This is a genomic window from Undibacterium sp. SXout20W, from assembly GCF_049340285.1.
GTDB lineage: Bacteria > Pseudomonadota > Gammaproteobacteria > Burkholderiales > Burkholderiaceae_D > Undibacterium.
Window position 1 is genome coordinate 1 of sequence record NZ_JBMPPH010000020.1, and the last position, 57671, is coordinate 57671.

At 45.4% G+C, this 57671-nt stretch carries 52 protein-coding genes, 3 tRNA genes and 1 pseudogene (1 of these 56 running past the window's edge); 25 read left to right on the top strand and 31 right to left on the bottom strand.

Annotated elements, in window-relative coordinates; all coding sequences use genetic code 11:
- A pseudogene (locus ACO0K1_RS11645) lies at window positions 1-120 on the top strand (IS30 family transposase); the annotation flags it as partial.
- Between the two features lie 147 nt (window positions 121-267).
- On the opposite strand, the gene ACO0K1_RS11650 reads toward ACO0K1_RS11645, so the two are convergent.
- Together ACO0K1_RS11650 and ACO0K1_RS11655 are read right to left on the bottom strand one after the other, a co-directional pair.
- Window positions 268-352: transfer RNA gene (locus tag ACO0K1_RS11650), tRNA-Leu, on the bottom strand.
- A 150-nt stretch (window positions 353-502) separates the two neighbouring features.
- Window positions 503-587 (bottom strand) — tRNA-Leu (locus tag ACO0K1_RS11655).
- A 157-nt stretch (window positions 588-744) separates the two neighbouring features.
- Between ACO0K1_RS11655 and rnr the strand changes: the two genes are divergently transcribed.
- The 3 genes from rnr (at window position 745) to cysE (ending at window position 4908) form a co-directional block, all read left to right on the top strand.
- On the top strand, window positions 745-3243 hold the full coding sequence (gene rnr / locus ACO0K1_RS11660; protein WP_423025848.1) for a ribonuclease R: 2499 nt from the start codon (window positions 745-747) through the stop codon (window positions 3241-3243).
- A gap of 69 nt (window positions 3244-3312) precedes the next feature.
- Window positions 3313-4059, top strand: coding sequence for a 23S rRNA (guanosine(2251)-2'-O)-methyltransferase RlmB (rlmB, locus tag ACO0K1_RS11665; protein WP_423025850.1), 747 nt, complete (start codon window positions 3313-3315; stop codon window positions 4057-4059).
- Between the two features lie 102 nt (window positions 4060-4161).
- Window positions 4162-4908, top strand: coding sequence for a serine O-acetyltransferase (gene cysE, locus ACO0K1_RS11670; protein WP_423025852.1), 747 nt, complete (start codon window positions 4162-4164; stop codon window positions 4906-4908).
- On the opposite strand, the gene ACO0K1_RS11675 is transcribed toward cysE, so the two are convergent.
- The 14 genes from ACO0K1_RS11675 to fliF all read right to left on the bottom strand — a co-directional run bounded on the left by ACO0K1_RS11675 (window position 4905) and on the right by fliF (window position 17509).
- The gene (locus tag ACO0K1_RS11675) at window positions 4905-6458 is read right to left on the bottom strand and encodes an NAD(P)H-hydrate dehydratase (protein WP_423025854.1); all 1554 of its coding nucleotides are present in this window, start codon (window positions 6456-6458) and stop codon (window positions 4905-4907) included. The genes cysE and ACO0K1_RS11675 overlap by 4 nt on opposite strands.
- Window positions 6458-7234: a flagellar biosynthetic protein FliR gene (gene fliR / locus ACO0K1_RS11680; protein WP_423025856.1), complete on the bottom strand. Its 777-nt coding sequence runs from the start codon at window positions 7232-7234 to the stop codon at window positions 6458-6460. Before fliR ends, ACO0K1_RS11675 begins: the two co-directional genes overlap by 1 nt.
- A gap of 56 nt (window positions 7235-7290) precedes the next feature.
- The gene (fliQ, locus tag ACO0K1_RS11685) at window positions 7291-7560 is read right to left on the bottom strand and encodes a flagellar biosynthesis protein FliQ (protein ID WP_423025858.1); all 270 of its coding nucleotides are present in this window, start codon (window positions 7558-7560) and stop codon (window positions 7291-7293) included.
- A gap of 7 nt (window positions 7561-7567) precedes the next feature.
- Window positions 7568-8335: a flagellar type III secretion system pore protein FliP gene (fliP, locus tag ACO0K1_RS11690; protein WP_423025860.1), complete on the bottom strand. Its 768-nt coding sequence runs from the start codon at window positions 8333-8335 to the stop codon at window positions 7568-7570.
- 13 nt (window positions 8336-8348) lie between these two features.
- Window positions 8349-8780, bottom strand: coding sequence for a flagellar biosynthetic protein FliO (gene fliO, locus ACO0K1_RS11695; protein ID WP_423025862.1), 432 nt, complete (start codon window positions 8778-8780; stop codon window positions 8349-8351).
- On the bottom strand, window positions 8777-9199 hold the full coding sequence (fliN, locus tag ACO0K1_RS11700) for a flagellar motor switch protein FliN (RefSeq protein ID WP_423025864.1): 423 nt from the start codon (window positions 9197-9199) through the stop codon (window positions 8777-8779). Before fliN ends, fliO begins: the two co-directional genes overlap by 4 nt.
- Window positions 9192-10193 (bottom strand): flagellar motor switch protein FliM, encoded by a 1002-nt coding sequence (gene fliM / locus ACO0K1_RS11705; protein ID WP_423025866.1) that lies wholly within the window; start codon window positions 10191-10193, stop codon window positions 9192-9194. The genes fliN and fliM overlap by 8 nt, the downstream gene beginning before the upstream one ends.
- A gap of 4 nt (window positions 10194-10197) precedes the next feature.
- Window positions 10198-10707 carry a flagellar basal body-associated protein FliL gene (gene fliL / locus ACO0K1_RS11710; RefSeq protein WP_423025868.1) on the bottom strand — a complete coding sequence of 170 codons (510 nt, stop codon included), beginning with the start codon at window positions 10705-10707 and terminating at the stop codon, window positions 10198-10200.
- A gap of 220 nt (window positions 10708-10927) precedes the next feature.
- A complete protein-coding gene (locus tag ACO0K1_RS11715) occupies window positions 10928-12232 on the bottom strand; it encodes a flagellar hook-length control protein FliK (protein WP_423025870.1) in 1305 nt (434 codons plus the stop codon).
- 28 nt (window positions 12233-12260) lie between these two features.
- Window positions 12261-12701, bottom strand: a complete 441-nt coding sequence (fliJ, locus tag ACO0K1_RS11720; RefSeq protein WP_423025872.1) for a flagellar export protein FliJ — start codon at window positions 12699-12701, stop codon at window positions 12261-12263.
- A 37-nt stretch (window positions 12702-12738) separates the two neighbouring features.
- A complete protein-coding gene (fliI, locus tag ACO0K1_RS11725; RefSeq protein ID WP_423025874.1) occupies window positions 12739-14121 on the bottom strand; it encodes a flagellar protein export ATPase FliI in 1383 nt (460 codons plus the stop codon).
- Between the two features lie 5 nt (window positions 14122-14126).
- Entirely contained in the window at window positions 14127-14813 is a 687-nt protein-coding gene (locus ACO0K1_RS11730) for a flagellar assembly protein FliH (RefSeq protein ID WP_423025876.1), read from the bottom strand.
- Complete coding sequence (fliG, locus tag ACO0K1_RS11735) at window positions 14806-15801, bottom strand: flagellar motor switch protein FliG (RefSeq protein ID WP_423025878.1); 996 nt, start codon at window positions 15799-15801, stop codon at window positions 14806-14808. Before fliG ends, ACO0K1_RS11730 begins: the two co-directional genes overlap by 8 nt.
- Window positions 15794-17509, bottom strand: coding sequence for a flagellar basal-body MS-ring/collar protein FliF (gene fliF, locus ACO0K1_RS11740; protein WP_423025880.1), 1716 nt, complete (start codon window positions 17507-17509; stop codon window positions 15794-15796). Before fliF ends, fliG begins: the two co-directional genes overlap by 8 nt.
- 204 nt (window positions 17510-17713) lie before the next feature.
- Here fliF and fliE point away from each other — a divergent pair, with 204 nt between their 5' ends.
- Window positions 17714-18070: a flagellar hook-basal body complex protein FliE gene (gene fliE, locus ACO0K1_RS11745; protein WP_423025882.1), complete on the top strand. Its 357-nt coding sequence runs from the start codon at window positions 17714-17716 to the stop codon at window positions 18068-18070.
- Window positions 18071-18304: 234 nt separating this feature from the next.
- Here fliE and ACO0K1_RS11750 read toward each other — a convergent pair whose 3' ends face one another.
- From ACO0K1_RS11750 to ACO0K1_RS11785, 8 genes are all read right to left on the bottom strand, one after another.
- A complete protein-coding gene (locus ACO0K1_RS11750) occupies window positions 18305-19063 on the bottom strand; it encodes a flagellar brake protein (protein WP_423025884.1) in 759 nt (252 codons plus the stop codon).
- Between the two features lie 8 nt (window positions 19064-19071).
- On the bottom strand, window positions 19072-19407 hold the full coding sequence (locus tag ACO0K1_RS11755) for an EscU/YscU/HrcU family type III secretion system export apparatus switch protein (protein ID WP_423025886.1): 336 nt from the start codon (window positions 19405-19407) through the stop codon (window positions 19072-19074).
- A complete protein-coding gene (locus tag ACO0K1_RS11760; protein WP_423025888.1) occupies window positions 19391-20455 on the bottom strand; it encodes a flagellar hook-length control protein FliK in 1065 nt (354 codons plus the stop codon). Before ACO0K1_RS11760 ends, ACO0K1_RS11755 begins: the two co-directional genes overlap by 17 nt.
- Window positions 20456-20461: 6 nt before the next feature.
- The gene (locus tag ACO0K1_RS11765) at window positions 20462-20794 is read right to left on the bottom strand and encodes a flagellar protein FliT (RefSeq protein WP_423025890.1); all 333 of its coding nucleotides are present in this window, start codon (window positions 20792-20794) and stop codon (window positions 20462-20464) included.
- 6 nt (window positions 20795-20800) lie between these two features.
- On the bottom strand, window positions 20801-21286 hold the full coding sequence (gene fliS / locus ACO0K1_RS11770; protein WP_423025892.1) for a flagellar export chaperone FliS: 486 nt from the start codon (window positions 21284-21286) through the stop codon (window positions 20801-20803).
- A 32-nt stretch (window positions 21287-21318) separates the two neighbouring features.
- Window positions 21319-23334 carry a flagellar filament capping protein FliD gene (fliD, locus tag ACO0K1_RS11775; RefSeq protein WP_423025894.1) on the bottom strand — a complete coding sequence of 672 codons (2016 nt, stop codon included), beginning with the start codon at window positions 23332-23334 and terminating at the stop codon, window positions 21319-21321.
- A gap of 150 nt (window positions 23335-23484) precedes the next feature.
- Window positions 23485-23868 (bottom strand): flagellar protein FlaG, encoded by a 384-nt coding sequence (locus ACO0K1_RS11780; RefSeq protein ID WP_423025896.1) that lies wholly within the window; start codon window positions 23866-23868, stop codon window positions 23485-23487.
- An 82-nt stretch (window positions 23869-23950) separates the two neighbouring features.
- Complete coding sequence (locus ACO0K1_RS11785) at window positions 23951-25747, bottom strand: flagellin (protein ID WP_423025898.1); 1797 nt, start codon at window positions 25745-25747, stop codon at window positions 23951-23953.
- Window positions 25748-26123: 376 nt separating this feature from the next.
- On the opposite strand from ACO0K1_RS11785, the gene ACO0K1_RS11790 reads away from it, so the two are divergent.
- From ACO0K1_RS11790 to ACO0K1_RS11825, 8 genes are all read left to right on the top strand, one after another.
- Window positions 26124-28325: a tetratricopeptide repeat protein gene (locus tag ACO0K1_RS11790; protein ID WP_423025900.1), complete on the top strand. Its 2202-nt coding sequence runs from the start codon at window positions 26124-26126 to the stop codon at window positions 28323-28325.
- On the top strand, window positions 28322-29095 hold the full coding sequence (gene rfbF / locus ACO0K1_RS11795) for a glucose-1-phosphate cytidylyltransferase (RefSeq protein WP_423025902.1): 774 nt from the start codon (window positions 28322-28324) through the stop codon (window positions 29093-29095). The genes ACO0K1_RS11790 and rfbF overlap by 4 nt, the downstream gene beginning before the upstream one ends.
- Window positions 29077-30153 carry a CDP-glucose 4,6-dehydratase gene (gene rfbG / locus ACO0K1_RS11800; RefSeq protein WP_423025904.1) on the top strand — a complete coding sequence of 359 codons (1077 nt, stop codon included), beginning with the start codon at window positions 29077-29079 and terminating at the stop codon, window positions 30151-30153. The genes rfbF and rfbG overlap by 19 nt, the downstream gene beginning before the upstream one ends.
- Window positions 30146-30709 (top strand): dTDP-4-dehydrorhamnose 3,5-epimerase family protein, encoded by a 564-nt coding sequence (locus tag ACO0K1_RS11805; protein ID WP_423025906.1) that lies wholly within the window; start codon window positions 30146-30148, stop codon window positions 30707-30709. Before rfbG ends, ACO0K1_RS11805 begins: the two co-directional genes overlap by 8 nt.
- The gene (locus tag ACO0K1_RS11810) at window positions 30706-31941 is read left to right on the top strand and encodes a methyltransferase domain-containing protein (RefSeq protein WP_423025908.1); all 1236 of its coding nucleotides are present in this window, start codon (window positions 30706-30708) and stop codon (window positions 31939-31941) included. Before ACO0K1_RS11805 ends, ACO0K1_RS11810 begins: the two co-directional genes overlap by 4 nt.
- A 65-nt stretch (window positions 31942-32006) precedes the next feature.
- Window positions 32007-33137 carry a DegT/DnrJ/EryC1/StrS family aminotransferase gene (locus ACO0K1_RS11815; RefSeq protein WP_423025910.1) on the top strand — a complete coding sequence of 377 codons (1131 nt, stop codon included), beginning with the start codon at window positions 32007-32009 and terminating at the stop codon, window positions 33135-33137.
- Complete coding sequence (locus ACO0K1_RS11820) at window positions 33134-33781, top strand: GNAT family N-acetyltransferase (RefSeq protein WP_423025912.1); 648 nt, start codon at window positions 33134-33136, stop codon at window positions 33779-33781. The genes ACO0K1_RS11815 and ACO0K1_RS11820 overlap by 4 nt, the downstream gene beginning before the upstream one ends.
- Before the next feature lie 323 nt (window positions 33782-34104).
- Complete coding sequence (locus tag ACO0K1_RS11825) at window positions 34105-34428, top strand: hypothetical protein (RefSeq protein ID WP_423025914.1); 324 nt, start codon at window positions 34105-34107, stop codon at window positions 34426-34428.
- 34 nt (window positions 34429-34462) lie between these two features.
- Here ACO0K1_RS11825 and ACO0K1_RS11830 read toward each other — a convergent pair whose 3' ends face one another.
- Together ACO0K1_RS11830 and ACO0K1_RS11835 are read right to left on the bottom strand one after the other, a co-directional pair.
- Window positions 34463-36148: a GGDEF domain-containing protein gene (locus ACO0K1_RS11830; protein WP_423025916.1), complete on the bottom strand. Its 1686-nt coding sequence runs from the start codon at window positions 36146-36148 to the stop codon at window positions 34463-34465.
- A 28-nt stretch (window positions 36149-36176) separates the two neighbouring features.
- Window positions 36177-36824: a response regulator gene (locus ACO0K1_RS11835; RefSeq protein ID WP_423025918.1), complete on the bottom strand. Its 648-nt coding sequence runs from the start codon at window positions 36822-36824 to the stop codon at window positions 36177-36179.
- 288 nt (window positions 36825-37112) lie between these two features.
- Between ACO0K1_RS11835 and greB the strand changes: the two genes are divergently transcribed.
- Complete coding sequence (greB, locus tag ACO0K1_RS11840; protein WP_423025920.1) at window positions 37113-37661, top strand: transcription elongation factor GreB; 549 nt, start codon at window positions 37113-37115, stop codon at window positions 37659-37661.
- A 174-nt stretch (window positions 37662-37835) separates the two neighbouring features.
- Here the strand turns inward: greB and ACO0K1_RS11845 are convergent, their stop codons facing one another.
- Both ACO0K1_RS11845 and ACO0K1_RS11850 read right to left on the bottom strand, forming a co-directional pair.
- Window positions 37836-38579, bottom strand: a complete 744-nt coding sequence (locus ACO0K1_RS11845) for a tetratricopeptide repeat protein (RefSeq protein WP_423025922.1) — start codon at window positions 38577-38579, stop codon at window positions 37836-37838.
- Between the two features lie 94 nt (window positions 38580-38673).
- Complete coding sequence (locus ACO0K1_RS11850) at window positions 38674-40755, bottom strand: bifunctional 2',3'-cyclic-nucleotide 2'-phosphodiesterase/3'-nucleotidase (RefSeq protein WP_423025924.1); 2082 nt, start codon at window positions 40753-40755, stop codon at window positions 38674-38676.
- Between the two features lie 355 nt (window positions 40756-41110).
- On the opposite strand from ACO0K1_RS11850, the gene ACO0K1_RS11855 reads away from it, so the two are divergent.
- Entirely contained in the window at window positions 41111-42133 is a 1023-nt protein-coding gene (locus tag ACO0K1_RS11855; protein ID WP_423025926.1) for a patatin-like phospholipase family protein, read from the top strand.
- Between the two features lie 141 nt (window positions 42134-42274).
- On the opposite strand, the gene ACO0K1_RS11860 is transcribed toward ACO0K1_RS11855, so the two are convergent.
- A complete protein-coding gene (locus ACO0K1_RS11860; RefSeq protein ID WP_423025928.1) occupies window positions 42275-42829 on the bottom strand; it encodes a C40 family peptidase in 555 nt (184 codons plus the stop codon).
- Between the two features lie 191 nt (window positions 42830-43020).
- Here ACO0K1_RS11860 and ACO0K1_RS11865 point away from each other — a divergent pair, with 191 nt between their 5' ends.
- From ACO0K1_RS11865 to greA, 4 genes are all read left to right on the top strand, one after another.
- Window positions 43021-43428: a GlcG/HbpS family heme-binding protein gene (locus tag ACO0K1_RS11865; RefSeq protein ID WP_423025930.1), complete on the top strand. Its 408-nt coding sequence runs from the start codon at window positions 43021-43023 to the stop codon at window positions 43426-43428.
- Window positions 43429-43721: 293 nt separating this feature from the next.
- A complete protein-coding gene (gene carA, locus ACO0K1_RS11870) occupies window positions 43722-44888 on the top strand; it encodes a glutamine-hydrolyzing carbamoyl-phosphate synthase small subunit (RefSeq protein ID WP_423025973.1) in 1167 nt (388 codons plus the stop codon).
- A 5-nt stretch (window positions 44889-44893) separates the two neighbouring features.
- Window positions 44894-48112, top strand: coding sequence for a carbamoyl-phosphate synthase large subunit (gene carB / locus ACO0K1_RS11875; protein WP_423025932.1), 3219 nt, complete (start codon window positions 44894-44896; stop codon window positions 48110-48112).
- A gap of 129 nt (window positions 48113-48241) precedes the next feature.
- Window positions 48242-48718, top strand: a complete 477-nt coding sequence (gene greA / locus ACO0K1_RS11880; protein WP_423025934.1) for a transcription elongation factor GreA — start codon at window positions 48242-48244, stop codon at window positions 48716-48718.
- A gap of 141 nt (window positions 48719-48859) precedes the next feature.
- Here the strand turns inward: greA and ACO0K1_RS11885 are convergent, their stop codons facing one another.
- Window positions 48860-49333, bottom strand: coding sequence for a YhbY family RNA-binding protein (locus tag ACO0K1_RS11885; RefSeq protein ID WP_423025936.1), 474 nt, complete (start codon window positions 49331-49333; stop codon window positions 48860-48862).
- Window positions 49334-49435: 102 nt separating this feature from the next.
- Between ACO0K1_RS11885 and ACO0K1_RS11890 the strand changes: the two genes are divergently transcribed.
- The 5 genes from ACO0K1_RS11890 to ACO0K1_RS11910 all read left to right on the top strand — a co-directional run bounded on the left by ACO0K1_RS11890 (window position 49436) and on the right by ACO0K1_RS11910 (window position 54650).
- Window positions 49436-50080: an RlmE family RNA methyltransferase gene (locus ACO0K1_RS11890; RefSeq protein ID WP_423025938.1), complete on the top strand. Its 645-nt coding sequence runs from the start codon at window positions 49436-49438 to the stop codon at window positions 50078-50080.
- Between the two features lie 218 nt (window positions 50081-50298).
- Complete coding sequence (ftsH, locus tag ACO0K1_RS11895; RefSeq protein ID WP_423025940.1) at window positions 50299-52188, top strand: ATP-dependent zinc metalloprotease FtsH; 1890 nt, start codon at window positions 50299-50301, stop codon at window positions 52186-52188.
- Between the two features lie 67 nt (window positions 52189-52255).
- Entirely contained in the window at window positions 52256-53098 is an 843-nt protein-coding gene (folP, locus tag ACO0K1_RS11900; protein WP_423025942.1) for a dihydropteroate synthase, read from the top strand.
- Window positions 53099-53128: 30 nt separating this feature from the next.
- Complete coding sequence (gene glmM, locus ACO0K1_RS11905; RefSeq protein WP_423025944.1) at window positions 53129-54472, top strand: phosphoglucosamine mutase; 1344 nt, start codon at window positions 53129-53131, stop codon at window positions 54470-54472.
- 101 nt (window positions 54473-54573) lie between these two features.
- A tRNA-Arg gene (locus ACO0K1_RS11910) sits at window positions 54574-54650 on the top strand.
- A 113-nt stretch (window positions 54651-54763) separates the two neighbouring features.
- On the opposite strand, the gene ACO0K1_RS11915 is transcribed toward ACO0K1_RS11910, so the two are convergent.
- Window positions 54764-56998: a penicillin acylase family protein gene (locus ACO0K1_RS11915; RefSeq protein ID WP_423025946.1), complete on the bottom strand. Its 2235-nt coding sequence runs from the start codon at window positions 56996-56998 to the stop codon at window positions 54764-54766.
- 336 nt (window positions 56999-57334) lie between these two features.
- On the opposite strand from ACO0K1_RS11915, the gene ACO0K1_RS11920 reads away from it, so the two are divergent.
- Window positions 57335-57671 carry the 5' end (the start) of an ADP-polyphosphate phosphotransferase gene (locus tag ACO0K1_RS11920; RefSeq protein ID WP_423025948.1) on the top strand. Its footprint extends 536 nt past the window's final position, so only the first 337 of its 873 coding nucleotides appear in the window; the start codon lies at window positions 57335-57337; its stop codon lies beyond the right edge, outside the window.

The window sequence follows — 57671 nt, forward strand, 5'->3', positions numbered from 1 at the left end:
TTATGGGCGATGAACAGCTTAAATCATCGTCCCAGAAAATGTCTCGGCTTCAAAACGCCGCACCAAGTATTTATGAAGCAGTTACAATCGCATCAACATGTGGTTGCACTTCGAAATTGAATCCGCCTAAGGTATTAAGCTTACGTATTAAGCTTAGTTGTTAAGCTAAGTTATAAAATTGATTATTAATCTAAATTGAATACCATAGTTCGGCGGGATCTGGATGTAAAAAAGCCCGTTGACGAATCAACGGGCTTTTGAATGCTCTGGTGCCCACGGAGGGACTCGAACCCCCACACCTTGCGGCACATGGACCTGAACCATGCGCGTCTACCAATTCCGCCACGTGGGCAACGGGAAGGCATGATTATAGAGGAATTAGACTTGCTTTGGTGGATTTTTTTGAACTTTTCGGGATTTAATTTTTGAGGGCGTTCAGTGGGGCTTGTGGTATCTATATGTAAAAAAGCCCGTTGACGAATCAACGGGCTTTTGAATGCTTTGGTGCCCACGGAGGGACTCGAACCCCCACACCTTGCGGCACATGGACCTGAACCATGCGCGTCTACCAATTCCGCCACGTGGGCAACGGAAGCCAGCATTATAGAGTGTTTGCTTGTCATGTCAAGACTAAGCGAGTCGGATGTTGAAGAATTGTTAGGCATTTGACGTTTGCTCCGGTAAACTAGGAAGATGTCTTGTATAGTCAGAACGTGAAATAACTTTTAAAGAAATTAACATCATTTGAATAAGCATTTATACCCAATTCCCAGCCGTGAAGAAATTCTGGGCGTCCTTCGTACGAATAAGGTCAAACTGACCGCAACTGATATTGCGGAAAAGTTAGACGTGAAACCCGAGGAGTTTGATGGCATGACGCGAAGATTGAACGCAATGGAACGAGACGGTCAGATTAAGCCAGATCGCACAGGTAACTATAGTCTTGCAAATCAAGAAAATTTTATCTCAGGGAAAATCAATAGCCATCGTGATGGCTATGGTTTTTTAATCCCGGATGATGGTAGTAATGATTTATATCTGCCTGAACGAGAAATGCAAAAAGTATTGCATGGTGATCGGGTAACAGCGCGAGTTGTGGGGACGGATCGCAGAGGTCGCCTCGAGGGTAGCATTATAGAGATCCTTGAACGTGCCAATACGCATGTAATCGGTCGTCTATTGAATGAAAATGGTGTTTGGGTTATCGCCCCTGAAGATAATCGCTTTAGTCAGGATATATTGTTGGCAGGTTCGCCCGGCAAGGCTAAAGCAGGTCAGGTAGTGAGTGTGGAGTTAACTGAACAACCGACTCGCTACGCGCAAGCCGTTGGTAAGATCGTTGAAATTTTGGGTGACATTGATGATCCCGGAATGGAAATTGAAATCGCTGTCCGTAAATTTGGCGTGCCACACGAATTTTCTGAGGCGGCCAAGAAAGCAGCGGCAAAGCTGCCGTCAGAGATCAGGCCTAAAGACCTCGAGGACAGAGTTGATTTGCGTGACATTCCTTTGGTGACGATTGATGGCGAAGACGCCAGGGATTTTGATGATGCCGTTTATTGCGAGCCTGTAAAAATCGGACGCTCTAAAGGGTACCGCTTGTTAGTCGCAATTGCCGATGTTAGTCACTACGTGATGCCAAATGATGCGCTGGATGAAGACGCATTATTACGAAGTACATCAGTGTATTTTCCGCGTAGAGTTATTCCGATGTTGCCGGAAAAGCTCTCGAATGGGCTTTGTTCCTTAAATCCGGACGTTGATCGCTTAACGCTGGTGTGCGATATGGTGATCACTCAAGAAGGTGAGATCAACGCATATCAGTTTTATCCAGCAGTCATTCATTCGGCCGCGCGTTTTACTTACACTGAAGTAGCCGCAATTCTGGGTAATACAAAAGGACCTGAGGCAGCTAAGCGTATTACGTTGGTGCACCATTTAGGTCACTTATATGAAGTGTTTCAGGCATTGTTAAAAGCCCGCCATGTGCGCGGGGCAATCGACTTTGAAACGACCGAGACCTATATTGTTTGTAACGCTGCAGGAAAAATTGAAAAGATTATTCCTCGCACTCGGAACGATGCGCATAAGCTGATTGAAGAATGTATGCTTGCTGCCAATGTATGTGCCGCGAATTTATTGGAAACGTATAAGCATCCTGGCACTTATCGTATTCATGCGGGACCGACAAAAGAAAAACTAACGCAAGTTCGAAATTTTTTAAAGCAAGTCGGTTTATTTTTAGGTGGCGGCGATAAACCATCGGCCTCAGATTATGCTGCTTTGATGGAAAAAATAAAAGGGCGTCCGGATTCTCCTTTGCTGCAAACAATGTTGCTTCGCTCGATGCAGCAGGCGGTCTATAGTCCAGATAATATTGGCCATTTTGGTTTGTCCTATGAGGCTTATGCGCACTTTACAAGCCCGATCCGGCGTTATCCAGATTTGCTCACGCACAGGGCGATCAAAGCTATTTTGAACGGCAAAGTGTATGAGCCTAAAGGAATTGATTTAAGCTTACTCAACACGACTATTTCTAATTCTGCACGTAAGCAGTTGATTGCTGACAAAGCCGCTGGGAAAAAGAAAGTTGAGAAAGACCCGACCATTTGGGATGCATTGGGAACACATTGTTCCGCCAACGAACGCCGTGCAGACGAGGCTTCACGCGACGTTGAGGCCTGGCTGAAATGTTATTTCATCAAAAATAAATTGGGCGAAGAGTTTATCGGTACGATTTCCGGTGTGACGCAATTTGGTATTTTTGTACAGTTGGACGATATTTATATTGAAGGTTTAGTGCACATTACTGATCTTGGTGCTGATTACTTCCAATTTGATGAAGCCAGACACGAGCTGCGCGGCGAACGCACTGGAAAAAGGTATCAATTGACTGATAAGGTGAAGGTGCAGGTAACTCGGGTTGATTTGGATGCGCGCAAAATTGATCTCAGCATTGTTCAACCTGGTGGTGCCATTGCCCCATGGAGTAGTGGTTCTGAGAAGGGGAAAAAACAAACGCCGGCGACACCTATCAATAAAAGTGCGAAAGCGGTAAGAATTGCCTCTAAACCATCTGTTGGAGGTAAAAAAAACGTCGTGGCGGAAAGACCTGACGCTTATAAGAGCGCTGCATCTGAGGGTAGAGTCGCTGGATCAAAGCAAAAAGGGGCAATCGGTGGTAAGAGGACTCCATCTGCTGGTTCGAAGATTGCCGGTAAATCTGCAAAAAAAAGACGCTAGTTCGCAATGTGTCAAAATTGAATTAGGTTTGAATGAAGTTAAGTCTGAGTTAAGTAAATAAAGAGTAATATGAAAAGTAAAATGATTTTTGGGTTCCATGCGGTAACTTCACGCATTCGTCATGAAGCGTCGTCAGTGGAAGAAATATACGTTGATTCTGAACGTAACGATCGTCGTATGCAGGATTTGTTAGCCACGGCAAAAGCTGCCGGTGTCCGCATTATTCACGCTGATGATCAGCGCTTGTCGAATATTGTTGGTACAAGACGCCATCAGGGCGTCGTAGCGAAAGCCGGGGAATTATCACTGGCGCGTAATCTCGATGAGTTGCTAGATGCGATCGAGGGACCGCCATTGCTGTTGGTGTTGGATGGTATTACTGATCCGCATAATCTCGGTGCATGCCTTCGTGTTGCAGATGGTGTCGGTGCACATGCTGTGATCGCCCCTAAAGACCGCGCAGTGGGCTTGAATGCGACTGCCGCAAAGGTGGCAAGTGGCGCGGCAGAAACGGTGCCATACATTACGGTAACCAATCTGGCGCGGACTTTGCGTGAACTGAAAGAACGCGACATTTTACTCGTAGGTACGTCTGATGACGTCGACAGTAAAACCATTTACGATGTCGATTTCACTGGTGGTTGCGCAATCGTAATGGGCTCCGAAGGAGAAGGAATGCGTCGTTTGACGCGTGAAACGTGTGATGTTCTGGTGAGTGTGCCCATGTACGGGACAGTCGAAAGTTTAAATGTCTCAGTAGCTTCCGGTGTTTGCTTGTATGAGGCGCGTCGACAGCGTTTGGGTAAAACAGTCTAAGGTAGTTTATTCGATATACCTAAAGGATTAAAAGTGCGCTTCGGCGCATTTTTTTTAAATAAGCTACTATCTCGCTGTACCTATTTTCCCATTGCTATCAACATGTTTAGTCGTTTTCGCGAAGATATCGCTAGTATTATTGCAAAAGATCCTGCTGCCCGTAATCCGTGGGAAGTTATTACGTGTTATCCAGGTTTTCAGGCAATCGTCATGCATAGTTGGGCAAAATGGTGCTGGGTGCGCGGTTTTAAGTGGCTCGGACGATTTATTTCTCACATTGCGCGAGTGTTGACTGGTATTGAAATTCACCCTGGCTCTACCATTGGGCGCAGAGTGTTTATTGATCATGGTTTTGGTGTTGTTATAGGTGAGACTGCTGAAATCGGAGACGATTGTACAATTTATCAAGGCGTGACATTGGGCGGTACTTCCTTGTCTCGTGGTTCTAAACGCCACCCAACTTTAGAACAGGGTGTGATCGTCGGCGCAGGTGCCAAAGTGCTCGGCAGCTTTACCGTTGGCGCCGGCGCAAAAATTGGTTCCAATTCTGTTGTCGTAAAACCAGTCCCTGCAGGTGCGACGGCAGTAGGAAATCCAGCGCACATTATAAAGAAGGAAGCTACTTCGAACGAAGCGGCAAGTTCACAGCTTTTCGCAGCTTACGGGGTAACCCCGAATAGCGACGACCCGGTTTCTAAGGTCTTACATAAATTGATTGACCATGCTGTTTCGCAGCAAGAGCAAATTGAAAAGCTCTCGGCGGCAATTGCCATTGCGGGCATCGTTTGTGATGTCCAAATCGAAAAAGATAAATTCAATTCAGAGCAAATTAATAGTCTGGTTGATTAATCTGGGGTGTTTTGGGAAGCGACAAATGTATTCAAACAGTGGCGAATCGCCTCGGGTAGCTCACTTGCATTGAGGCCAATTGGACCAATCCCGTGTTTTACGAGCTCATCTGCTGCTGCGCCATGTGCCCACGTAGCCAATTGGGCACAGTCAAACGTCGATAAACCTTGTGCGATTAATGACCCACATAAACCTGCCAGTACATCACCTGTACCGCCCGTCGCCAAACCCGGATTCCCTGTTTTATTAATCCGCAAGTCACCCACTTGGTTGCAGATGATGCTCCCCGATCCTTTTAGTATAACCACCGAGTTGAACTTTTTTGCTAACGTCGATGCTGCAATAAGGCGGTCAGATTGAATTTGCCGGGTCGTCTGATTCAAGAGTCGTGCGGCTTCTAACGGATGGGGTGTCAAAACGCTTGCTGAAGTCCTGCTGATTAAGTTTGTTTGTAAGTCTTTATCTTCGGCAATCAGATTTAATGCGTCTGCATCAATGACCAAAGTGGCATCTGAGAGTAACGCCATGTTTAAAATATGCTTTGCTCGCTCGGAGTTGCCTATTCCTGGCCCAATAACGACAATCGCTTTGTCTAATTCAGTATCGGCTTGATCCATGTACATGATTTCTGGATGGTGTGGATCATAGCTGATGGACTGATCTGGCAGCCATAAAATAACCTTGCCAGCACCCGCAAATAGGGCGCTTCGAGCAGCTAGTACCCCCGCACCAATCATTCCTTTGGCGCCACCAATGACTACTACATTGCCAAAGCTACCTTTATTGCTATTTTGTTTGCGTGGCGCCAAGCAGAAATTAAACGAAGGCGCATGATTTAATAACGCCAGTGGTGCAGGTCGGTTTGTTGTTGGCGTATCAAGATCGCAAACGACGATATTTCCAGCGAAGTCTTTTCCGTCTGCCGTATACAATCCAGGCTTATTTGCGAGAAATGTTATCGTCGTATGTGCGCATATTGCGATGCCCTCTTCATTGTCATTGGAAATGACAACACCGGTATCGGGGTTCAACCCGCTAGGAACGTCAATTGATAGGATTCTGACCTGCATGCGTCGTGAATAATCATTGACACAATGAATAAGCTCCTTGATGGACCCGGCAATCGGGCGCGTTAAGCCGATCCCAAATAAGCCGTCGATGACTAACGAATACTGTACTTTGAGTATGATTTTGATGTCGTCGGCATTCTTGAATATGACTTTTCGTGCTAATGCTTTTTCAAATTGTTTCTTTCCTTGCGGAGAATAATTATCCGTGTCGGCGCAAAGTACGACGATGACCTTGTAACCATTTTTCGCCAGGTCGGCAGCCGCACCACATGCATCGCCGCCATTATTTCCTGGGCCAGCCAGAACTAAAATAGGATGTGAGCTGCTATTGATTAATTGTCTCGCCTGATTTGCGGTTGCTTTTCCTGCCTTCTTCATCAAATTGATGTGAGGATAGTCGATGGTATACTTTTGTTCTATCTCGCGAATTGCGTCTGAACTCAGGAGTTCTAAATCGGCAAATTTGATGACGTTCATCATTATTGAAAAGGTTGAGTTAATTTGGGAATGACGTGTTGAGGAACTTTGTTCATCGTCTGCATGGCATCAATTGCCTGTTGAAATAAATGTTCAATCGGTAGCGCTAAATACGGCAGGATCATCCCTAAAATTAAAAATCCAACGCTAATAGTAATCGTAAAACCGATCCCAAATACGTTTAATTGTGGTGCTGCGCGGGTTAGTATTCCGAGAGCGACGTTGGTTAACAAAAGTGCGGCGATGAGCGGTATCGAAAGTTTGAGACCAGATATAAAAATTTGTTCTCCCCAAATGCTTAATCGATGAAAATCAAAGCCACTTTGAAGCGTGGTCGTAATTGGAATTGTTTTAAAACTATTCATCAAAGCGATGAGCATTGCATGATGAATATTTAAAGAAAAGAACAGCACAGTTGCAATTAGTACTAAAAATTGCGAAAGGGCGGACGTATTTCCTCTTGTTTGTGGATCAAAAAACGAGGCAAATCCAAGTCCCATTGTCATGCCTACCATCGTTCCAGCGAGTTCTATGGCTGCAAACGCCAATCGCATAATAAATCCTATGCCAAGGCCGATGATGAACTGTTGGGTGAGGATGAGGATTCCAGTGAGTGAAAGTGCATCAGCATCTGGTATGGCAGGGATGCTGGGAGCGACAATCAGTGCAATCACTACTCCAAAGGCAATTTTAATTCGAGCGGGAACGCTACTGTTTCCTAGCGGAGGTGCAACTGCAATGAGACCTAAGATTCTTGTAAGTGGCCACACAAATGCCATGATGAGCGCGATCAGCTCTCTGCTCGTGAAAGAAACCATGGATTTATGCCTTTGAGCTAACTAGCCATGGTGGCGATACTCGTAAACATTTGTCGCATGTAATCGGTTAAGACGCCTAGCATCCACGGTCCGGCAATGATCAAGGTCGTAAAAATGCCGACTAATTTAGGAATAAAAGACAAGGTGGTTTCATTAATTTGTGTTGCTGCCTGAAAAATACTCACAAGTAAACCTATCACCAGCGAAACAAGTAATAAAGGTGCGGCCAGCATTAGCGTTACTTCGATCGCTTGTCGTCCTAAGGTCATCACGTATTCGGGAGCCATATTTACCTCAATAAAAACTTTGGGCTAATGAGCCTATGATTAATTGCCATCCATCCACTAACACGAATAGCATCAATTTAAATGGCAGGGAAACGATCGACGGTGACACCATCATCATACCCATGGACATCAAAACGCTCGCAACCACCATATCAATAATCAAGAAGGGAATAAAAATCGCAAAACTGATTTGAAAGGCTGTTTTTAACTCACTAGTGATAAACGCTGGGATCAAGACGCGAAAAGTGACATCTTCAGGTCCTTGCAATTTAGGCGAATTTGACATTTTTACGTACAGCGCCAGATCGGATTGCCGGGTCTGTTTCATCATGAATTGCTTAAGTGGTGCGCCACCTTTTTCAAGTGCATCGATCATTGTGATCTTGTTTTCAGAAAATGGTACGTAGGCATCCGTATAAATTTTGTCAAAGACAGGCCCCATCACGAATAAAGTCAAAAAGAGAGCAAGGCCAACCATGACTTGGTTTGGTGGTGATGACTGTGTTCCTAATGCTTGCCGAAGCATGGATAGCACGATGATGATGCGTGTAAAACTTGTCATCATCAGCAAAACAGACGGTAAAAAACTGATGGCAGTCAGAAACAGCAGCGTTTGAATACTCAACGAGTAATTTTGGCCACCGCCAGCTGCTGGCGTTGACGTGATCGCTTGTAAGCCGCCAGTTGTTTCTGCAAAGGCAAAAGCAGGCAGGCATAAGCCGATAAGACAGATCAGTTGAAAAAGTAAATGGGGCGAAGGGCGCAGGGTTTTCATGCAACACTTATTTTTATTCATTAGGCGCATCGCTGCGCTTTTCAATTGTTCTTTTTAACCAATCCTGAAACACGCCAGAGCTTTGAGTATTTGGCACTGCAGGGACATCTTTTTTTGGCATGCTAGCTAATTGGTTGATATTGTTTGCAGTAACACCAAGCACCAGCCATTGGTCGTCAACTTCAACAACGACAATTCGTTCTCGATTGCCGACACTAATGCCACCGACAATCTTTAAAGAAAGTTTGTTGCCCGTTGTGATTGGCCCTAAACGTTTTAGTAGCCAAGCTGCACCGAACATCAGCAATAAAATAAACCCTAATGCTGCGGTGATTTGGACAAAGCCCACGGTTGGGCTAATTGCCGTAGTATCTGCGGCAATCGCGTATTGAGAAGATAAAGTCAGCAATAAAATTGCACACAGCCTTGTTGGATTCATCATCATTTATTCAGTTTGCGAATCCGTTCTGCAGGCGTCACTATATCGGTTAAACGAATGCCGAATTTATCATTGACCACAACGACCTCACCCTGAGCGATGAGACAGCCATTGACTAAAACGTCCATCGGTTCGCCCGCCATACCGTCAAGTTCAACCACGGATCCTTGTGCTAGTTGCAGCAAATTTTTGATCGCTATCTTGGTTCTGCCAAGCTCAACGGTGAGCTGAACAGGGATATCGAGAATAAAGTCGATATCATTGTGTGTTTCGGTAGATGAAGCCTTAGAGCTGAAATCGTTAAAAATTGCAGCGCTAACGGTAGGTTCACTTTTTTCACTAGCGGCTGCTTCGGCTTTTTCCTGCTCCGCAATTGCCGCGCCCCAATCATCTTCACTAATTGGGGTATCTGCGTTTTCATCCATGATTTTCTCCTTGTGCTACTTCTTGTACGCTGGAATTAAGTAATTTTTCCACGCGCAGCGCATATTGTCCGTTAAAAACGCCGTATTTACATTCCATAATCGGTGTGCCGTCAACCTTGGCCGAGACAATGTCGGGAACGTGAAGGGGAATGATGTCGCCTGTCTTCATATTCAGTATATCTTCTAAGGTGACTTTGGTTGTGCCGAGGTCTGCGACTATTTCAACTTCGGCGATTTGAATCTGTTGGGTCATGAGTCTAACCCAACGCTTGTCTACCTCTAATGTCTCACCTTGCAAACTGCTGGTCAGCACGTCACGAATCGGTTCGATGGTGGAATATGGCATGCAAAAGTGCATTTCGCCACTCACTGGCCCGAGCTCGATGGTAAAGGTGGTTGATACGACCACCTCGTTAGGCGTTGCGATGTTCGCAAACTGCGTATTCATTTCCGAGCGAATGTATTCAAACTCGATGGGGTACACCGGTTCCCAGGATTTTGAATAAGTTTCAAAAATGATTTCAAGGATGCGATGGATAATCCTTTGTTCCGTTTGTGTAAAGTCACGACCCTCAACGCGTGTGTGAAAACGACCGTCGCCGCCAAACAAGTTATCTACCAAGAGAAATACAAGGCCCGGATCAAGCACGATGAGGGAAGTACCTCGCAATGGTTTCATATGAACCAAGTTGAGATTCGTTGGAACTACCAGATTGCGAATGAATTCACTGTATTTTGAAACACGTACGGTACCGACAGAAACTTCGGCGCTGCGTCGCAAGAAATTAAATAGACCAATACGCAACAAGCGTGCAAATCTTTCATTAATGATTTCCAACGTCGGCATACGCCCACGAACAATCCTCTCTTGTGTAGCGAGGTTGTACGTTCGCACTCCAGACGTATCCTCCTGAGACTGAGAATCGTCCTGGTCTCCCGTTACGCCTTTGAGAAGGGCATCGACTTCTTCTTGGGAGAGGAAATTATCTGACATGGGTTTACTGAACTACAAAAGAAGTGAAGTAAACAGCGTTAACCTTTTGCGGCTCACCCTTTGCTGCAAATGGTTGGCTCACTTTTTCTACGATCTCTTGTACTAACTTTTCTTTGCCATCAACAGAAATGATCTCGTTCGCATCTTTACTTGACAGTAACAACAATAGACGACTACGAACTTGAGGCATGTTTGCCTTAATTAAGCCAGCTTGTTCTTCGCCTTCAACCTCAAGAGTCATTGTTATTTGCAGATATTTATCGCCCGCATCGGATTGCAGGTTGACGGTAAACGGCTCTAAGGGCAAGAACGCTGCCACTTTCGGTGGTTCCGCTTTTTGTTCTTTTTCTTTGTTCGCAGAATGTTTTTTTGATAGGAAAAATGCTGCTCCTCCACCAATACCACCCAGTAAGAGTACCGCTACGGCAATGATGATGATCAGTTTTTTCTTTGATTTTCCAGCTGGGGCTGCTTCGCCGTGCGCTGGAGCTGCTTTCGCAGGTGCTTTCGCCATTTTTATCCTCTCGACGTGCTATGTTTGCCACGGTTTTCCATATTATCTACGAAAGAAGGCCGTTTATAACTGGGGAAAAGAAGGGTAAATCTTCTTTAATTCAGACTGGTGATGACATGCTCTGATCGAGCTCTGTAGCGTCCCTGTCCAAAAAATTCCTGGTTACCTACTTTCTACTCTCATTCTACATGGTTGAGTGGAAATTTTTCCAGTCTGACATCTACGCAAAGGTATCAACTTCACCAATTCTTGATGTAAATACTCTTGTTGGCGTTGTTGTAGATGAAGAAAGTTGCTCGATTTGCGTATTTTTTGTACCGGACCCACTTGTTTGTGCGAAGTCTTGCGACGCTGGACGATAGCCGTTTCCTGGTTGACCTTGATTTGAGGCCTGGGTATTGACGGTAAAACCCGATAGCTGGATTCCGGCGTCGCTCATCATTTGACGTAATTTGTGCATCGAGGATTCCAGTGCTTCTCTGACCTCTGGTTGGGCGCACATAAATGACGCGCTCGCATGTTCATTGCTTACTTTTAAGACGATTTGAAGCGGACCGAGATCTGGCGGGTTTAAGCTTAGCTCAGCTGAGTGTATGCTTTCTCCAACCATCCAGAGCACTTTTTGACCAACTGCTTTATCCCACCCCGTGCTGCCAACATTCTGGGGGATCTGCATGTTCGCTGTGGTGCCAGTTGCCTGAACCATTTGCGCTAAATTTGTTAATTGTGCTGTTGCTTGCGGCGTAATTGCGACGGGGAGTTTGTCAGCTTTATTTTGAGCGATCGCGGTAAGTGCTCCCTCAATTTTTGCTAAATTTACATCATTTTTACCTTTGCTTGAAATATCTTGTGTTGAGACATTATTTAAAGGTTCGGTACCAGAACTTTTAGCCGCAGTTTCTGGTTCTACCGCATCTGACAAAGTCTTTGCAAACAATGCTGAACTTTGGTTTTTAGTCGGATCACTTTCTGCTACGGTAGGACCGTTTGCTGCTTCTGAGGGAGGCGCGGTAATTTTTGCGTTATTCGGCTGTGCTAACGCCTGCTGAGCAGCAATATTTTGTGTGGCTGTGCTAAATACGTCGGTGTTTGTGACCTGACTTATTTCAGTTGCTCCTGACGCAATATTTGCGTCATTGGTCGCATTGGGGTCTTTTGCCATCGCATTAATTAGCGAAATCAGGGGGTTAGTATCCTCTGTCGGCGAATTGTTTTTATTTTTGTCTGAATTCTTATCTGAATTTTTGTTCGTGCTTTTAGCCGTGGTCGATGGGTTTGACGTGACGCCAGTGCTCGCGGTGTTGGAAGCCGTCGAATCAGATTTTTCAGTATCAGTTGGCTTACTGGCGCTCGATGAGTCAGAAGATTTCGCCGGCTTTGGCGAATTGGTCGTTTGAGTTGAACTCATTTCCCTACTGAAGTGGGCATTAAATGAATTTTCATCCGTGGTCACCGGATTGCTTTTTGGTGCAGCGCTTGCACCGTTTTGATTGATCATTACACTTGCAATGTTCGCCGTTTTCATATTAATTGCCGCTTATATCTGTAGATAGTTATGACTTGTAGAAATACGTACGTGCTGCAAAATCATCGGTTTGTTTTTGATCGCGCTTCACTTCTTTTTGCTGCAGAATAGATTTCGCTCGTTGATCCAAAGTATTGTACGAAAGGCGTTTTTTCTCACTTGCCTGCCATGCATTTTTTGCAAATTCAACACGCTTTTCAGCTTCTTTTACCACTAGCTTCTGACCATCAACAGCGCTATCAAGCTTGCCCAGAAATGCCATGAAATTCCCATACTGACTTGCACTAATGCCTTTCGCTGCGTTCTCGCGAAAACGTAAATCGTAATCATCACGATATTGAATTAGCAAATTTAATTTTGCGATCGTTTCTTCATGATAGCGAATTGCTTTGCCTAATTTTTTCGCTGCGTCATCGGTATCTTTTTCAGCGATTTCTATCAGAGTATCAATGGGTGACTTGGTGGCCATGTGGTTCTAAGTGAAGTATAGGTGATTCTTTGTTTTTCTATCCTTGGAATAGAGCACGAAGTCCATCCATACTCTCGCTTATACTGACTTTTTGTAAGATGTCCTGTTGCAAGTACGCGGCAATACGTGGCTGTAAGCGAATTGCTTCGTCGAGCAAGGGGTCAGATCCAGGTGCGTAGGCACCGACACTGATCAAGTCTCTGCTGCGCTCATAGCGTGAATATAGTTGTTTGAGCTTTCTCGATAGTTGTTGATGTTCTGGCGTAGTGATGCTGTGCATCGCCCGACTAATTGATTGTTCAATGTCAATTGCTGGATAATGGCCACTCTCTGCCAGTGTGCGGTCAAGGACAATATGTCCGTCCAGAATAGCGCGTGCAGAATCTGCAATCGGATCCTGCTGATCATCGCCTTCCGTCAGCACTGTATAAAAAGCGGTAATTGAACCGCCACCTTCTTTGCCATTGCCCGCACGCTCAACCAAGATTGGTAATTTAGCAAAAACAGAGGGCGGATAACCTTTGGTGGCGGGCGGTTCGCCGATGGCAAGGGCAATTTCCCGCTGCGCCATCGCATACCTTGTCAGTGAATCCATAATGAGCAAAACACTATGACCCTGGTCGCGGAAATATTCTGCGATGGTGGTCGCATAGGCCGCGCCTTGAAGTCGCATAAGCGGAGGCGCATCAGCAGGAGCGGCGACGACGACTGAGCGCGCCAAACCTTCCTTGCCTAGAATTTGCTCAATAAATTCTTTGACCTCGCGACCCCGCTCGCCGATCAATCCGACCACAATAATGTCTGCGGTTGTGTACCTGGCCATCATACCCAGAAGTACACTTTTACCCACGCCGGAACCTGCGAATAAGCCAAGTCGTTGGCCTCGCCCAACGCTGAGCATGCTGTTAATTGCACGGACACCAACATCAAGCGTATCGACAATGGGGGCGCGCTCGAGTGGGTTGTAGATTCGGGCGCTTAATGACGCCGATTCTGTCGTATTGAGCGGCCCCAATGTGTCAAGTGCTCGACCGTTACCATCTAAAACGCGGCCAAGCAATTGGTAGCCAACTGGGAGCTTTCGACTTCGATCTGTACTGCGCTTATTCTTATTGCCCGATTGATGGACCTGTACCGCCGGAAATACTGCAGCGCCAGGGGTGACGCCCTCTAAATCGCTGTGAGGCATTAAAAACAAGCGGTCGCCATCAAAACCAACCACCTCGGCATCGACTGTCGCCCCTGTAGTGAGATGGATAGTACAGGCACTGCCGACGGGGAGCCTCAGACCAACTGCCTCCATAACTAAACCAGTTACTTTCGTAACTCTGCCGGCAACGGAGGCTTCTCCTGCTTGATCAGCAAGTACTTTGCTGTCAATAAGTAAGCTTTTCCAGTGGCTGGTAATCGTAGATTCCATGCTAGCTAGACCGTTCTTTCTGCGCTTTGTTGAATTAAACCTTTGAGGTTTTTCCAGCGTGTTTCAATGCTTGCATCAACGATGTTGTAGGCGGTTTCAATTTTGCAGTCGCCGCGGGCTAGTTGTGGGTCACTAACGATTCTCCAGCCATCGGTGTTTAATGCATCGCTCATTGTATTTTTAATGATCGCAGCGTCGGCTGGGTTGAGCAGGATATTTGCAGGTTGTTGAATCGACGGAACTTGCGTTATTGCCTCCTCAACAATGGGTAAAATAGCGTTCTGATCCAACTCGAGCTTAGCCTTTAAGATGTTCTCCGCCAAACTTATTGCCAAATCAAGTAGCTCCTGACCGGTGTTTTTTCCAGCGACATTGATTTCATCGATGAAATTCTTGGCAAGTGTTTGCATTGAATGAATTTCCTGCTTCATGCTCTCTTCAGCAATCTGCATTCCTGCAGCCTGACCTTCATGCAAGCCTTTTTCGTAGGCTTCCTGATATCCAGCGGAGTAACCTTCTGAATGAGCATTCGCTTTAATTTGTAGCAGTTCTTCAGCGCTGATGCTTGGTGCGGCGTCAATGTCATCTTGCACACGTAAAGCCGCAATGTGATTCGGGCGTGTTTCACCAAATGACGCCATTTCCCAGCGTTGGTAGGCAGTGACATCATTTTTCTGTAGCGCACTAGACATAAGAGTCTTCACCTTTAGAACCAAGCATAATTTGGCCTTCATCTGCTAAGCGACGTACCACTAGCAGTATTTGTTTTTGCTGTGCTTCCACTTCGGACAATCTTACCGGTCCTTTGGATTCCAAATCTTCGCGCATCATTTCGGCAGCGCGTTGCGACATATTTTTAAATATTTTCTCGCGCATATCTTGATTTGCACCCTTCAATGCAATAATCAATGAGTCAGACTGAACTTCGCGTAAGAGTAATTGGATACCTTTATCATCGATTTCTAAGATGTTATCGAACACGAACATTTCATCCATGATTTTTTCAGCCATGTCGCCATCGTATTTGCGCAGGTTATCCATGACAGATGCTTCATTTTCACCACTCATGAAGTTCAAAATTTCGGCCGCAGCACGGACACCACCGATCGATTTCTTCTTCAAACTTTCATTACCTGTCAATAATTTGGTCAGAACGTCGTTGAGTTCTCTTAATGCCGTTGGTTGAATGCCGTCCAAAGTTGCGATGCGAAGTACGACATCATTGCGGAGGCGTTCCGTGAAATTATTTAAAATTTCGCAGGCTTGATCACTTTCCAAATGTACTAAGATTGTTGCGATAATTTGGGGATGTTCATTTTTAATCAAATCGGCAACGGAAGGTGAGTCCATCCATTTTAAACTTTCAATCCCGCTCGCGTCTTTACCTCCCAAAATCCGGTTGAGGAGGGAAGAGGCTTTGTCATCGCCTAAAGCTTTGGTCAACACATTGCGAATGTACTCGTCGGAATCCAGCCCAACGGACGAGCTGATATCGGCAGCTGCCTTAAAATCTTCCAGAACAACTGCAATACGTTCGTGCGGAATGGCACCAATTGATGCCATCGCAGCGCCAATTTTTTGTACTTCTCGAGGCCCAAGGAACTTCATTACTTCAGCTGCGCCGTCTTCACCCAACGCAAGTAAAAAAGCTGCTGCCTTCTGTACGCCTTCATCACTCATTATTCACCCACGTTTTAATGACGTTCGCCACGATTCTCGGATCATCTCGTGCTAGCGTTCTGGCCATTTCCAAATTCGATTCATAACTTTGTGTTTGCTTAGCAACCTGACTAGCTTCTTCTCCGGAGAGTTTGACTACTGTACCATCTTCTTCCTCTTCCGCTTCGCGTTCGAGTGCTTTGAGTTTTTCTTTTTCTTCTTGCTCTTGTCTTTCTTTCTCTTTTTGCTCCGCTTCGTCTTTACCCATGATTTTGTACAGCATCGGCTTGAGATAACCAAAGAATAAATACGCTAAAACTATGCCAACTAACAGGTATTTACCCAATTCTTTTGCAAGTGCGATGTTTTCCGGTTGTTTCCAAAGTGGAATTTCTTCGATCACTTCTTTTTCTGGGCCAGCAAACGGGCTATTTACGACATTGAGTGTGTCGCCACGTTCTTTGTTGAAACCCATCGCTTCTTTGGCTAAATCAGTAATTTGCGTTTTTTCAACATCCGTTAACGCTCTGGTCGTTACTTTGCCGTTTTTATCAGTTTCCGACTTGTAATTGAGGACAATCGCCACCGATATACGTTTAACGCCGCCCATATTTTGCTGCGTGTAGCGAATAGTTTTATCAACTTCGTAGTTCGTTGTTGAGTCTTTCTGCAATAAAGCAGTGTTAGATGCTGCAGACTGTGCTGCATTCGAGCCACTTGCTACTATTGGCGCGGTCGCCGGTGCTGGCGGCTGGTTTGTCAGGGCGCCTGGAATGCCTGATGCGTTATTATTTTTATTGTAACTTTCACTGGTCTGTTGGCTACGAATGGTTGATGCTTCTGGTGGCGAATTAGGACGGTAACTTTCAGCTGCCTGCTCACTTCTTGAAAAATCAATATCAGCTGTCGCTTCGGCGCGAACGTTATTTTTGCCGACGATGGGTGAAATGATTGATTCTACGCGCTTGACGACATTGTCCTGGAAGTCTTGCACATACTTGATCTGCGCCGGATCCAGGTTGTTATTTCCAGCCTGCTTATTCGGATCTGAAAGCAAATTGCCATTTTGATCAACGATAGAAACATTCTTTGTTGATAATTCTGGAACGCTGCTGGCGACCAAATGGAGGATTGCATTGACTTGCGCCTGATCTAAAATTCTACCTGGGTAGATACTTAATAATACGGATGCCGTTGGACTTTGTTGTTCGCGCACGAAAACGGAGGCTTTTGGCATGGCCAAATGCACCCTCGCTGATTGTACTGAGGATACCGACTGAATGGTGCGCGCAAGTTCGCCTTCTAAAGCGCGTTGGAAATTAACTTGTTCTAAAAACTGCGAAACGCCGAGTTTTTGATTTTCCATTAACTCGAAGCCAACATTGCCGCCTTTAGGTAGGCCTTGCGTGGCTAATTTGAGCCGAGCATCATGCACTTGGCTTGCAGGGACTAAAATCGCTGTGCCCGAATCCGAATATTTATAAGGGACATTCATCTGCTGAAGTGATGCAACGATAGAGCCGCCATCTTTGTCATTGAAGTTCGAGAATAGAACGCGGTATTCAGGTTGTTGACTCCATAACCAAACACCGACCATGATGGCGAGTATCAATGCCGCGCCAGCTGACAATAAGGCAGTACGGACACCAGGTGTTTGGGGTAGACCAAGAAATCGTGGCAACTCCACTGGAGGAGCTGTATCGAGAACAGTGTTTTCAGCAGTTGCCATAAATCACCTTGTCTGTTGTCGCGGTATGGAGATGTTGTTGCATATAACTAAGCCATTGGGTTTTTCACTAGTACCAATTTTGGACTTATTTTTCAAATTCAATCCACGGATAAAAGCCAGTTTATCGCCTCTTATCGGGCAAATGCAGCGCATTAAGAGTGCTAATGTAACGCTTGAGATAAATTTAAGCCGGATGGAGGATATATGGGTATTGGTGGCATAGATCGCAGTCAAATTGACGCAATGGTGGCACAGCTTAGGACCGCTGCTTCTAAGATGGAGCATGCGTCTCCGGTAGGGGCGCTAGGCGGCACAAGTGAGACATCTGGTGCTTCTAAAGTTAATTTTGCGGATGCGCTAAAGGCTTCTTTGGATCATGTGAACAAAGTCCAGACAGACTCCCAAAAATTAGGCGAGCAGTTTGCCATGGGGGATGACAAGGTCAGTTTGGCGGACGTGATGATATCAATGCAGAAAGCGAGTATTTCGTTTCAGACCAGCGTTCAGGTAAGAAATAAGCTAGTTGCTGCATATAATGACATTATGAATATGCAGGTATAAAGCAAAGCAATGCTGTCAATACTTTTAAATATTCAAGACGTTTAATTGCAATTAATTGCGATTAATTGCAATTGAATGTGAATTTTCTTAATTTTTCTTAATTCCGCTCAATTTTGCATATAAAGTTAATGAAACTCGCTGTTGATTGGTAATAACGTTGGAGCAGAATGCCCCAACGTTCAGCAGATTAGCGCAAGATTTTAAAGCGGATATTCATTGATCTTGCTCAGGCTATTAGCCAATGCCGGTCAATTTAGCGTTACGTTCTCTTTCTAATTTCATAATATAGCGTTGAATATTAGAAAGAACAGCATTGGAAAGATTGATAAATTGACAGCCTATGCGCCGGTTCGATTTTCCATTCAGTAACACCAACTCTTGATGATTCCTTATCTGCAAAACTACCTCAACTAATCCAATTCCAGGCAAATCAAGCTTGCAGTGCTCAATTGTTGTACCAATACTGCAATCAAGCACTTTCTTTTCGTCAAGGATCGCAATGCCACCGCAACTAATGTCGACTAAACTAAGCTTTAAAATGTCTACTTTGTCGTCCATTTCTAAAGGCAAACTCACTTTAATTGGCGTAGATAATGGCGTGTTGATGCGGTAATACTCACGGCGTTGCAATCTGATTAAATTTGCAGGTATCACGAATTGCAATGCTGGTCTGTTTTCAAAGTCGATGAGTTCTAGTTTTGAGCTTGAAAATTGGATACCTATTTTATCGAGTAGCCCCTCAAAGGACACTTGAGGCGCTTCGATAATTCGTTGATTGGCCAGTTTGCCTGGGGCGCTGTCGACGATTATTAAATTAGTTGATTCATTGATATCTAAAATCGAAGTGATAAAAACTTCACTTCCATTATGGATTACCATGCTGATAAGCTGATTGCTGTCCCGGAGTCCCCGCAATAAGGCGATAATTTCTCTGCGTGAGAAAACTTGATAAGGACTTTGGTTTTCGGTTCCAAGGGTTGGAGTCATTTGCATATATTCTGTTAATTATTTTTGTCAAAGTTGTTCTCAGCAATGGCGTAAGTGGAAGACGTCTCCGCGCTATTTCCTGACTTTTCAGCGTTGATATGGTAAAGCCAGGCGAGAAGTTCTGCAACCACGCGATAGAGAGTTGGTGGAATATCGTTATCTAAATCTACTTTCATTAACAATGATAGCAACTCTTTTGATTCATGCACATGAATACCATGTTCTTTTGCCCGGGCAATAATTGCTTCCGCGATTAGTCCTTTGCCTTTGGCAACAACTTTTGGTGCGCTCGCACCACTTTCGTAGGCGATTGCTACGGCGTTCTTGGTGATATCACTCTTTGTGGCCATCGTGTCTTATGCTGAATTGGTCAATATTCGTGCCTAATGTCGAAAGCGTTGACGTAAATTGCGGCGCAAAAGACCTTAGTAGTTGCGCAGTCGTTTCATCCTTGGTTTGAATAGTCACGCTTAAATGCGAAGAATGCATATTGATTGTTGCGGATACCATTCCAATGGCTGGAAGCGTGAAGCGAACAATGCTACTCCAAAAACCTTCTGTTTCTGTAGTGTAGCGATGGTTCTTTTTTTCAGGTTGTTGTCTGCGTATCTCAAGCTCAAGAGTATGCGCGGGAAGAAAATTTCCTTGCCATTTTAGGCTGTCGTTTTCTAATGTGTTGAGCTGTTGCTGAACCAAGCGCGCCACTTCTTTGTATTCCGCACTATTACTGACGCTAGTTGGAACTCCTTTTTCATCCAAAGACGGAAGTGTTGCTTGAGGTTCCGATCGTATTGCCTGTAAATCTCGCTTGCCATTGACCCAATCTGCCAAATGAGATTCGTAAAAAACGCCGCTATTTGAAAATTGTTTTTGCAACTCCAGCGCTAGTGCATGCGTATCTTTGACCGCTGAGGGGTCGGTCAAGATCGGCGATGTGCTATTAATGCTCAAATCTGCATTTGTGTTGGCGCGGAGGAGGGTGTCGATAAGTTGGCTAAAATGACTTAATTGCGTGATGCTGCTCTGATCACTCGTATTTGCTGTAGCTAAGCTGGCGTCTAATAGGGAACGTTGAGATATTTCTGATACGGTAGTCGAACTTGCTGACTGCTTTAACTGAGAGGTTGAACCTGATTCGGGCGCAAGATTTTGCTGGCTTGCGTTGATTACCTTAGGATCAATTGTAACAAGATCACCCACTTTGGTATCGGGTGGGAGTAGTACGATTGTTGGTTTGTTTTCTACTTTAACTGAATATGTGCCATCATTCAGTTTTGCCAGTACTTCAACCTGAACTACGCTGGTATTTTTGGGTGAACCTGGATTAATGGGTGTCGTTTTAGTGCTCGCCCCAATAGCCGCAGTTTGTGATGTTGCACTATCGAGGCGATTTGACATGAATTATTACACTCTGTTGGCTCCGTAAGCCTGGTTTAACTTGCGTGAAGTCTGGTTGCTTTGCATCAGATCTGCCAATTCTGCCATCCATGGTTCAGTAATGTCACGGATCTCTTTATCATCAGCAAGTATCTTTTTGATCATGCTGATTTTACGCTCTTTTAGTTCCGGCGTGAGAGGAACTGGTACTTCATTTTTTTGAATGATGGCCACAGTTGAGCTGCAATTAGACTCCAATTGACACAACAGCTCCCAATCGCGTTGGCGAGCAGCGTGAAGCATTTTGTCTGTAATGACAGCCACGTTTTCATACAATGAGATAAGTTCTATGCTTTCCATGCTCGATTAGGCCTCAAATGCGTGTATTTGTTTTGGTTGTAAAGGGTCGTAATTTGCCGCAGAGGGTGTTTTATTCGCATAAGCGGCGGCGATTGCTGGCGCTGGATTAATCGCTTCCCATGTTTCTTTTAAGTCGCGTAGTAGTGATTGAACCTCGACCAGCTTTTCTTGGTTATTGGCGGCATTGGCGAGCAGCAACTCTCGACTCATGTAATCATAGAGTGCATCAAGATTTTTCGCGATTTCGCCGCCAGCTTCTTTGTCCAGGCTAGCGCGTAAGCCATTGTCGATAATCGTAATTGCATGAGAAATGGATTTACCTTTGGCTGCGATCTCTTTATTTTTCATCTGTTGCAATGCATTGCCAATCGCAATAATTGCACCATCAAACAGCATGACGATCAATTTGTGCGGATCGGCTGCCATCACACCAGTTTCCTGACCTATTTTGGTGTAAGCATTAGCGCCGTATAGTTTTGATGATCCAAACATATTTAGTCCTTCACGAGTGACTGGTAAATTACTTATTTATTGGTAGTGCCATTAAGGATACCCAGCTGCGAGGTCAAAAAGCTTGACTGTGATTGCATGCTGGCAACCAGGGTATCGAGTGCGCTGTATTGCGCCTCATACGCTGCTTGTTTGACTTTAAGCTGGGTATTGAGTGTATCTGTCTGTTTTTGCAGATCTTTTAGCGTGCTATTAAATCCGGTAATTGCATTAGGAATTAACCCTCCGGTACCGATGACGTTATTGACAACGGTATTCAGTTTGTAAGCGAAACCTTGAGAAAAATACACTGTTCCCCGATCGCCAGTGGCACCGCCGTTGACGATGACTTGTAGTCCATCAGACGCAGAGCCGCTGGCTCCGGTAAGAATCTGTCCATTGCCTGTTGCAGCTACACCATTGAGTGTTCCTGCAACGTCTTTGCCAGCAAATCCAGCAACCGAGGTGCCTGTTAATGCCGAAATGTCAGTTCCTGAACCGTTTGCGAGACTAATAAAGGATTTACTACCGTAACTTCCAGAGCTAAGATTAAGAAAGCCATTACTATCGATCGATGCTGCAAGTGATAACCCGCCACTGGAGAAAGCCGATGTGCCGTTAACGGCTGATTGAAAAAGTGAGGCTAATTGTGTTGCGTTATAGTTTCCGGCAGGTAAGCTGACTGCGGCTGTAATTCCATCCAAAGTAACATTAACAGAGGTATTTGCGGCGATTGTCGTGGAAGCGCTATTAAGGTTTGTATTGCCAGTCAAAGACCCTTGAGTTGCGACCTGCGTTACATTGAGGGCATAGTTACCAGCCTGGGTTTTTGTGGTAGAGCCAACTTGTCTTGTGAGGCTATCGGTAGATTGACCCACGGCTGCAAACAACCCACCAACATCAGTGAAATTATTGGTTAACGCAGTTTGTAATTTTGTGGCATCTGCGGCGATCGAACCATCCTTTTGGAAAGTAATCCCAATTTGCGCTAGATACGTAAATTTACCGCCGAGGCCATTGACGGCATTGCTGAGAGAACTACGTAATTGATCTTGAACTGTAGCAACTGTTGGATCACCCAGGAGGGCGCCCGCTGTTTTTGTGGTTGCGTTGTAAGAAGTGAGCTGTGAAATCGTGCTGTTAATATTATTATAGGCTGTGACGAATGAATTAACTGCTGTGGTTACAGCAGCGGTATTCGCTGCAATACTAACGGTGGTTGTTCCAACTTTGCCGACTTTTAAAGTTACGCCCTGAATGGAGGAGCTGATATTGTTAGAGTTGCTAGTAACTGCGATACCATTGATTGTTAAATTTGCACTTTGGCCAGCGTTAATCTCTTTGAAATTCTGGGTTCCGGATGGATCGTTTGCGAGCAAATTTTGCACAGCAGAATCACCGTTCACACTGATCTTCATGCTCGATGTTGCGCCGGTGCTTGTGGATGCGAGAACTAAGTGATATGGAGTGGCACTCCCATCACCAATAATTGATGCTTTTACTCCAATATTTGCATTATTTATCGCGTCCCGAATACCTTGCAAGGAGTTGTTGCTGCTGTCGATGGTAATCGATCCGGTTGCCTGCGATGCATCTTGCGTAAACGTAGATCCAGTATAAACGCCGTTAGATGAGGTTCCTCCACTGATTGTCCCAAACTGAAACGTAACAGTAGTGCTCTGGCCTGTGCCAATGGTATTTGTTGATGAAGTCTGACCTGCACTGGAGATTGATTGACCCTGAGCAATTTGTGTCACGTTCACGCTATACGTTCCTGCTGTCGCGACACTTGTTGTGGTTGCGCTGGCAATGGAGGCATCGCCGGAGGTTGCTGTCAAATTATTGAAAGTCGCGGGGTTACTTAACGTAGTGAGCGAACTTTGAAACGCACTGATCACGCCACTGAGTGCGCCATAAGCGGTCACGTCAGCATTGTAACTTGTTTGCTTTTGCTGAATTGCGGCCAGTGGTTGACTCTCAATAGCCATTAACTTACTAACAATGCTATCAAGAGGTAATCCAGAAGCGACACCGATAGACGAAACTGACACAATAGTTCTCCTTTGCTAGCCCTTACTGTATCAAATCTGGCGGGGTTCCAATTTGTATGACAGAGGGGTATTTCCCCGCTATTTTAAAAATAAGATTCAAAATGCACGTAAATGCCAGGCAATTTCAGATAAATCTTACTTTAATTTGATTCAAGCTTCCTGCTTAATGATCAATCCCTGTAATTTATCCAAAGATTGAGAGATTTCAAGTGCTTGTTCTGTCGGTATTTGGCGCAACACTTTATTTGTGCTTTGATCAACAATTTTTACAACAACACGTTTGCTGCTCTGGTCAATGCTAAAACGCACATCTTGCCCACGATCTTGCAATGTTTTATTGATATCTCCAACTGCTTTATTCAATTGATGCGGGTCAACATTTTTTTTTGCTTCCGTCGATGTTGCCTCAACGGGCGCGGGGCTCTGTACTGCACTTGCCGAACCTGCAGGCGCTGCTGCGCCAGGCGTCACTGGATTTTTGTCGGTGTTGAGTGATCCGGGAGGCGTTGCGCTTCCTAAAGACGGGATATCCATGATCTTGTCCTTCAATGTAATATTCCCCTGATCAATAATGATCAGGGGAATGTTCTACTTCATTGGCTTTTCAGGCTATCAATTAACGTAACAGAGCGAGTACGCCGTTAGGTTGTTGGTTAGCTTGCGCCAGAATTGCCGTACCAGCTTGTTGCAATACTTGAGCGCGTGTCATATTGGCAGTTTCTGCAGCAAAGTCAGCATCTTGAATACGGCTACGAGATGCTGCTAAGTTTGTTTGTGAAGTCTGCAAACTTGTTACGGCAGAAGTAAAACGGTTTTGGAATGCACCCAATGAAGCACGTGAGCTGTTGACTGAAGCTAAGGCCGCATCAATAGTCGCTAGTGCTGAAGTTGCACCTCCAGAGCTAGTTAGGTCAAGGGACGATAACCCACCACCAACCGTTGTTGTTGTCGTCACTGCGGTTGTACTAAAGCCGATATCCGTCGCAGCCGAACTTGCAGCTGATTTAGTTGCAACTGTACCTGTGGTCAAGCCAGAGCTAGCAACACCATTTGCATTAACGACTGTATTGATCGTGCCGCCGCTTACAGAAATCAAAGTAACTTTACCGTTTGAGTCTGCAGATGCTGTCACGCCAGTTTTAGAGGTAATTGCATTAATTGCATCTGCCGCGTTTTGACCTTGAATGTCAACGGTCGCTCCAGATTGGAATGCACCAACTGCATAGCCATTAATCGTAATATCGCCACTTGCACCTGATGTTGCAGATGTTGCTGCTGCACCAGTTAATTTTGCTTCTGCGCCATTGGCAACTTGAATGCCGTTCGAACTGGTTGAGCTCAGTGTAACTTGACCTGCAACAGTTGTTGTGTAGGCAGTTGCAGCGACACCATTTGTTGTGAGACCGGTATTAGTATCGTTGGCGGCTGCATTTGCCGATCTTTCGATCGTGATGTTGCGGCCATCAGCGGCGTTCACAGAAACGGCACCAGTTGTCGTGTCGTATGTTGCTGTTACACCAGTCTGTGAGCTTTTTGCATTAATTGCTGCTGAAACTTGAGCGCCGTGTTCAGTGATTGTGGTCGCGGATGCCACTGCACCGATATCAACACCGTTAATCTTAATATCGCCAGCGGCAATCGCAACTTTTGCAGTAATAGTTGTACCGGCAATTGCTGTTGCTTGTGCTGTTGCTGTTACACCGGTGCTGCCTGTCGATTGGTTAATTGCAGCGGCTTTGGCAATTGCACTACCTGCGCTGTTTTTGTATGAAACGCCGTCACTTGTGCTTGCGCCGATACTTACACCATTAATAGAAATAGCACCTGCACCCAAACCAACGTTTGTATTGGAAGCGCCAGCCAGGGTTGCGGCGTAGCTGGAACCTGAGCCAACACCGAGTGCACTTGCCTTAGCGCTTGTAATTGCGCTCACTGTAATTTGATCGTTTGATGTGCCGTTAGCACCAACTTGGAATGTTTGGTTGGAGAACGTACCGTCGAGCAGATTCACACCGTTAAAGTTAGATGTGCTTGCAACACGGTTGATCTCAGAGATCAGTTGGCTTGCTTCGTTGTTCAGAGCGGCGCGGTCTGATGCGCTGTTTGTGCCGTTGGCAGCTTGCACAGCCAAGTCACGGATACGTTGCAAGTTGGAGCCGATTTGAGATAAATCGCCCTCAGCGGTTTGCGCTAAAGAGATACCGTCGTTAGCATTACGTGCAGCTTGATTTTGACCGTCGAGCTGTGCAGTCATACGTTGGGAAATCGCCAAGCCAGCAGCGTCGTCTTTTGCGGAGTTAATGCGCAAACCAGAAGACAGACGTTGCATCGAAGTTTGTAACGACGATTGAGACGTTGTCAGGTTGTTTTGCGCAATCATCGACGCGATATTGGTATTGATGAATGAAGACATTTTGATTCTCCTTGCCTAAGTTATTTAAATCGGGGTTTAGCCTCAAACTTTGGTCTGTCCTGATGACTGTTGCACCGCCGTTGTTTAGGGTTACGGTCAAGTCTGGAAAAGTTTTAGGATATTTCTGTAAATAAATATTATTTTTTTTGCTTAAGTTTTTTAATTTCCCCCGCTTGTCGGCATGATTTTTAAATACTTTAGGGTCAAAATTGGATTGTTTTATTGTGCTTGTTTGACGTTTCAATAAGATTTTTTCTCGATAGAATGCTGTTATTGTTGGTGTACAAGCATAAAAATGTTGTTTAAGTGTTACTTTTCCTCGTTTATTCTGAAGTTGACGAGTGTTTAGTTAGTCTTTTTGATCGAGGAAGCATTGATGGCGAAATTTAAATCAACAAAATTGCCGATTGGGGAAGCAAAGCGACTCTTGAGCGCAAATGATTTGCTCGGAGCTGAACTGCTATGTCAGCAGATTATTTTAGATTTCCCGCTTAATCCGGATGCAAATCGCCTTTTATCGAAGATCCAACTAGGGTCAATGCAGCTTGAAAACGCATGGAATAGTCTACAGCGGTACCTTTCTGTTGTTAAAGCAAGTCGCCATGATTTTGATTTTTGTTATGAGCTGCTTGATGGCTGTTTATTGGCCCGACAGTTTGAAATAATGAAAAGAATTAGCCATGTGCTCACCCAAACGTTTCCCAGTAATGGGGTATTTTGGAATTATTTAGCGATTGCATTTTTTGAATCAAAGCAGTTTGATGATGCAGAAGCTGCTGGTAAAAAAGCGGTTTCACTTCAACCGAGTAATCCAGGATTTCTACTTAGTCTTGGCGGTATTTTAAATAGCCAAGAAAAATTCGCAGAGGCTTTGAATTATCTTGAACAAGTCATTGAGCTAGAACCGTTTTCAATCATGGGGAACAATAATCTTGGTAATGCCTATAGTGCTCTTGGGCGTACACAAGATGCGATCAATTGCTTTTTGAGGGCATTGAAATATGGTGCAGGGCACGGTTTGATTCACAATAATCTTGCCATCGCCTATTCCTCGTTACGTCAGCAACAAGAGGCAATTAATAGTTTCGAGAGAGCAATTGAAATCGAGCCGGACTTAGTCTCTGCCTATCCCTCGCTAATAAATTTATATTCCGATACTGGACGGGTGAAAGACGCGATCAATTTAAGTGTTGCGACACTAGCGAAATGGAAAAGCAATTCAAGAATATGGTCTGCCTACGGAAATGCTCAGCAGAAAGCGAACCAGTTGGACGGCGCAATTGAATCTTATATGCAGGCACTTTCATTTGAGGAAGACCCGCAGTCTGACTTGAGCCGGAAGATATATAGCTCATTGCTGTTTGCTCTTAATAACCATCCAACTTTGCCGGCTGACGTCATATATGGTGGGTATCAAGAATTTAATCAAAAATTTGGCTTGCCTTTTCATTCTACATGGACGCCATTTTCAAATACAAAAGACCCGGATAAAAAATTAAGGATTGCCTATATATCACACTCATTTTACAACCACGTATGCAAATACTTTTTACTGCCGTTGATGCAAGGGCATGATCGGACTCGTTTCGAGATAGTTGCTTATGCCGATCCACCAATGGAAGACGACGATACTAAGAAGTACAGGATTTGCGTTGATGAGTGGGTCGATATCAAGGGTATGAGTGACGAGGCGGTCGCAAAACGAATAAAGCAAGACGGAATTGATATTTTGGTTGATATTGATGGTCATACGACCAATAACAGGCTGGGTGTCATGGCGAGAAAACCTGCTCCAGTTTCTTTGCACTGGTTGGATTTTGGCTACACAACAGGATTGACGGCAGTTGACTATTACTTAACTGATAAATACATCACAAATGCTGGATGCGATCATTTATTTTCAGAAAAACTTTGGTGCCTTGAACATACTTCCGTGATGTACAGGCCAAATGGCCAGATTCCCCCGCTAAATGACTCGCCATTTTTGAAGGATGGGATCATTACTTTTGGAACCTTATCACGATCTAACCGGATAACCCATAAGGTCATTCGCGTATGGTCGGCGATATTAGATGCAATGCCAAACTCACGTTTGGTGATCAATAGCAGTGATTTTAGTGATCATAGGATTCAAGAGGAAGTGGCGCAGCGGTTTATGGAGCATGGAATTGAACGGTCAAGGATTGATATTGGATATTCAACACCATCATGGATTCCTTTAGAAAAGATTGATATTGGCCTAGATTGCTTCCCGCATAATTCGGGCACGACATTAATTGAGACTTTATTTATGGGCATCCCATTTGTCACGCTCGCTGATCGCCCACCTGTAGGCCGTATTGGTTCAAGTATTGCGGGAGCTGCCGGGCACCCTGAATGGATTGCGTATTCGGAGATGGAATATGCTGAAAAGGTGCTGTCCCTCGCGTATGACACGAATTTATTGCAGCATCTAAGAAAAAATATGCGTGCAGACTTAATGAAGTCGCCATTGATGGATGAAGCGCTATTTGCACGTGACGTTGAAAACGCCTATCGTCAAATGTGGCGAATTTATTGCGCAAAGGAAACTTTATGAAGGCAGTTATTCTAGCGGGTGGCCTAGGTACGCGGATTTCTGAAGAAACCCATTTGCGTCCTAAGCCAATGATCGAAGTTGGCGGTTATCCTTTGTTGTGGCACATCATGAAGAGCTATTCAGCGCATGGAGTGAACGATTTTGTGATTTGCTGTGGCTATAAGGGTTACATTATCAAGGAATATTTTGCGAACTATTTTTTGCATATGTCTGATGTGACTTTTGATCTGGCGAATAATCAGATGGAAGTTCACGAGCGCCACGCTGAACCTTGGAAAGTGACATTAGTCGACACCGGTGCTGATACCATGACAGGCGGGCGACTGAAGCGGGTCGCCAATTATCTGAAAAATGAAGATGCCTTTTGCTTTACATATGGTGACGGAGTTTCTAATGTCGATATTTCTGCATCAATTGCGTATCATCGTGAACACGGAAAGCTGGCCACTGTCACTGCCGTCCTACCTCCGGGGCGTTATGGTGCGTTACTCAGGGACGGTGAAAAAGTTGGTGGTTTCATTGAAAAACCAAGGGGCGACGGCGGATGGATTAATGGTGGCTACTTTGTCTTATCCCCCGAGGTCATTGATCTAATTGCAGACGATACAACAAGCTGGGAGCTTGAGCCTCTGGCGACGCTGGCGCAACGTGATCAATTGATGGCTTACGAACATAGCGGTTTCTGGCAGCCCATGGACACCTTGCGAGAGAAAACACAGTTAGAAGAATTGTGGCTGTCAGGTAAAGCGCCATGGAAAACCTGGAAATGATGCCAGACAAGGAATTCTGGCGAGGCCGGAAAGTCGTTCTGACAGGACACACTGGTTTTAAAGGTGGCTGGCTGGCAATTTACCTGCATCGCCTTGGCGCACAAATTACGGGTATTGCACTTTCGCCCGAAACCAGGCCTTCCTTATTTTACGCCGCAGTCGTTAAAGAACTTGTTACGCATCATGTGTGCGATATCAGAGACCAATATCAACTTAGCACCATTATTAAATCCGCGCAGCCTGAGATTGTCTTACATCTGGCTGCACAAGCCTTGGTGCGAGAGAGCTATTCGCAACCGGCAGCAACGTTCGCGACCAATGTGTTAGGAACGGTGCATGTGTTAGATGCATTGCGAGGCCTTGATTGCGTCAAAGCTGCTGTGATGGTCACCACAGATAAGGTCTATCGCAACCCCGAACATGGGCGTCCGTTTTGCGAGGGAGATGAGTTAGGTGGGCACGATCCTTATAGTGCCAGTAAAGCGGCATCCGAGTTGGTGATTGCGAGTTATCGTGATGCGTATTTGCAGCAGCAAGGCGTGCGCGTTGCCAGTTCACGTGCTGGTAACGTGATTGGCGGCGGAGATTGGTCTGCTGATCGGCTCATTCCTGATGCTATCCGGGCATGGCAAACAGGGCAAATTCTGGATATCCGGCGCCCAGCATCGGTTCGGCCTTGGCAACATGTCTTGGAACCTCTTACTGCCTATCTGGTGCTCGCGCAGGCATTGGTGGACGGAAAGGTCGCGCCGGGGGCTTTTAATTTTGGACCACCTGTTGATGCCAACGCAACCGTGCAGCAGGTCATAGAATTGGCAAGAAATGCCTATCACGCTGGCAATGTTCGTTATGCGGATACGCCCGAGGGCGTGCACGAAGCAGGATTACTCAGTTTAAATGTGGAAAAAGCACGAGATCTGTTAGGAATTGAAGCAAGGTTCAGCTTGTCACAGGCAGTTGAAACGACAATGAATTGGTATCGCGCTTTTGCAAATGGTGCTGATGCATATAAACTCTGTTTGAACGATATTCATACGTTTGAGGCACTCCATGAGTGAACGATTTCAGATACATGCAACACCCCTCGCTGGATTGAATGTATTGGAGCGACTTCCACGCGGTGATAGCCGTGGTTATTTTGAACGTCTGTTTTGTGATGAAGAATTAGCGCACGCAGGGTGGAGCGGAAATATCCGGCAAGTGAACCATACCTATACACAAAAGTGTGGCACCGTACGTGGCCTACATTACCAATTGCCGCCATATAGTGAAATCAAGCTAGTCTCCTGTACGCGTGGTGAGATTTGGGATGTGGTCGTCGATTTGCGCAGAGAATCCCCCACTTTTTTAAAATACCATGCCGAAGTGCTGTCTGCGGACAATCATCGTTCTCTATTGATACCACGAGGTTTTGCCCATGGTTTTCAAACGCTGACTGATGATGTTGATATGTTATATTGCCATAGCGCAGCATATGCTCAGCATGCTGAAGCTGGTATTTTGGTGAATGACCCCGCATTACAAATTCCCTGGCCTTTACCGATCACTGAGTTATCGCAACGAGATCAGGGTTATACCTTGATTTCTGAAGATTTTGAAGGAGTATCGCTGTGAAATGCAGGCATTGCCAAGCGCAGTTAGGTCATACATTTCTCGATTTGGGTACTGCGCCGCCATCAAACGCTTACCTCAAGCCTGATCAGTTGCACGCTGCCGAAGTCTGGTTGCCACTTCGCCTTTTGGTTTGCGACCAATGTTGGTTGGTTCAGACTGAGGATTTTACTGGTCGCGAGTCATTGTTTGATGAGGATTATGCTTACTTCAGTTCTTACTCAAGTACCTGGTTGCGTCATGCTGAGCAATATGTCATTGCAATGCAAGAGCGCTTTGGTCTTCATGGTGGTCATTGCGTTGTCGAAGTCGCTGCCAATGATGGTTATCTTTTGCAATATGTGAAGCGAGCCGGGATTCCGTGCTTTGGAATCGAGCCAACAGCCAGTACCGCGGCTGCAGCCAGAGAGCGCGGTCTCGACATTATTTCTGAATTTTTCGGGCAGACTTTAGCGCAATCTCTTGCAGATCAAGGCCGACAGGCAGACTTAATCGCCGCGAATAATGTGCTGGCGCACGTCCCTGATATCAATGACTTCGTCTCTGGATTTGCGACCTTACTTCAACCGTCGGGTGTTGCTACCTTCGAGTTTCCGCATTTGCTGAGAATGGTGCAGGGCTTGCAATTTGATACGGCCTATCACGAACATTATTCGTACCTTTCACTGACCGCTGTGCAGCACATTTTTGCGGCAAATGGATTGACGGTTTTTGATGTCGAAGAATTGCCAACCCACGGCGGTAGTTTGCGGGTTTTTGCACAACGTACGGATACTTGCGCGCATATTGTCCAAAAATCGGTTGCCGATTTATTGGCGATGGAAGATCAAGCAGGTATGAGGAATCTGTCGTTTTACGCTGGTTTCCAGGAAAAAGCAGAAAAGATTAAATATGATGTTCTGAGTTATCTGATTGACTGCAAACGAAAGGGATTGCGGGTTGCTGCGTATGGCGCGGCTGCCAAGGGGAATACCTTGCTTAACTTTGCAGGAATTCGCAGTGATTTATTGGGCTATGTTGTCGATGCAAACCCTAATAAACAGCTTAAATTCCTACCCGGAAGTCGCATTCCGATTCGTGACCAGCTAGCATTAATGCGCGATTTGCCAGACATAATCCTGATCTTGCCATGGAATTTATGTGACGAAATAATACGAGATCTTAATGAAGTTTGTGTATGGGAGCCAAAATTTGTCGTCGCCATTCCAGAAATTCATGTATTTGACCGTAATTGAATTTAATAAGAAATAAAAATTGACTGTGTAAGATTCATTGAGTCCACCTGCTAAGGAGAATAGTTATGATTCCCGTATTTAAACCACTGATTGAGCAAGAAGAAATCAACGCAAGTAAAGAATCCCTTGAAATGGGTTGGTTGGGGATGGGCAGCTACGTTTCGCAGTTTGAGCAAACAGTACAAGAAATTATTGGTGCCAAGGATCGGTACGTTGCTGCTGTTAGCACCGGAACCGCCGCATTGCACATCGCCTTGCTTGTTGCTGGTGTCGGGAAGGGGGATGAAGTCATTGTTGCCTCCTTTAACTGTTCGGCCGATTTTCAGGCAATTGGCTGGGTTGGTGCAGATATTGTATTTTGTGACTGTAACGATGACACGCTGGAGCTCGATTTAAATCGCGCTGAGGAGTTAGTCAACTCAAAAACTAAAGCAATCATTGTCATGGATTACGACTGCATCCTGTCTGATCATGATGGGATCGCTGCTTTCGCTAAAAAACACAATTTACGCGTGATTCATGATGCTGCGCATTCGTTTGGATCTTCTTATAAAGGAAAGCCGGTCGGAAGTTTTTCAGATATATGTGTGTTTAGTCATGATCCAGTCAAAACCGTAACATGTCTTGACGGTGGGACGATTGTTGTGCGAACTGAAGAAGAATTGAAATATGTTCATGAATTGAGATTGCTTGGAATGCAGCAACCGTCTTCTGTCATGTATCAAAATCAACGTGCCTGGACTTTTGATGTGGAACGTGTTGGCTTTCGATATCATATGTTGAATATGCATGCAGCCATCGGACTTGCTCAGCTTGGCAAGCTTGATATTATTTCCTCTAGTAGACGAGAAGCTTCAAGATATTACAACCAGCTCTTAAAGGATATTCCATCTGTGCGTGTTCCTAAAACAGATTTTGAAGGCGTTAATCCGTTTCTGTACTACATTAGAGTCCCCGCTAATCAGCGAGATGATTTGCGTGCAGAATTAAAGAAAAATGGCGTCGATACTGGGATTCATTGGCAGCCAGGACATTTATTCTCTTTATGGAAAGACTGCAAAGCCGGCAATCTGGATATTACAGATCGCGTAGGTAAAGAAATCCTCTCATTACCGCTTCACTCAAAGATGCCAATGTCAGTCGTCAAAGAAGTGGCGGATCAGGTTCAGGCCTATTTCTCCAAAGGTGCAATATGACCGTTGACCTCTCCACCGGAAGAGTATTAGTAAGGTGTTTGAAAGATAGCTCTGGTCTTAATCAGACAAACTTAGTAATTCCGGTCGGTAAGCCAGTTCAAGCATATTTACGTGTTATTTCTACCGTAGAGGGAAAGTTGGATCCAGTTGATTTGAGTCTGTTGAGTGACTGGAGAAACAAATACGTCAAATCGTTTTTGACTGAATTTCACTCATATCCCGAGCGCACCGCAAAGTGGTTGACCAATTATGTACATCAGAGTGATGGCAAGATATTATTCATGCTTGAAAACCTAGATGGCGTTCGATTAGGGCATATTGGTCTCGCTTTTATTAATTGGGAAACTGGTTACGGTGAAGCTGATGCGATTGTCAGTGGTGGTGATTCACCGCGAGGATTAATGAAATTAGCATTGCAGACGACCCTAAAGTGGGCGCGAAATCAATTGTCATTGACTACTCTTGGTGTTCGGGTTCGCTCAGATAATACGGCTTTAGACTTTTATAAAAAAGTTGGATTTGAGGAGACCAAGCGGGTCCCACTTCGATTCGAAAAAAACGGCGATGATATTAATTGGTTTGAGGATGAAAATTTTTTGGCGTTTGAGGCAAGTCTGGTTTACATGATTTACAGGTGGTCATGATGGAGATTGTTCGTCTTGGAAGAGAGGGGTTGATCGCTTATCTGGAAAATCAATTGGCAACTTTTTTCCCTGACGGGCAACGATATCGAGACGTCTTAGATGCTCATATAGATGAGGGCTTAAAAAGAACGATGCGTTGCGTAAATAGTGTCAAAATGTGGGCGCCGGAAAAGTTTAATTATTTGCATTCAACGCAGTATTGTATTTTTCTGTATTTTTTAAGTCACACAATCTACCGCAACCAAGCTATAACAGATCTGCATACAAAATTATTCTTATTAAATAAAGCACTCAACGGCATTGACCTCTTTTACGAGATCGATATGCCGGACATTTTTTTCATTGGACACTCGGTTGGTATTGTTCTGGCAAAAGCAACCTATGGAAACTATTTGGTGTTGTATCAAAATTCGACAGTGGGAAAAAATCACGGCATCGCGCCAGTGTTGGGGGAGGGCGTCATTATGTACCCGAATTCCGCGATCATTGGCAATTGCAATATTGCTGACGGTAGCGTCATTTCACAAGGCGTCAGCGTTATTAACAAAGATACAGAAGCCCACTCCTTGGTATTTCAGGGCGACAGCGGCAAGTTAAATTTCAAGAAGGATCAACGGGAAATTTTGTCGGATTTCTTTCGTTTTTGAGGGCAGTGTTTAACTTGTACAATGGTAAGTAAGACTAATCTGCCTTTACCACCCGATTTTTTCCCGCTTGCTTCGCTGCATACATGGCCTTATCGGCGCGTTTTATGAGTGCTTCTTGTGGTTCGTGTGGTCCTCGAAGCGCTACGCCGGCGCTAAAGGTGATGAATAATCGCTTCAAATCTGAGGTAAAAAAGTGCTTTGTGAGCTCACGTTGAACGCGGGTCATTGCCTGTGCGGCTTCTTCGATATCGGTTTCTGGCATGATGATCACGAATTCTTCGCCACCATAACGGGCGATTGTATCGATTGAGCGCAGCGTTTGTTTCACGATACGGACTAAGTGGACTAAGGCTTCATCACCTGCGGCGTGCCCGTGCGTATCGTTAAGTCGTTTAAAATTATCCAGATCCAGCATGGCAACGCACAGTGGGCTATTGCGACGATCTGCGCGATCGGCTTCTCTTTCAAAGATGTCGTCCATGCCGCGACGGTTGAGGCTGCCAGTTAATTGATCTTCCCGGACTAACTCACTCATGTGAGCGAGTTTGCTCTCTAAATCTTTGATTTTGATTTCAGCTTCCATGACTTCTTTTTGAGCTGCAACAATAATGTCTCTTGATTTGACAGCTTCAGATTGAACGGCACGGGTTTCGCCGATGATGTTATTGATGATTTTACTTACTTGGGCCGTGTCAGTTGCATGACTGATTTCACTCGCAAAATCGTCCATCTTGTGCTGATAGGTATCAGTCGTATTGACCATGGCGTTCAGTCTGTCGACGAACGCGTTCATCATGTTTTTAACTGAATTTTTAGATTCAGCAATACTATTTTTGAGTGTACCTTGTTTGTAGATGACTTCTTTTAAGCTACGGGTTGCTTCTTGTAGCGACCGATGATTGATCGGGCCTGCAATCAAATTTTGAACGACCTCGATTTGGCCGCGTAACCAGTTATCATTATCTAGTAGGTCATGGATGTTTGTGAGCAGCAGGCCAAATAAGCGAAGCAGTAATTCTTGTTGTTCTGCGCTATCGCCGCTCTGTAGCTCAATCTGGAAGCAAAGTTGTTTGAGTCGACTCGCAACCTGATTTAGGGCGTTCTCGGTTTCAGCTTCCTTTACCGCTTTTCCTAGCGCTTCAGATTCGATCGCAAGGGTAGGTGATGTCGGTTTTAGTACCGATGTCAGTGCCAAAGTTAACGTGCGGAAGAGTAAATCTTTGAGAAGCTTTGGACGCGGATCGTCAGCAAGAGGAACATCAATGAGTGATATGACTGAATTATTCTGTAGTGTGCTTGCAGTTAATGGGTCTGCCACACTCAAACTTTGGGGCGTATTGGCTGTGACTGATGATTGCGTCGCGATAATACGCTCTGTTAGTTGTTCGAGGGCCTTACTGTAGTCTTCCCAGTTCCCGTTTCTGGCCGCACGATTAAAACGATGGCCAAAGTTTGACAGTTCGCTTTTTGAATTAAGCAAACTGCTCGCAAAACTCGCTAACAATGTTTCCGCTTCGGAGGGGGCGGAGGCTTTGACGGCGACTGGTTTTATGATCGTTGTTGGTTCATCTGGCAGAACAAAAATACCTGCGATTTCGTTATAAAGTTTCTTATAAGCATCAGGGGTCGGTGCAATTCTTTGTATGGCAAGTTGTCTAAAGGTCTCACGTGCAATATCGGTGGGGCTTTTGAATTGTGAATTATTTGAATTGTTTGACATGATGCCTTGCCAGCTAAGGGGTTGCCGATTAGTCTACCAGTTGATTCTTGATTGCGTAATGCGTTAATTCAGCGTTATGTCGCAATTTCATCTTTATAAGAATCCGTGAACGGTATTCGCTAATCGTTTTAACTGATAAAGACAAATCTTTGGCGATATCGCTGACTGACTTTCCAGAAGCGATCATCGTCATGGTTTGAAACTCTCGATCAGACAATGTTTTGTGTAGCGCATCGTCATGTTCTTGGTTCAGATTGTTGGCTAATTCTTGTGCTAATTGAGGACTAATATATTTCAAGCCGCCCGCCACTTGGCGAATCGCATTCAAAATATCGTCTTTACTGCATTGTTTGCTTAAATAGCCGGACGCTCCCGCCTTCAGAGAGCGGATCGCGTATTGATCTTCCCGATAGATGGAGAACATTAATACTTGTATGTCCGGTTTTTCGGCTTTAATTTGTTTTAATACTTCTATGCCATTTTTATCGGTTAAAGCGATATCGAGTAACATTACTTTGTAATCATGCTGCCGGGAAAGGCGAATTGCCTCAAGACCCGAAGCAGCTTCCGCTACGACGGCAATGTCGGTGGTGCTGCTGACGATGTTTTTAATTCCTTCCCTGACTACGGTATGATCGTCTACCACCATCAGCTTAATCGACGCAAATTCAGTCATGCAAATTCCATTTCTATGTCATATCGATACTGTCGCATACAATGTGCGTCCGTTACCAGTATCCTGAGTGTTTCTCATGATGCGCCATTTTTGCAGGTCTGGCCTTAACCTGTAGTGTTGTCGTGATATTTCTAAAACCGAAGTTCGTCGCCCTACTATTGTCGGCAAGAAAAACTAAATCCTGTGCCCAATATGCGTTAGCTAAATTGCTTGTTATTTTATAAGGGTTGGCAGGGCTACGGTGAGAAGATCGAAATTAATTTGTGTTAGTTCGAAAGAATTTGAAAAATGAACAAAGCTTTTGTAAAAGAAACTGATTCCGATGACGATGATGATGTTGGTGCTCCGGTAATACCGGTCGGCACGAAAAACTATATGACGCCGGAAGGTCATCAGCGAATGAAAGAGGAGTTTTTGCACCTGATGGATGTTGATCGGCCAGAAGTGGTCAATATCGTGCACTGGGCAGCCTCGAACGGCGATCGTTCTGAAAATGGTGATTATATTTATGGCAAACGCCGTTTGCGCGAAATTGACCGGCGGATACGTTTTTTGACTAAACGCCTCGATATAGCAGAAGTGGTCGATCCAAGAGTACATCACGGTTCTGATCAGATTTTTTTTGGGGCTACAATTGTCTATGAGAATTTGCAGGGAGAGGAGGTCACTGTGACAATTGTGGGCGTTGACGAATTTGATCCTTTGCATGGAAAAATCAGTTGGATATCTCCTGTCGCCAGGGCGCTGACAAAGAATCGGATCGGCGATACCGTCATTCTAAAAACCCCTTCCGGTATTGATGAGCTGACAATTTTAGATGTTACTTATCCAGAATGAACGATGGGCAGCGTATTGTTTGATAATGAGCTAGAACGCATATTCCCCGGTTCAATAGATGTATGTCATGTAGTGACGTTATATATTGAGAGTTGTTACATTGTGGTGTCTGGCAGTAAGATATTTTTCTTGTTGTTTTCTTTTCTTATGAAGGGTAAATCAGACGCCACGCGATTACTGGTACTGGTTCCAGCGCATTTTTCGTTCGTCGTTTGCTTCTTTGAGTAAATGTCTTGCGCGTTGTTTATCGTTATCCTGCGCGTTAGTTTTACCTTCGAGTTCCATCGCCAAAGCCTGAATCGCCACTGGAAAATCAGCATCAGCGGATTTTTCTAGCCATTCATGGGCGAGGGCGGGGTTTTTTTCAATGCCGTCGCCATCTGCATAAGCATTGGAAAGTAAGAACATGGCTTGCGCATTGCCTTGTTCACTGGCGATCTGCAGCCAATGTACCGATTGTTGCAAGTCCGGTTTTACCCCTTCGCCGTACTTGCTCATGCGCGACAACATAAAAGTTGCCTTGTCATTTTTTTGTTTTGAAGCGGCGAGGTACCAAGTCCACGCCTCAACATAATTTTGAGTGACGCCCCATCTTGCTTTGTAATTTGCTTCAGCATAGTTAAATTGCGCCTCAGCGTTTCCGCCTTGTGCAGCCTTTTTGAGCCATGCTACTGCTTCTGTCGTATGGCCGGAATCTACCGCAAGTGCGTATGCTAATTCCCGTTGGGCGGTAACATTACCTTCTTGTGCCCATGCTTTTAAAGTCTTGATCGCCTCTCTGTTTTTACCATGTAAAGCTTGCAGACCGATCGATTCGATGTCTGCCGCATTTGGCGTTGGTGAGACTTGCTGACTGCATGCGCAAAGTATCAATAAACTCAATGAAGGTAGGGTAAAGCGGAAAATTGAAAGCATCATAATGGGTATCTGGATAAATGCGTACTCTCGTAAAACAAGAGTACGCTGTGCAAGTTAATTTATTTGATCGTCACAGGTCGACATGCCTGGTGACTTACTGGTTCAGATCAATTTGATACTTTGCGTAACCATTTGGATCCATCGCGCCTTCAGCGATAACGCGATTGAGACCAACTGCTTTAGCGACCGGCAATTTTCCGGTGACTGAGCGCAAAATTACAGGCCCTTTGGTGACAGTTTTGACGAAACTCCAGCTCTGGCCAGATCCATTTGTAGCGGCGGTGACTTTGCCAAGACTGCTCAGGTATTTACTGACGACCGCCTGATTAGCATCAGGGGATTTGATGATCGTCTTACTGCCATCGATGCCGGGGAAGTTGCCACCACCACCGGCACGATAATCATTCGTCGCGACGATAAAGTTATCGGTCGGTGCCACTGGTTTGCCGGCATAGGTCAGGCTAGTAATGCGACTACCGACTGCTTGTGTAACGTCGATTTGGTATTTCAGTGCATTATTAGTCGCGTAGAAGACGTCGTAGTTATAAATTGTCGAGTACGATGGGACTAAGTCCTGCTCAGTCGTCAAAGCAGGATTGATCTGCGCAAACTGGCTGGCAGATTTTTCCAACCAGTTTTTCAGGTCTGAACCCTGAATTTTAACGGCTTGCAAATTATTATTGCCATACAAATACAAATCGCCTGGATTCCGAACCTGAAGCACGAATGGATTAGCCGGGGTTGCATTTGGTGCTACGTCAGTGAAATCAGTCGCTCCATTGCGCCCTGCTTTGAAGGGAGCGCTGCAAGAGATCACTGGGATCGACTTGTAGCTGATGATTGTCGGATCCGTTGAATTGGCAATAAAGTTTTGCACATAATTAATTTGCGCCTGATTGACGATCTGAATAGCGCTGACATCACCAACCAACGCAAAGTAGGCCGACATTTCAAAATCAGTGGTTGTACCTAGGGGTTGTGCCGCATATGCCAGGGTCGCTTTATGTTCCGTGTCGACAAGTGGTGCAATAGCCGGATCTGCAGCAACCGATGTTTTGCCGTCGGTGTAGGTAAAACCGCGTGCTTCGACGTTAGTCTGATCTGGTTGAACGACCCATTTCCCGCTTTGGTATTTCAAGGTCATCTGGATGATTCCCAGGCGACGCCCCCAACTCTGTGCCATGACAGCAGGGATGCCATTGACCAGGCCTTTAACTGGGTCAACGCCTGGCAAGTGTGCCAACGACGCGTCGATAGTAAATGGCTTTGTCGGATCGACTGGCGCTTCTTTTTGCAAAGGAAAGATTAAGTGGGAGTGGCCGAGCATCAATGCATCGATGCCAGTGGTGCTGAGGTACAAGCTACCATTTTCCATTTTGGGGCTGTAAGTGGAGGCGTCAAGACCGCCGTGAGATAGGGCCACGATCAGATCAGCACCTTTAGAGCGCATTTCTGGAACGTATTTGTTCGCGGTTTCTACTACACCGTTGACCATGACTTTACCAGCCAGATTTTTTTGATCCCAATCCATAATCTGCGGTGGAACAAAGCCCATGATGCCAACATTCAATGTCACATTAATTGTCGAGCCATCTGGTGCAGTTCCGGTGAAGTTCTTCGGAATGATGGAGTAGGGATTAAATATTGGCGATTGTGTGGTGGCATTGACGACGTTTGCCAAAACGATAGGGAAGCTTGGGGCGCCGCAATTGCTTGGCGCAGTGATGCCGCTAAGACCAAAATTTGTATTGGTAATTTGCCCCAAAAAATTCAAGCCATAGTTAAATTCATGGTTGCCGACACCGCCGCCATCGTACTTTAACGCATTCATGACTTTGTGGATCGCCATTGTGCCACTGCATGGAACAGGGGATGCGACAGCCTGATAGTCACCCAATAAGGTTCCCTGAACCACATCGCCGTCATCAAGTAGGACATTATTTGGATTTTCTGTGCGAGCGCCGCTGATGAGCGTGGAGGTTCTTTCAAGGCCAAGCGTTGCATCTGGTTTTAGGCCGTAATAATCGTAACTGAGCACATTTTGGTGCAAATCTGTTGTTTCCAATAATGCTACTTTCAGGACTGTGCCTTCAGGGATGTACGGTGTATTCGTGTTGTTGCCGCACGCTGCCAGTGCAAGCACGGTGAGCGATGGGAGCCATGTTAAGTTTTTCATATTTTCTCTTAAAGTGGGTACGCAATCGTTTGCGCATTTAGATAAAATGCTATATTTGGTAATTAATTGTCTTTGAGATACATGAATAGACGGCGCAATTATCTGGATGAAATGTGTCTAGTTGATGACATTTGGTTAATTTAAGATAATAAAATGAAATGTTTAAACAATAATATTGATATAGATAATTTCCTAAATAAAATCAAAATAGTGTGAAAATTTTCGCAAAAAGTTTTTGTAAAAAAGCTTTCGATTTATCGTTTTGCAATCTGACACCTGGATTGATTCTCTTTATAATCCGGTTGCGCCATAGGTCAGATTTATTGACTTCAATTTTTCTTTTTACGGATTTTTCATGCTTAATAGTCTGCGTTACGCCGGGATAACTTTTTTTTCTATCTTCCAAGCCAATTGTCGATTGAGGGCATGGGTTGCGGCAATTGCAAAAATGATGGGCTTTCGTGCTTTTACGGTGGCTTCGGCGCTTTCGCTGGTTTCGCTGGTTTCGCTGGTTGCTTGTACCAGCGTTCCTGAGCATGTTGCTGTACCAGTAGCGCCGCAAAATGGTGGGGTCACAAAGACGCCGAGACCCATTAAAATCGGTTTGGCGCTCGGTGGTGGCGCTGCGCGTGGATTTGCCCACATTGGTGTCATCAAAGCGTTGGAGTCACAGGGTATCTATCCAGATATTATTGTAGGTACCAGTGCTGGTAGTGTTGTTGGTGCGATGTACGCCGCAGGAAATAACGGTTTCGCCTTGCAAAAAATGGCGTTGGAAATGGACGAGGCAACCATTTCGGATTGGTCTTTGCCGCTATTCGCAAAGTCAAGCGGCGTGTTGAAAGGAGATGCTTTGCAGTCCTATGTAAACCGTATGGTTGCTCAAGCGCCTATTGAAAAACTTAAGAAGCCGTTCGGCGCAGTGGCGACCGACCTTTCCACCGGCAAGGCTGTTCTATTCCAGCGCGGTAATACGGGCGCTGCAGTGCGTGCTTCTTCTGCGGTGCCAGCTGTATTTCAGCCAGTGACTATCAACGGTCGGCAGTATGTTGATGGCGGTCTTGTTGCGCCAGTCCCGGTGCAATTTGCCCGAGATATGGGGGCAGATTTGGTGATTGCGGTGAATATTTCTCAGCAACCCGAAGGGCAAAATGGAAATAGTACGATCGATATTCTTTTGCAAACAGTGACAATCATGGGGCAGAGTATTAATCAGTATGAATTAAAGCAGGCAGATATTGTGATAAGGCCGGAACTCCCTGGAATGAAGGGGAGTGATTTTGCCGGCCGAAACCTGGCGATATTGGCTGGCGAACGTTCTGCAATGGCCGCGATGCCGGATATAAAACAAAAGTTAAAGACGATGCAAGACAAATAACGTGCGAGCTTTTTGTTGTGTATTTGGATACTCGGAGGGTGTATTTTGAATACACCCTTATCTTTTCTTGATAAATCTAGAAAAAATTGAGTTTGATGGGGGAGTATGCGTTTTCTGCTATCAAGCGCTTAAAGCGCTTAGTTATTGTTTGCCACTATCGTCGTTAATCCGGCGTGCGCCATTAAAACGTTTTTTCCAGTAAGCCAAATCCATACTCTCGACTCTGACTTGTCCACCAGCTGACGGTGAATGGATGAATTTGTTGTCGCCAAGGTAAATTCCAACATGAGAAAAACCGCGTTTTAGCGTGTTGTAAAAAACCAGATCGCCAGGCTGCAAATCTTTTTGATCAACGTTTTCGCCGACGCGGCTGATTTCAGCGGCCGTACGCGGCAGATTTTCACCAACAGCATCTTTAAAGACCAAGCGAACAAAGCCGCTGCAGTCCAAGCCGTTTTCGGGAGTGTTGCCGCCGCGTTTATAACGTATGCCCATGAAGTCCATTGCTTTCATGGTCAGGTCGGATGCGCGTTGGCGAATTTCTTGGATTTTGGAAAATGCAGTAGAGGATTCAGGGAATGGATTATCGGTGGCCCAGGCTTGATTGCAAGTAACGGTCTGCAATGAGACGGCAATAAGCACTAATGCGGCACTTCTGTATATTCTTGAAACATTCGTTAGCATCTTTGCACTCATGAAATAAAACCGCTCCAACTTTAAGCGAAGTTCTAAACAATGTAAACCTTTAAGCTCAAATCGGATGTTGATGAAAAGATATTTGTTTTAATTAAAACAGTTTTTACACGCAAGTTTTTTAGCATCGCGTTACAATCGGCGCACTCATCAAAGTGGTGTCGAAATTTAGCGCAAATAAAAGGAAAATCATCATGCAAACCAAACCCGTACTCACGCTGGAAGATGTAAAGAAAATTGCAGCCGCAGCAGAAGCTGAAGCGCTGGCAAATAATTGGCCGGTTGTTATTGCCATCGTTGATGATGGTGGTCATTTAATGTGGTTGCAGCGTCTTGATGGCGTGGCGCCAATTTCAGCACACATTGCACCAGCTAAAGCGACCACGGCAGCCTTGGGTAAGCGCGAATCGAAGATTTATGAAGATATTATCAATAATGGACGTTTTTCATTCTTGAGTGCGCCGTTGATTGAAGGCATGTTAGAGGGTGGGGTTCCGGTGTTTGTTGATGGTTATTGCGTCGGTGCAGTTGGCGTGTCTGGAGTGAAATCAGCGGAGGATGCGCAGATTGCGAAGGCTGGGATCGCCGCGCTTGGTCTGTAAATTCTAATTTTGGTATTGATAATCGTTTATCAGAATGTTTTTCGAGGGATGTGGTGAAAGGGGAATTGAAATTTAGCGCGGGCTTAGCGGTGTTTTCGATTGCCTGAAGGGTAGTTTTGGGCTATAATTCGAGGGTTTAACTAATTCGAAATCTCGCCGTAGCGCCTACCCAAATCCACATCGCTCCATCATCTTTTTTCAGGTCGCCCGGCGTATGCTGGCTGCCTGTGTAAAAAACGACAGCTTGGGGCGTCGCAGCGGCGGTAACAATACAGGAGTTGCCCTTGCTGCCCATTCCGCAGTCCCTTCTTCGTTCCGGCCAGGACACCGCTATTTTAGCTCTCGCCGATGGAACAATTTTTACTGGCTATTCTATCGGTGCTACCGGTCACACAGTTGGTGAAGTTGTTTTCAATACTTCCATGACTGGTTATCAGGAAATTTTGACTGATCCAAGTTATAGTTCTCAAATCGTTACGCTGACCTATCCGCATATTGGTAATACAGGCATTAATTCAGAGGACGTTGAGTCCGAAAAAATTCATGCAGCAGGTTTGATCATTAAAGACTTGCCGATGTTGGTTTCTAATTTTCGCTCTGAACAATCCCTCTCTGAATACCTTGTTTCCCAGAATATTGTCGCAATTGCCGGTATCGATACTCGCAAATTGACACGTATCTTGCGCGAAAAAGGCGCTCAGGGCGGTGCAATACTGGTCGGTAAAGATGCTGAAAAAGCGATTGCTCTGGCAAAATCTTTCCCCGGCTTGTCAGGCATGGATTTAGCAAAAGTGGTTTCCTCTACCCAGTCCTATGAATGGACTGAAGCTGAGTGGGTGCTCGGTCAAGGTTATGGCCAACTGTCGAACCCACAATTCCATGTTGTCGCTTTTGACTTCGGTGTTAAGCGCAATATCTTGCGCATGCTGGCGGATCGCGGTTGTAAAGTTACAGTGTTGCCTGCGCAGTCTAGTGCGGCCGATGTGTTGGCGTTGAATCCAGATGGCGTATTTCTGTCGAACGGCCCCGGGGATCCTGAGCCATGCGATTACGCCATTGCTGCGGCAAAAGAATTGATAGAAAAAGGCATTCCTACTTTCGGTATTTGCCTTGGTCATCAAATCATGGCGTTGGCTTCTGGTGCTAAAACGCTGAAGATGAAGTTTGGTCATCATGGTGCAAATCATCCGGTACAAGATCTGGATACTAAGCAAGTGTTGATCACTTCGCAGAATCACGGTTTTGCGGTAGATGCTGCATCGTTGCCAGCAAATTGCCGGGTGACGCATGTATCTTTGTTTGATGGTTCTTTGCAAGGTTTTGCGCGCACTGATAAGCCGGCATTTTGCTTCCAAGGGCATCCGGAAGCGTCACCAGGTCCGCACGACATCGCTTACCTGTTTGACCGTTTCACAGCACTGATGAGTGCAGCAAAATCACAGGCTAAAACAGGAGAATAATAAAAATGCCAAAACGTACCGACATAAAAAGCATATTGATTATCGGCGCTGGTCCTATCATCATCGGACAAGCGTGTGAATTTGACTACTCGGGTGCGCAAGCTTGTAAGGCATTGCGCGAAGAGGGTTATCGCGTCATTCTGGTCAATAGCAATCCAGCGACCATCATGACCGATCCAGAAATGGCTGATGTGACTTACATCGAGCCAATTACCTGGCAAGTGGTTGAGCGTATTATCGACAAGGAACGTCCAGATGCGATCCTGCCGACAATGGGTGGACAGACTGCGCTTAATTGCGCACTTGATCTCCATCGTAATGGGGTGTTGACAAAATACGATTGCGAGCTGATTGGTGCTTCTCCAGAAGCCATCGATAAAGCAGAAGATCGTCTGAAGTTTAAAAATGCGATGACCAAAATTGGTCTCGGTTCTGCGCGTTCCGGCGTTGCACATTCCATGGATGAAGCCTGGACTGTGCAAAAGGATGTGGGCTTCCCAGTCATTATTCGCCCTTCATTTACGATGGGTGGTACTGGTGGTGGTATTGCCTACAATCCTGAGGAATTCGAAACCATCTGCAAACGCGGTCTGGAAGCATCGCCAACCAACGAGTTATTGATTGAAGAGTCATTGATTGGTTGGAAAGAATACGAGATGGAAGTAGTTCGCGATAAAGCTGATAACTGCATCATCGTTTGCTCTATCGAAAACTTAGACCCAATGGGTGTGCATACTGGTGACTCGATTACCGTTGCTCCAGCGCAGACGCTGACAGACAAAGAATACCAAATCATGCGTAACGCCTCCTTGGCGGTATTGCGCGAGATTGGTGTAGATACTGGCGGCTCTAACGTACAGTTCTCGGTTAATCCTGCTGATGGTCGTATGATCGTCATCGAGATGAATCCACGCGTATCACGTTCATCCGCGCTGGCGTCCAAGGCGACCGGTTTTCCGATTGCGAAGATCGCTGCCAAATTGGCAGTCGGCTTTACACTCGATGAATTGCGCAATGAAATTACTGGTGGCGCAACGCCAGCTTCGTTTGAACCGTCCATCGATTACGTTGTGACCAAGATTCCACGTTTTGCATTTGAGAAATTTCCGCAAGCAGATAACCGCTTGACGACGCAAATGAAATCCGTTGGCGAAGTGATGGCGATTGGCCGCACTTTCCAGGAATCGTTTCAAAAAGCACTGCGCGGTCTGGAAGTTGGCGTTGACGGTATGAATGAAAAAACCCAAGATCGCCAAACACTGGAAAAGGAATTGGGCGAACCAGGTCCGGATCGTATTTGGTATGTTGGTGATGCGTTTGCACAAGGCTTTACTTTGGAAGAGGTGCATCAATTAACGCATATCGATCCATGGTTCTTGGTGCAGATCAAAGATATCGTTGATATCGAACTTTGGTTAGATGAGCAAGAGCTATCAAGCGTCGATAAAGAATTGATGCTCAAGCTCAAGCAAAAAGGTTTCTCTGATCGTCGTCTGGCTAAATTATTGCGGACTACCGACACCGTCATTCGCGATCTGCGCAGAAGCCTGAACGTTCGCCCAGTGTATAAACGCGTCGATACGTGTGCTGGTGAATTTGCGACGAACACGGCCTACATGTATTCCACATACGAAGAAGAGTGTGAATCACAGCCGACTGATAAGAAAAAGATCATGGTATTGGGCGGTGGTCCAAATCGTATTGGTCAGGGTATTGAGTTTGATTATTGCTGCGTTCACGCTGCATTTGCGATGCGCGAAGATGGTTACGAAACCATTATGGTTAACTGCAATCCGGAAACCGTTTCGACTGACTACGACACTTCGGATCGTTTGTACTTTGAACCATTGACACTAGAAGACGTTTTAGAAATCGTCGACAAAGAAAAACCGGTCGGCGTGATCGTTCAATACGGTGGTCAGACGCCTTTGAAATTGGCGCTGGATCTGGAGGCGAATGGCGTGCCTATCGTTGGTACATCGCCAGACATGATTGATGCGGCTGAAGATCGCGAACGTTTCCAAAAAATGTTGCAAGATTTAGGTTTGCGTCAACCACCAAATCGTACAGCACGTACTGAAGCAGATGCCCTGGTATTGGCACAAGAAATTGGCTACCCATTAGTGGTTCGTCCTTCGTATGTGCTTGGTGGCCGTGCGATGGAAATCGTTCATGAGCAGCGTGATCTGGAGCGTTACATGCGCGAAGCGGTCAAGGTTTCTCACGACTCACCTGTATTGTTGGATCGCTTCCTGAATGATGCAATTGAAGTTGACGTTGATTGCTTGTCCGATGGCGAGCGTACTTTCATCGGCGGTGTGATGGAACATATCGAACAAGCTGGTGTGCACTCTGGTGACTCGGCGTGCTCATTGCCACCATATTCCTTGTCGCAAGAAACGATTGCTGAACTGAAACGTCAGACTGCGTTGATGGCGAAAGGCTTGAACGTTGTTGGTTTGATGAACGTACAGTTCGCAATTCAGCAGCAAGACGGTAAGGATGTCGTGTTCGTGCTGGAAGTGAATCCACGTGCATCACGCACAGTTCCTTACGTTTCCAAAGCTACTGGCTTGCAACTAGCAAAAATTGCCGCTCGTTGTATGGTTGGACAATCGCTTGATTCACAAGGTATCGGAGCGGAAGTTGTGCCTCCTTACTTCAGCGTGAAAGAAGCGGTGTTCCCATTCGTGAAGTTCCCTGGCGTTGATACGATTCTCGGACCTGAGATGAAATCAACTGGTGAAGTCATGGGTGTGGGTAAAACCTTCGGTGAAGCTTTCGTTAAATCTCAATTGGGTGCTGGGGTTAAATTGCCAACTTCCGGCAAAGTCTTCCTCAGTATCAAAAATAGTGACAAGCCACGCGCAGTGAAAGTCGCGAAAAATCTGGTTGAGTTGGGCTTTTCCGTCGTGGCAACACGCGGTACGGCGGCAGCAATAGCGGCGGCTGGCGTACCAGTGGCGATTGTGAACAAGGTTGTTGAAGGTCGTCCACACGTCGTTGATATGATCAAAAACAACGAAATCGCATTGGTGATCAATACGGTAGAAGAAAAGCGCAACGCCATCGTCGATTCACGTGCTATTCGTACTTCCGCATTAATCGCTCGTGCGACGACCTTCACAACGATTGCCGGTGCTGAAGCGGCTGTGGAAGGGATGCGTCATTTAAGCGAATTGAATGTTTATGATTTACAAGGTCTGCATAAGACTTTAAACTGATAAAAAACACAGTGTCGGCAAATGTGAGTTTGTCGATGTTGAATCTTTGATACAGAGGTCACATAAGGCATCGGTCAGGCTGGTGTTGGATGTGACCTCTGTATTTTTACTTTTATAAGTGTGAATGAAATGAGTACAGTACCTATCACCAAATTCGGTGCAGAATTGTTAAAAAAAGAATTGCACAATTTGAAAACTAAAGAGCGTCCAGACGTGATTAATGCGATTGCAGAAGCTCGCGCGCAAGGTGATTTATCTGAAAATGCGGAATATGATGCAGCGAAAGAGCGTCAGGCGTTTATTGAGGGGCGTATCGCAGAGCTGGAAGGTAAGTTAGGTTCCGCGCAGATCATCGATCCTACGACATTGGATGCGGAGGGACGGGTGGTGTTTGGTTCTACAGTCCATTTGGAAGACTTGGAAAATTCGCAAAAGGTCAGCTATCAAATCGTCGGTGAAGACGAGGCTGATATCAAATTGAGTAAAGTTTCCATTACTTCGCCGATCGCTCGTGCTCTGATCGGTAAGTACGCAGGTGACGTGGTTGGTGTGCAGGCGCCAGCCGGTGTACGCGAGTACGAAGTACTGGATGTGCTTTACATCTGAGATTGTTGATTTTGATAATGTTGCTGACTTTATTTCGTCGATAGAATTAAAGTTCAAATCCCGGCCATTCTGATGGCCGGGTAGTGTTACAGTGCAGGCCAGATCTCACATGAATTGCAAGTCTGCGGCGCTACCTCGCTATTAATTGCTCAAAGCTGATTTTTTTGCGCTGGACTGACGTGGTTTTGCACGTTTAATGTTACCACCTTGAGTGACGCGTTCGTTGCCTTTGACCATTACCTTAGAAACGGTTGGCTTTTTCGTGCCACTTGGACTAGGCTTGACGATAGTGACTTCGCGCATGCCGCGACCTTTTTTAACAAGCTTGGTTTCTTTGGTGCCTTCTACTTTAGGGCGATAAATAACCAAGAGTTTCCCGATGTGCTGTACTGGCGCTGCTTTGAGTTCCGTGCAAATAGTGTCGTACATGGCGATACGGGCTTCGCGGTCATCACCGAAAACGCGGACTTTAATTAAACCGTGGGCGTTTAAGCCAGCGTCAATTTCCTTGATCACGGACGGAGAGAGTCCAGCTTCGCCGATCAGGACGATAGGTTTCAGGGCGTGAGCTTCAGATCTGAGTTCGCTTCTTTCGGCGGGAGTGAGTTTTAACATAATTTTTCCTTGTGCAGCAAACAGTTGCACGATAAATACATCCCCTGACGTCAATCAGTCAGGCAATGCACAGTTTTCCTTTAAAAGCAGTATTTTACGCGAATGGCAAAGAATAAATTCAATCAAAATTGGGTTCACGATCATATAAATGATCCATATGTGAAACTTGCACAAAAAGAAGGTTACCGCGCGCGCGCCGTTTACAAGCTAAAAGAGATCGATGAGGCAGAAAAGCTCATTCGTCCTGGGCAGGTAATTGTTGACTTAGGAGCAACGCCAGGTAGTTGGTCGCAGTATGTCAGAAACAAATTGGCAGGCAAAGAGGGTGGTGGCATTGTAGGTGAAATCTTTGCTCTCGATCTTTTACCTATGGAGCCAATTGCTGATGTGCAATTTATTCAGGGTGATTTCAGAGAGGACGAAGTCTTGGATGCACTTGAATCTCGCTTGATAGGACGCAAGTTAGATCTGGTATTGTCTGACATGGCACCGAACTTATCCGGTAACTCAACGGTCGATGCAGCCAGAGTTGAATATATCATTGAACTTGCGGTAAATTTTGCCAAGGCGCATTTAAAACCGACAGGCTCTTTGTTAGTAAAATGTTTCCATGGCCCAAGTTATAATAATATTGTTAATATCTTTAAAGATGAATTTAAAGTAGTAATGAATAAAAAACCAAAAGCCAGTAAAGATAAGTCCTCAGAAATTTTTCTGTTGGGCAAAGGTTTAAAAAATCCGGAGTAATTTGTTCGTTTTTTTTCGTTGTTGAATGAATAAGGTCTGTGTGTCGAGAAAAGTGACGTTAGATTCGTCTTAAATACACAGATTTATGATGTTCCGTTTTTTTTACTCTTGATAAACCTCAATGTTGCCAGCATATGCTGGCTAGCAAGCTCTGCCTATTGGGGGTAGAATGACTGATTACAGTATCAAATGGCGTAACTTGCGCCCAAGGAGTTCTCGTGAATAACATGTTTTCAAAAGCGGCTATATGGGTAGTTGTTGCCATGGTGCTTTTTATGCTTTTTAAGCAGTTTGAAGGAAAAGCAGGTACGTCTGGAATGGCTTCCGTGCCTTATTCTGAATTCCTGGATGAGGTTAAGTCAAAGCATATTAAAGAAGTAACGATTGATGATTCTACCCGGACAGTCACAGCTGTGACGACTGAAGGTAAAAAAATCAAGTCTCAAGGCACGATCTTTGATCGCGGGCTTGTTGGTGATCTCGTCGCTAACGGTATTAAATTTGACAGCAAACCAGCTGAAGAGCAATCGTTCTTGTCGCAAGTATTCATTTCTTGGTTCCCGATGCTACTGTTGATCGGCGTATGGATTTTCTTCATGCGTCAGATGCAAGGCGGGGGCAAAGGTGGCGCGTTCTCATTTGGTAAATCCAAAGCGCGTATGCTTGATGATGCAAATAACAACGTTACTTTTGCTGATGTCGCAGGTTGCGACGAAGCGAAAGAAGAAGTGACGGAAGTTGTTGACTTCCTTCGCGATCCAACTAAATTCCAAAAGCTCGGTGGACGTATTCCACGCGGTGTATTGATGGTTGGCCCTCCTGGTACTGGTAAAACATTGTTGGCACGTGCGATCGCGGGCGAAGCAAAAGTCCCATTCTTTACTATTTCCGGTTCTGATTTCGTCGAAATGTTTGTTGGCGTTGGTGCTTCGCGTGTTCGTGATATGTTCGAAAACGCTAAAAAGCACGCACCTTGTATTATCTTCATCGATGAGATTGATGCGGTTGGTCGTCATCGTGGCGCCGGTATGGGCGGTGGTAACGACGAACGTGAACAGACACTGAACCAGATGCTGGTTGAGATGGATGGTTTTGAAGCCAATTCTGGCGTGATCGTTATTGCTGCGACAAACCGTGCTGACGTTCTTGATAAAGCATTGTTGCGCCCAGGTCGTTTCGATCGTCAGGTTTCCGTAGGTTTGCCAGATATTCGTGGTCGCGAACAAATTCTGAATGTGCATATGCGTAAAGTACCTATTTCTTCAGATGTTAAGGCCGATATTTTGGCGCGTGGTACACCAGGGTTTTCAGGTGCTGATTTAGCTAACTTGGTGAATGAAGCGGCATTGTTTGCCGCACGCCGCAATAAGCGCTTGGTAGAAATGATGGACTTTGAAGATGCGAAAGACAAAATCTTCATGGGTCCTGAGCGTAAATCCATGGTTATGCGTGAAGAAGAGCGTCGTAATACCGCTTATCACGAATCGGGTCATGCTGTGATCGCAAAATTGATGCCTAAGGCAGATCCAGTGCATAAAGTTACGATCATGCCACGTGGTTTTGCCCTTGGCTTGACGTGGCAGTTACCTGAGCACGATCAGATTAGCGGCTACAAGGACAAAATGTTGGAAGAGATTTCGATTTTGTTTGGCGGTCGTATTGCGGAAGAGATTTTTGTTGGCCAGATGTCGACAGGGGCCTCCAATGATTTCTCCCGTGCGACGAAGTTGGCGCGCTCGATGGTTACCCGTTTCGGTATGTCTGACAGCATGGGTGTTATGGTGTACGAAGACAACCAGCAAGAAGGTTATTTCGGCATGGCTTCAAAAACGATATCTGAAGCGACACAACAAAAGGTTGATGCTGAAATTCGTTCAATCCTTGATACGCAATACGCGCTTGCACGTCGATTGCTGGAAGAAAATCGAGACAAGGTAGAAGTCATGACCAAGGCTTTGCTGGACTGGGAAACGATTGATGCAGATCAAGTGAATGACATCATGAACGGCATTTCTCCTCGTCCACCAAAAATCGGGCAATCTACTGGCCGTTCAGCCTCTGATAATAGTTCTGGTGGCGTTTCACCAAATGCAACGGCACCGGCCTGATCAGGGCATGTTGTCGGTTTAAGTTTTTTTAAAAAAGGTGAGGATTTTTCCTCGCCTTTTATTTTTTATGACAGATTATTTCCAATGCGGGCGTTACCGCTACTCCTTCCGTAGCAATAACACGAAGCCTTTAGTGATGGGCATTCTGAATGTCACGCCTGATTCGTTTTCAGATGGCGGTCATTTCCTTGATCTTGATAGTGCATTGACCCGTGCAGAGCAAATGATCGAAGATGGTGTTGATATCATTGACATCGGAGGCGAATCAAGCCGTCCTGGATCAGTAGTGCTCCCCCTTGAAGAAGAGTTGCGACGCGTAATGCCGGTCATTTTCGCATTGCGTGACTGTGGTAAGCCACTTTCAATTGATACGTATAAGCCAGAAGTGATGATCGAGGCATTGTTGGCTGGCGTCGATATGATTAATGATATTAAAGGTTTTCGTTCAGAGGAATCAGTGGCTGCGGTAAAAGGTGCAGATGCCGCGTTGTGTGTGATGCACATGCAAAATCAACCAGTAAATATGCAACAACGCCCAAGCTATGACGATGTTAGTTCTGAAGTGATAGCGTTTTTGAGAGCGCGCGCAGAGGCTTTACTGGCAACTGGTATCGCTCGCCAAAGCCTATGCATCGATCCAGGATTTGGTTTTGGCAAATCTCTGGCGCATAATATTACTTTATTTAAAGACATCGCTAGATTAGAAACGGAATTGGATCTGCCTGTGCTGGTTGGTGTTTCGAGAAAAACGATGATTGGTGAGCTCACAGGAAGGCCTACTGAACGACGCTTAGCAGGTAGTCTTGCGGCGGCATTATCGGCTGCCACTTTGGGTGCAAAAATTATTCGTGTTCATGACGTCGCTGAGACCGTTGATGCTTTAAAAGTTTGGCAAGCAACGCTTGCCTGATATTAAAGAATGGGAAATTGAGAATTGAAAATGACAAGAAAATATTTTGGGACAGATGGAATTCGCGGCAAAGTTGGTGTTTCTCCTATCACGCCGGATTTTGTGATGCGCTTAGGTTACGCGGCCGGTAAGGTTCTCACGCAAACTGGTACGCCGGATGTAAAACGGCCAACTGTGTTGATTGGTAAAGACACACGAATATCAGGATACATGTTAGAAGCAGCATTGGAAGCAGGTTTTGCTGCCGCTGGTGTCGATGTGATGTTGTCTGGTCCGATGCCGACTCCAGCAGTCGCTTATTTGACGCGTGCGTTACGTTTATCAGCTGGCGTGGTGATTTCTGCTTCTCACAATCCTTATTACGACAATGGGATCAAATTTTTCTCTGCTCAAGGTAATAAGTTGCCTGACGATGTTGAATTGGCCATTGAAGCACAATTAGATTTGCCGATGGAGTGCGTTAGTTCAGACCACTTAGGTAAAGCGCAGCGCCTACGCGATGCAAATGGACGGTATATCGAATTTTGTAAGAGTACATTTCCATCTGAATTAGATTTGCGCGGTTTAAAAATTGTTGTCGATTGCGCCCATGGTGCTGCCTATGACATCGCGCCGCATGTATTTCATGAGCTTGGTGCTGAAGTCATTGCGATCGGAAATATGCCCACTGGTACCAATATTAATGACGAGGTAGGTGCCACAGCACCCGATGCATTAGCAATTGCTGTACGTGCGAATCATGCTGATTTAGGAATTGCCCTCGACGGTGATGCTGATCGTTTGATTATGGTTGATAGCCATGGAAAAATTTATAACGGTGACCAACTTTTGTACCTGATGGTCATGGACAGGCTTGCAATTGGCCCGGTACCAGGTGTGGTCGGTACCTTGATGACGAATATGGCCGTGGAAATTGCCCTCAAAAATTTAGGTGTCGGATTTGCTCGTGCCAAGGTTGGTGATCGTTATGTTTTGGAGCAATTGCGTGAACGTGATTGGACGTTAGGTGGGGAGGGCTCTGGACATTTATTATGCCTGGATAAACATTCGACCGGTGACGGTATAGTGTCAGCTTTGCAGGTTTTATCTGCCTTGCGCCGAAGCGGAAAATCCCTGGAAAATTGTTTTAGTGAATTGAATTTATTCCCGCAAGTGTTGTTGAATGTGCGCGTTGCTCCTGGATTTGATTGGCAAAAAAACGCCCAATTAGTGCAAGAAAAAGAAAAGGTCGATGCAGAACTTCAAGGCCGTGGTCGGGTGTTGATCCGTGCCTCCGGAACGGAGCCATTAGTACGTGTGATGGTTGAGGCTGACGACGGTGAACTTGCCAGTGCTTGCGCCAGACGTTTGGTTGCTTGTATAGAAAAAATTTAACACTTTACAGCCTTTGAAGTAAGACAATTCTTGAAACTAGGGCTGTAAACATGTAGTATTCAGCCTTCAGTTTTCGTGCCTTATCAGGGCGCGAAATATAACTGTCCATAGCTCAGTTGGATAGAGCACGAGCCTTCTAAGCTCGGGGTCGCAGGTTCGATTCCTGCTGGGCAGGCCACAGAATAAACAAAATGCCCAGAAGCTCGTTCTGGGCATTTTGTTTTTAAGACGTATATAACTGATACGTTATATCGGCAATGAATTTTTTTCTGAGCGTTTTAAAAATGTTCTCTACTCGCCAGGGTGATATTCCTTCTCCAGATTTTTCTTAATATCTGCGGGATAAAATAAGACTTCTTTAAACTCGCCTTTGCTATACATTTCTGCTTGATCGTCAAAGTGTTTGGAGAGTGGATTTCCGCTATTTCCACCAGCAAGTATGCTCTTGGCTTTCAAATGAGGCCCAAACTCGACTGCGGCAACAAAACTGTTGCCGCGATCACCATAAATACGTTTGGTTTTTTGTTGAGCGGACATCCCGAACGCGGCCAGAGAACCCCAATTGGCCGAGGTGAATGCGACCGGATAGCTGGCTTTATTGTCATCATATTGCTGTTGAATGTCGCCACTGATGCGTTGAAAACGATTGATATTGCCCCATGGTGTTTTCCAACTCCCAAAATCGTCGTTCAGCTTCTGAATCGCGCGCTGCAGAGAATCTAATCGTTCTTGCGGACTGATTTGATCCCTGATGTAGTTCAGCACCGGAATGTCCGCAGCGCGTGCTTTTTCTGCAGAGTTTTTGACCATATCTTGCGCCCAATAAATCGCCAGAGAGGTTGGAACTGAATCTATTGCGAAGCGTAAGTCCCACGATTGTAAGCAGGCAACTTGTTCTGCCAAGTCACTTTTTAGCTTGTTATCCTCGCTCATCGCATACGCTTGAAGTAAGGCCGGTATCAAAGGTTCAAAGGCTGTCAAATAACTATCGTAGGCTTTGGCGATCAAACGATCGATGCTGAGATTTTGAGCCCCTTCGAGTACGCGTAAAGCATGAATTCCACGTGCGTTCTCTGGCAAAGTCCACATATAGTGTGGGTAGTCTTGCTGAAGGGGACTGTTCGAATCTGGCGCACCCACGGCACCGGACACGGTAAATGGCCAATTATTCGTATTTTGTATCCAGCCTTTTTGTGGATTGAGTAAATGGATAGTATCTTTTACTTCATGCATGCCTCGCCATTCGGTCGCAGCAATGCTGCCATCCACCGGTTTGCGCCAGTCAAATCGCGGATCACGTTTTGGAATGAAATTGCCATGAAAATAGGCAATATTGCCCTTGTCATCCGCATAGACTGTATTATTGGACGAATTGGTACGCAATTGCATTATGCGATAAAAATCTTGGTAATCTTTGGTTTTAGTACGCCCGTACGATTGCATAAGGGCTTTTAAGGGTTCTTCCATCATTCTGATGCTGATCCATTTGCCATCTTGTGCACGAATGATGGGGCCATGATGGGTAAAGTAGGCATTGATGGTTTTACTTGCCATGCCGCTCGCCGTTTTATAGGGGAGAGTAATAGGGCGCATTATCACAGCACGTTCTTCATTCTCGTATTGATAAAAAAACTGGCCGTTTTTTTCAGTGATAGTTTCAAGGTATTCATCGATGACATCACCCCCGCCTGAGGTATGCATCCACCCCAGATGTTGATTGAAACCCTGATAAACAAAAAATTGTCCCCAAGTGACAGCACCATACGCATTTAAGCCTTGTTGGCTGACCATATGAACCTCTGGACGGAAATAGAATGAGGTGTGTGGATTGATCAGTAATAAAGCATGACCATTTGAGGTCAATTTGGGTGCGATAGCAAAACCATTTGAGCCTCGTGGTTCAGCATCGAAACCGTTATCATTTTGTGCGATTAGACTAGAGGAACCAGATCCGTAGAATTTTTCCAGGTTGTTGAGATTGATCTCTTCAATGTCGCCGCCAATACTGCCTTCACTAAATGTCAATGCCATCCAAGGTTCAAAATGGGCAATTAGCTTAGGTTTTACCTCTGGATGTTTATATAAGTAATAGTTCAATCCATCGGCAAATGACACCATCAGTTTTTTTAGCCAGGGCGGACTTTGTTGAAATTTTACTTGCATAGCCGCAGGTTGAATATACAGTTTCATGCGCAGATCACGCCATATTGCTGCTTCGCCTTCTACCTCAGCCAGTCGGCCCATTGCAATGATGTAGTTAAGCTCTATTCGATTAAAGTCGTCTTCGGCTTGCGCGTATAAAAGACCGAATACCGCGTCGGCATCGGTCTTTCCAAATACATGGGGAATACCCCACTTATCTCGCAGAATGGTGACGTGCTTTGCGCTCGCCAGCCAACGAGCTTGCTCAGAGGTTTTTGATCCCTCGGGTTGTTTGGACTCTCCCGCGAATGCCATACCAACCAAAAAGCAAGCGCTACCCGAACACGCTAAGAGAAAGTATCTAATTTTTTGGCGCAACGACATAGCGGGGCTCCTGATTAGGCTGGTGATGTGCGGCTGAGTTTTGCAGCATAAAGTGAGTTTGCAGGTAGAGGCAAGTGAAATTGATGCATAGACGATTTTAAACTTATTGCGGTAGCGACAGGAAAGGTATCACTGTACGTTGTGTACGTCGCTCGCATCAAACGTCATTCAGTACCTGAAATATCGCAATTGTTGACTTCCGAATATGCTAGTTGTCTACTGCAAAGCTCAAACAAGTGTTGCAACCTCTTATATTGTTAGTTCAGAGGTTTGGCGTACAGAGCAAATCGTGATGAACAAATAAACTTTGTCGTCCTTAATGTTTCTGCGGTCATCATGAAAAAAATCAATTCCAACGAGTTTCGTGTTGGCTACGAAGAAAAACTTAATCTCAAAACCAGACCCACCTTAAGTCAGCCAGTTTATGAAAATAGTTTGGAATATCAAGAAATTCTTAAACAGCACGTAACAGAGCTCAGCGAACAGCAAGAGTTGCTCTATGCTTCAAACCAATACGCTGTGCTGATGATCTTTCAGGCCATGGATGCGGCAGGGAAGGATGGTGTGATTAAACACGTCATGTCAGGGATAAATCCTCAGGGGTGTCAGGTTTTTAGCTACCAACACCCTAGCTTAGCTGAGTTACAGCATGATTTTCTTTGGCGAACAACAC

What these genes read in the sequence shown, in the direction of transcription:
- rlmB (WP_423025850.1), top strand. Translation starts at nt 3,313, where the DNA reads ATGAAAAGTAAAATGATTTTTGGGTTCCATGCGGTAACTTCACGCATT.
- cysE (WP_423025852.1), top strand. Translation starts at nt 4,162, where the DNA reads ATGTTTAGTCGTTTTCGCGAAGATATCGCTAGTATTATTGCAAAAGAT.
- ACO0K1_RS11675 (WP_423025854.1), bottom strand. Translation starts at nt 6,458, where the DNA reads ATGATGAACGTCATCAAATTTGCCGATTTAGAACTCCTGAGTTCAGAC.
- fliR (WP_423025856.1), bottom strand. Translation starts at nt 7,234, where the DNA reads ATGGCATTTGTGTGGCCACTTACAAGAATCTTAGGTCTCATTGCAGTT.
- fliQ (WP_423025858.1), bottom strand. Translation starts at nt 7,560, where the DNA reads ATGGCTCCCGAATACGTGATGACCTTAGGACGACAAGCGATCGAAGTA.
- fliP (WP_423025860.1), bottom strand. Translation starts at nt 8,335, where the DNA reads ATGAAAACCCTGCGCCCTTCGCCCCATTTACTTTTTCAACTGATCTGT.
- fliO (WP_423025862.1), bottom strand. Translation starts at nt 8,780, where the DNA reads ATGATGATGAATCCAACAAGGCTGTGTGCAATTTTATTGCTGACTTTA.
- fliN (WP_423025864.1), bottom strand. Translation starts at nt 9,199, where the DNA reads ATGGATGAAAACGCAGATACCCCAATTAGTGAAGATGATTGGGGCGCG.
- fliM (WP_423025866.1), bottom strand. Translation starts at nt 10,193, where the DNA reads ATGTCAGATAATTTCCTCTCCCAAGAAGAAGTCGATGCCCTTCTCAAA.
- fliL (WP_423025868.1), bottom strand. Translation starts at nt 10,707, where the DNA reads ATGGCGAAAGCACCTGCGAAAGCAGCTCCAGCGCACGGCGAAGCAGCC.
- ACO0K1_RS11715 (WP_423025870.1), bottom strand. Translation starts at nt 12,232, where the DNA reads ATGAAAACGGCGAACATTGCAAGTGTAATGATCAATCAAAACGGTGCA.
- fliJ (WP_423025872.1), bottom strand. Translation starts at nt 12,701, where the DNA reads ATGGCCACCAAGTCACCCATTGATACTCTGATAGAAATCGCTGAAAAA.
- fliI (WP_423025874.1), bottom strand. Translation starts at nt 14,121, where the DNA reads ATGGAATCTACGATTACCAGCCACTGGAAAAGCTTACTTATTGACAGC.
- ACO0K1_RS11730 (WP_423025876.1), bottom strand. Translation starts at nt 14,813, where the DNA reads ATGTCTAGTGCGCTACAGAAAAATGATGTCACTGCCTACCAACGCTGG.
- fliG (WP_423025878.1), bottom strand. Translation starts at nt 15,801, where the DNA reads ATGAGTGATGAAGGCGTACAGAAGGCAGCAGCTTTTTTACTTGCGTTG.
- fliF (WP_423025880.1), bottom strand. Translation starts at nt 17,509, where the DNA reads ATGGCAACTGCTGAAAACACTGTTCTCGATACAGCTCCTCCAGTGGAG.
- fliE (WP_423025882.1), top strand. Translation starts at nt 17,714, where the DNA reads ATGGGTATTGGTGGCATAGATCGCAGTCAAATTGACGCAATGGTGGCA.
- ACO0K1_RS11750 (WP_423025884.1), bottom strand. Translation starts at nt 19,063, where the DNA reads ATGCAAATGACTCCAACCCTTGGAACCGAAAACCAAAGTCCTTATCAA.
- ACO0K1_RS11755 (WP_423025886.1), bottom strand. Translation starts at nt 19,407, where the DNA reads ATGGCCACAAAGAGTGATATCACCAAGAACGCCGTAGCAATCGCCTAC.
- ACO0K1_RS11760 (WP_423025888.1), bottom strand. Translation starts at nt 20,455, where the DNA reads ATGTCAAATCGCCTCGATAGTGCAACATCACAAACTGCGGCTATTGGG.
- ACO0K1_RS11765 (WP_423025890.1), bottom strand. Translation starts at nt 20,794, where the DNA reads ATGGAAAGCATAGAACTTATCTCATTGTATGAAAACGTGGCTGTCATT.
- fliS (WP_423025892.1), bottom strand. Translation starts at nt 21,286, where the DNA reads ATGTTTGGATCATCAAAACTATACGGCGCTAATGCTTACACCAAAATA.
- ACO0K1_RS11780 (WP_423025896.1), bottom strand. Translation starts at nt 23,868, where the DNA reads ATGGATATCCCGTCTTTAGGAAGCGCAACGCCTCCCGGATCACTCAAC.
- ACO0K1_RS11785 (WP_423025898.1), bottom strand. Translation starts at nt 25,747, where the DNA reads ATGTCTTCATTCATCAATACCAATATCGCGTCGATGATTGCGCAAAAC.
- ACO0K1_RS11790 (WP_423025900.1), top strand. Translation starts at nt 26,124, where the DNA reads ATGGCGAAATTTAAATCAACAAAATTGCCGATTGGGGAAGCAAAGCGA.
- rfbF (WP_423025902.1), top strand. Translation starts at nt 28,322, where the DNA reads ATGAAGGCAGTTATTCTAGCGGGTGGCCTAGGTACGCGGATTTCTGAA.
- rfbG (WP_423025904.1), top strand. Translation starts at nt 29,077, where the DNA reads ATGGAAAACCTGGAAATGATGCCAGACAAGGAATTCTGGCGAGGCCGG.
- ACO0K1_RS11805 (WP_423025906.1), top strand. Translation starts at nt 30,146, where the DNA reads ATGAGTGAACGATTTCAGATACATGCAACACCCCTCGCTGGATTGAAT.
- ACO0K1_RS11815 (WP_423025910.1), top strand. Translation starts at nt 32,007, where the DNA reads ATGATTCCCGTATTTAAACCACTGATTGAGCAAGAAGAAATCAACGCA.
- ACO0K1_RS11820 (WP_423025912.1), top strand. Translation starts at nt 33,134, where the DNA reads ATGACCGTTGACCTCTCCACCGGAAGAGTATTAGTAAGGTGTTTGAAA.
- ACO0K1_RS11825 (WP_423025914.1), top strand. Translation starts at nt 34,105, where the DNA reads ATGCCGGACATTTTTTTCATTGGACACTCGGTTGGTATTGTTCTGGCA.
- ACO0K1_RS11830 (WP_423025916.1), bottom strand. Translation starts at nt 36,148, where the DNA reads ATGTCAAACAATTCAAATAATTCACAATTCAAAAGCCCCACCGATATT.
- ACO0K1_RS11835 (WP_423025918.1), bottom strand. Translation starts at nt 36,824, where the DNA reads ATGACTGAATTTGCGTCGATTAAGCTGATGGTGGTAGACGATCATACC.
- greB (WP_423025920.1), top strand. Translation starts at nt 37,113, where the DNA reads ATGAACAAAGCTTTTGTAAAAGAAACTGATTCCGATGACGATGATGAT.
- ACO0K1_RS11845 (WP_423025922.1), bottom strand. Translation starts at nt 38,579, where the DNA reads ATGATGCTTTCAATTTTCCGCTTTACCCTACCTTCATTGAGTTTATTG.
- ACO0K1_RS11850 (WP_423025924.1), bottom strand. Translation starts at nt 40,755, where the DNA reads ATGAAAAACTTAACATGGCTCCCATCGCTCACCGTGCTTGCACTGGCA.
- ACO0K1_RS11855 (WP_423025926.1), top strand. Translation starts at nt 41,111, where the DNA reads ATGCTTAATAGTCTGCGTTACGCCGGGATAACTTTTTTTTCTATCTTC.
- ACO0K1_RS11860 (WP_423025928.1), bottom strand. Translation starts at nt 42,829, where the DNA reads ATGAGTGCAAAGATGCTAACGAATGTTTCAAGAATATACAGAAGTGCC.
- ACO0K1_RS11865 (WP_423025930.1), top strand. Translation starts at nt 43,021, where the DNA reads ATGCAAACCAAACCCGTACTCACGCTGGAAGATGTAAAGAAAATTGCA.
- carB (WP_423025932.1), top strand. Translation starts at nt 44,894, where the DNA reads ATGCCAAAACGTACCGACATAAAAAGCATATTGATTATCGGCGCTGGT.
- greA (WP_423025934.1), top strand. Translation starts at nt 48,242, where the DNA reads ATGAGTACAGTACCTATCACCAAATTCGGTGCAGAATTGTTAAAAAAA.
- ACO0K1_RS11885 (WP_423025936.1), bottom strand. Translation starts at nt 49,333, where the DNA reads ATGTTAAAACTCACTCCCGCCGAAAGAAGCGAACTCAGATCTGAAGCT.
- ACO0K1_RS11890 (WP_423025938.1), top strand. Translation starts at nt 49,436, where the DNA reads ATGGCAAAGAATAAATTCAATCAAAATTGGGTTCACGATCATATAAAT.
- folP (WP_423025942.1), top strand. Translation starts at nt 52,256, where the DNA reads ATGACAGATTATTTCCAATGCGGGCGTTACCGCTACTCCTTCCGTAGC.
- glmM (WP_423025944.1), top strand. Translation starts at nt 53,129, where the DNA reads ATGACAAGAAAATATTTTGGGACAGATGGAATTCGCGGCAAAGTTGGT.
- ACO0K1_RS11915 (WP_423025946.1), bottom strand. Translation starts at nt 56,998, where the DNA reads ATGTCGTTGCGCCAAAAAATTAGATACTTTCTCTTAGCGTGTTCGGGT.